Genomic DNA, 47,058 nt, shown 5'->3' with positions numbered 1-47,058 from the left:
CCTGTAATAGGGAGGGAAAAGATGCAAAATTTTTTTCTCTTGGTCAATTATGTGGGGAAATTTTCTCACTATCTCATCCAATGGAAAGCTCCACTAACGACCACCTTTTATCCCCTTAAAAGGGGAGACTTAAGACCTGATTTTTTTGGTGATAAATAAAGTTAATTTTGAGACTAGGAGTCAGGAAGCAGATAGGATAATCTATGGTTTGGCGACATACCGAAGTCAAAATAATTTGGGAACATTTACTTGATGCAGTATATTTTGCGTTTAATCTTAAACTTACATATAAAAAAATATCTATGAGAATAAAATTCTGCAAATTGACGACCACACTCAAAGCAATTGATAATTTTGCTGAACTCACCTATAGCCGCTTTTTCCTGATATTATTTGATGTACATTCAGGACAGTTAATTTGTAAGCATTTCCTGCGGAATGCTGCGCAAACAACTATTAGCAGTCAGCAGTCAGCAATTAGTAATGAGTAATGACTTCTAAGGTTTAGGAAGGGGACGCATGACAGTAACTTTTATTCCTTCTCAATTTTAAAGGTTGCTTTTATCTTCCTCAAAATTAATAGCTGAAGTCTGCAGTTCCGACCATAGGAGGTTAGCTAATAGCTGATGGCTGAATGCTTACGTTAATTTTCATGTTTCCTACCTTGGCGATCGCCAAGGTAAAATTTTTTCTTTGATTATAAATCATCCCGCAATGGTGGAACGCCACTTAGAGCATAATACATCTGTTAAGGAATGAGGATTAAATAAAATACAGAAGTTAAAGAGCAAAACTTAAATAGATTAAACCTGAGTTTTTCTAAATTATTGAAGTAATAAAATACTCATTTTTAAATAAGTAAAAGAATCTCTCCGATCATGCTACTTATTCAGGCTAAAATTCTAGAATAGAAACAACTGGAGTACAAATTTATAGGTAGTCATTGGTTATCTATAACTCCATAAGTAATTTGATCCAAATTGTACTTAGTATCACTATAAAATCAAGTAAAACAATCATGGCTAAAAATAATACACCACCAGTAATTGTTTTTATACTATTATTTTTCCTACTAGCTGGAGGAGGATACTGGTTTTTATTAAATCAAAAAAACCAGATACTAACAACAATATTGTTAATAATCCATCAGCAAAATTAACCATAGCTGAAGCAGCTAATCAAATAGTCTCTAATCTAGATACATCTCTACCAAATCCCAATATATTAGCAATGGATGGTAGCGTAACGATGGTTAAATTAATCAAGCTGATAGAAAATGCTTATGAACAAAAATATCCTAATACTCCCATCACTTATGGAGTACCTGAAGGTAGACCAAATGGCTCTAATCAAGGCATCAAAAATTTACTAGAAAATCGAGTACAAATAGCAGCAATATCTCGTACTTTACGACCAGAAGAAAACTCTCAAGCAAACATTAAATTAATTCCTATTGCTCAAGATGCTTTAGCAGTAGTAGTCGGAATTAATAATCCTTATAAAGGAAGCTTAACATTAGACCAACTCAAAGATATTTATCAGGGAAAAATAGTTAATTGGTCAGAAGTTGGTGGTGATGATTTGCCGATCAAAGTTATCAACCGTTCTACCAAAAGTGGCAGCTACAATTTCTTTCAAGATGTTGTATTGTTAGGAGAATCTTTTGCTCCAGATAGTTCAAACTTTATTACATTTCAAAGAGATGTCACAACTCCAATTTTACGAGAATTGAAAAATAATGGAATTAGCTATACCACAGTAGCTCAGGCAAAAAATCAAACTACCGTTAGAATTGTACCAATAAATGGAATGTCACCTGTAGACAAAACTACTCTTAATAATGATAATTATCCTCTGAGTCGTAGTGTATTTTTAGCAGTACCAAATCAAACAAGTTTAGCGGTAAAAAAATTTCTAGAATTAGCCTTATCAACCAAAGGTCAACAACTTGTAAAACAGGCAGATTTTATACCTTTAGAATAATACATTTTTCTTCATCTCTTCACTTCTATAGTAAGCATTTCCTGTGGAATGCTGCGCAAACAGCTATTAGCGGTCAGCTTTTCCTAGGTCATGCTGCGCAAAGAGTTTTTTAATGAATGAAGTAATACCAATTTGATAAATATTTGCTATATCCTGCTGTTCTTCCCATAGGAGGCAAACTGAAGGCTGAATGCTTACCTTCTGTAACAAAGACCCTAATAGAGGACAAAAGTTTACTGACTTGGTTCGATGTAGAACTGTAGCCTTTATGGTGACATACTCTAGCTAAGAAGGTTATTTCGGGACTTGAAAAGAAGTTGTATGAGCGATCGCTATGAATAATATTTATACTTTTGTTATGAGCGATCGCTTATACTTTAAACATCAGTTCATTGTGGAGTAAAAACTGATAAATTAGATCAAATCCGGGGGAATTGGGCATAAAAAAAATATCCAACTGTCATAACTACTAAGTCAAAGTGATTCTCTCTCCTTCTGACTCCTGACTCCTAGAGACTACCAATCTATAAGTGTTTAACCGGATTTGATATTATGATGAACTAACTAAAGCAAAAATCAAGGTCATATCTTGTGGCTAGAAATCGTGAACCAGTCAAGAACTTAATTCTTTATCACTTATTAAAATGGTCAGTAGTATTTCCTATACTTAAGTTTTATTTTCGGAATAATATTTATGGTACAGAAAATATTCCACTACAAGGGCCATTTGTCGTAGTTAGTAATCATGCCAGCGACTTAGACCCTCTAATAGTTTCTGCTTGTATAAAAAGACCTGTTGCTTATATGGCAAAAGAGGAATTATTTGAAGTACCAATTTTGAAGCAGATTATTACATTATACGGAGCATATCCAGTTAAAAGAGGAGCGGCAGACCGGAGTGCTATTCGTTCGGCACTCAATAGTTTGGAGCAGGGGTGGGCAGTCGGTATTTTTTTACAAGGAACTAGGACTTCTGATGGTAAAATTACAGAACCAAAATTGGGGGCGACTTTAATTGCTGCAAAGGCAAAAGTACCATTATTACCAGTTTCTATCTGTGGTAGTCATGCAGTGAAACGTCAAGGTTTGATAGCTAATTCTGTACCAATAACTGTCCGAATTGGAGAACTAATACCACCCCCAGAGTCAACTAAGAAAGAAGAGCTAGAATTAATAAGTCAAAAATGTGCAGATATAATTAACAAAATGCACGATTTAGGACCTTGATATATTGAGTTTAGTTAAAATGAGTTAAAAAGAAATGCAGGATATTAGAGAACAATTGGCCGAAAACTTAGATGTAGCGGAATGGAATTGGTTGTGCGACTCGTTGGCCACTAAACTAGGGGACTAGGTATAAACGGCCATTCCAAGTCAATACATGAGGACAACCTCGACTTGTGAGTAACTCTTATTTCCTTAGTGGTGAAATTCCACCGCCTAGTTGTTGGGTAGAAAGCGTAGGCCACGGAGTAGAGAATGAACATCAACCTCCGAAGCTGGCTTAAATGCGGGACAATACCAGTTGCCAGGAACGATACCGCTAGCAGAGACTGACAAGTGGACGAATAGGAAGGTAATTAAACTCTCGTCACCATTATCCATTCCCAAGGTAGCTATGGAATGTAGGACAAAGTCAGGGGGTCAATGGATATAGGCATAACCTAGTCTATATCAACAACCATATCGCGCCCTCCGGGAGATTTTACCCCGCTAAATCAGTCGTAATAAAGGAATAAGGGAACGAGGAAACCTCTCTAAGACATCCTAAGAATGTAGGTCGAGAACTTAGGAAGCCATTCAAGGTCAATCTGCACAACGGTTGCAGGTCAAAGAGAGAGTAGGATTGGGTAAAAAGCTTTATTTGCAGACGTACCCACTGTTAGACGTAATGTAAGGCAATGAATAGTAATGAATAAAGCTCAGACACTAAAAAGAAGATTAGGAAACCCTAAACTATTTTTAAGCGTAGCATGGGATACAGAGGATATACCTTCACAAGTTTCAATCAATCCTAACCTTAAATGGAAGGATATCAATTGGAAGAAGGTAGAGAAATCTGTGTTCCGATTACAAAAATTGATTTACAGAGCATCCATGAGTGGCGAAATCCGCAAGATGCACAGATACCAAAAACTTCTTTTAAAAAGTTACTACGCAAGGTTGCTAGCTGTTAGACGCGTGACACAAGATAACCAGGGAAAGAAAACTGCTGGAATAGATGGTATAAAAAATATATCTCCAATGCAACGATTCAACTTGGTGAACCTACTCGCATCACGCCACATCAAAGCAAGTCCCACCCGCAGAGTCTATATACCAAAACCAGGAAAAGATGAAAAGCGAGTGCTAATGGATGAGGTTTCCTCAGAATGTAAGACGCACTCAAGACAGCGCCCGCTAGGCATCCCCACGATGTACGACCGTGCGTTACAAGCCTTGGTGAAATTAGGTATGGAACCAGAGTGGGAGGCACTTTTTGAACCTAATAGCTATGGTCTTTTCCGGAGGTCAGCACAAGATGCCATTGGGGCAATCTTTGACAGCATTCACAAAAAACCTAAATATGTACTGGATGCTGACATATCAAAATGTTTTGACCGAATTAACCATGATGCACTACTAGGAAAAGTGAGCCAATCTCCTTATAGACGATTAATCAAACAATGGTTAAAGTCTGGAGTGATGGACAATAATCAATTCCACCCACCCCTCTGGCTCCCCTCCCGGGAGGGGATGGGGTGGGTACACCACAGGGAGGGGTCATCAGTCCCCAAAAGAGCAAACATAGCCTTACACGGTATGGAGGAAAGACTCAATGAATTTGCCAAAACTATTGACATGAAAAGAGGTAATGGCTGTCAAGTAAGTTGGCAAAATAAAGTACAGAGTCTCAATCTCATACGCTATGAGTCTCGACTTTGTTATCCTACATGAAGACATCAAAGTAGTGGTACAAGCTAAAACCGTAATACAGGAATGGTTAAACCAGGTAGGATTAGAACTAAAACCAGAAAAAACTAAGATTGCCCATACCTTGGAAGAGTATAAAGGAAGCCAACCCGGATTTGACTTCTTAGGATTCACAATCAGGCAATGGAAGATTAAGTCAACCAAACAAGGATTTAAAACACTGATTAAACCATCATCCAAGAGTATCAAAACTCACTACCGGAAACTAGCGGAAATATGTGATTCTCATAAGAACGCACCAGTTGAAGCCCTAATAGCTAAATTAAATCCGGTAATAAAGGGATGGGCTAACTACTTCTCAACACAAGTCAGTAAAGTAATATTCAAAAAACTGGACAGTCTTTTATGGAAAAGACTAGGTCGATGGGCAAGTAGAAGGCATCCAAATAAGTCAGCCAAATGGGTAAAGAAAAAGTATTTCCCCAACGTAAAAGTAACCAGGAACTGGGTACTTAATGATGGCGAATATATGCTAAACCAACACTCAGATGTCCCCATTATAAGGCACATCAAAGTTAAAGGTAATAAATCACCCTACGACGGTGACTGGACTTATTGGAGCAACAGAATCGGTAAATATCCGGGCGTAAGGAAAGAAGTCACAACGCTGTTAAAACGGCAAAGGAATAAATGTGCATCTTGTGGACTAACCTTTAGACCAACTGACCTCATGGAAGTTGACCATATAAAACCAAGGTCTGAAGGTGGTGACAACAAATATAAGAATAAACAACTGTTGCACCGACATTGCCACGATACTAAAACTGCCTTTTAATAATGAATAATGAATAATGAATAATGAATAATTAGGGATTGCTGATTAAATCTCCAAGTTTTTACACATAAAGGTTTGAAGATTTTTAGGTATCAAAAAGTGCTAGCTTTTAATTAGTTCCGGTTAAAAAATGAGCGTATTTTGGCGCATATTTGGGCAGAAAAATTAAGGGACGATTCTTCCAACTACCTCCTCTATAATTCCCATTTATCCTGAATTATGGATTCTGGTTCCTGACTCCTAGTCTTACCACTCATACTTTTGAGCGCAAACCCTAATTAATTTGTTTTTCATTATTAATTATTAATTATTAATTATTAATTATTAATTATTCATTAAGGTAGGGATGTACCCATGACAAGGGACGTTTAAGAGAGGAGCCGTGATGAGGTGAAAGTCTCAAGTCCGGTTCTGAAGACGAGCAGGTTCTATAAAAGAGTAATCTGGAAATGAGCTTGCTTAGTTTAACAGTACCCCATGTAAAACGTGATGCTGTAGTAATTGTCGGCAAAAATTTAGATTTATTAGATGTGGGAGTAGCGATCGCTTCTGATAATACATCTTCTGTGCAAGACTGGATTAGCCGAGAACTTATTTATAAGCCCTCAGCCGAACAGTTGTCAATTTGGAATAGTAATGATAGTAAAAAATTTAATGCTTTGATAGTACAACCTTTTGTTTTGGTACAAGAATCTGATGTTACTCAAGAGGATAATGGAGCAACCAGTCCTGCACCAGTATAACCAGTAGTTACCCACAAAATCGCTCTAATCCCATCTCTAATAACTTTTTCAATGGGTTCGGGCGATCGCCCAGAAGGTACTGGCATTGGTTTAAAACTAATACCCCTGCTACCCAAAACAATTTCCCCGATAACTTGAGCGCGACGCATGTGGTCATCAGAAGTAACTAGATAAACACTTGTAATACCGTGGGATTTTAATTTATCTACCATTGTAGTAAAATTAGTTACAGTATCTACCGCACTATAGTCTAAATGTAAGCGAGTTTGTGAAATACCACTCTTAGAGAATAACCAGTCAGCATATTCCGGGTTAGTGCCAGAAGACACCCAGATATCTAGCTGTGGATGTTGGCGAGCAAATTCTGCAGCAAAAACTTCTCTTTCTATCGCCCCACCAAGTACAAATAAAGCTTGAGGTGTTTCTAAATTACCTGCAAACTGTTGATAACTAATCCAAAAAGTTAATATAAATCCTAGTAGAAACCAGAAAATGCGGGAAATCTTCAACTTATTGTATATTTTTTTACTGGAAACAACCCTCAACACCATATCTTTAACATAAAAAACCATCTGTAGTTTTACAGATGGAAGTAGATTCTATCAAATAAATATTCACATAGTATTATTTACGATCCGGAGAGGCAATTATGGCGCTACGCGCAAGTCAGAACTCAGGAGTCAGAAGTTAGTAGGAAGAAGTTAGTAGGAAGAAGTTAGTAGGAAGAAAGGATGAGAATGGTGGTTATCTGGGGATATTCCGGCATTTTGCAGTGCAAATTTTTCAGCTCTTTATGCTCAAAAAGGAGCGTATTTTAGGCGCATACTTGGGCAGAAAAATCCCAAATTGACAATTCTTACTCCTACCTCCTCGCTCATTCCAATTTCTCCTATCTCCTGTCTCCTGTCTCCTACCACTACTAAAAGATTTATTCAGCAAACCCTAATTACTTAGGAGAAAACCCAACCTTAACCCCTCCCAGGAGTTGATCTCAGGAGTCAGGAAGGAAGAAAGAAGAATAGAAGGAGAAAGTTTTTTGTTTAGCTACGGGACACATAATATCAAATCCGTTTTATTGAATATAACAAAATTCTCCAATCGTCATAACTACGCTCATCTTTGTAATTCTCTCTCCTCCTGACTCCTGACTCCTGACTTCCCCTCCCCTCCCAGGAGGGGTTAGGGGTGGGTTGACTCCTCCTGACTTAAGCATTCTATAGCTGTTTAACCGGATTTGATATAACACGGAGCGCGAAACGGAGTTCTATCCCGCTGTTATCCGGACATGATATCATACCCCTTTTAACCAACGCCGATTTTTTGAATAAATAACAATTTCTGGCGTTGGTAAATTTAGCTATGATTTTCTTGCTTAGGAGGTAGGGACGTTGCATACAACAACAGCCTCTTCCCGACCCAAAATACCTTATAGGAGAGTTTTGGACCTCTCCTCATATCAGTTAAAATCGGAGCGGCGGGATTTGAACCCACGACCCCCACTACCCCAAAGTGGTGCGCTACCAAGCTGCGCTACGCCCCGACAACTATTAATATAGCATAACACAATATTAAACTTATGCAATTAATTATTATATTTTGAGAGAGATATTTTTTATACATTTATGATAGTTATAGCAGTCGAAGAAAAGGTCGCGGACATATCAAAAGCTTAAAACTCAGACAAGGCAAGATTTTTCTCTCTTCCCCCTTCCTTCTTCCGTCTTCCTTCTTCCTTCTTCCTTCTGCTATGTGAGTTAAAAAACTTTTAACATTTGTGCTGCTTGGACTAAACCAGGCACAGCTTGTACAGGCCATTTTCCTTCTCCCCTGCGCCCTTGATTTAAAATGAACTGAACAGTATAACTTCCTGGAAACCCTTCTACCTGCATCCAGAGTAGATCGCTTTCAGCCTCGCAGACTATTCTCTCTTCATCCATCAACTCATCTGCCATCTGGTTTATAGCTTTACTTAACTGGTCTAATAATCTGCAAAAATCCTCAAGTTCTTCTTCTGTCAGTTCTATTGACCACTCATTTCCTGCAACTAAACCCTTAAATTTTTCTGCTTCAGGATTCAACCCTAACCGCCAACCAGCTCCACTTTTGACTATTCGTCCCATTTTTTTCTCAAAATAATTGGGTCGCGCAACCCCGCCTTTTAAGGCGAAATGTTTTTGGAGGGGGGCTCAAATCCCCGTGACAAAAACAACTTCTGACTCTCTTGGTGCGCTACCAGGTGCGTCTTTCGCCGACGCGGGGTCGCACCGCTTCTGACTTCTGACTTCTGACTTCTGACTTCGTTAAGGCCTCAGCAAATCTGCATCTCCCGGTTGGGGAATAATTGGCGCTCTAGGATTTGAACGTCCAGAGTTATCTCTCTGATATACTTCTGGTATTGATGGAGGGTTAGGATCGCCACTAAAAATATTTACTAATCTATTAACTAAAGTTTCCCTTTGAGAGCGAGTTAAACTTTGAATAGCTTGACGATCGCCCTCCATTGGATTTTCAGTTAAAGTATCTTTTCCTGGATAAACCGATGATTGTAGATAATCATTAGCCCCAAGATAATCTGCTAATGTTAATTTCCAGTCAAACCGATAATTGGGAGCACGGCCTTTCACATATAGATGATACCGAATTAAACGTGAAACCAGAGTTTCTTCAGCATCTACTTCCCCCGTTTCTTGAGATATGTAATTATTTTCTAATGGCAAATCTGGTATTGTCTCATATACAAATGGCCATACTTCTGTAGGTCTAACCCGACGTTGGACAATTTTAATTGAGTCTTCAAAATTTTCTTGGTCTGTAACTGTTTCTAACAGATAATTAGTAGAAGGGCTAACTGTAATTGCAGTAGAAGAAAATAAAGCTTCGATACTAGCCCAAACTACTAATGTTACGATTGTAATCTTGAAATATTTGAGCCACCGCTTCTTGCTCATAGCTATTATTAAATAACTACTATTGTATTTACCGAATAATTAAGGTTTAAAGCCTCTCCTTTAAAGGAGAAAAAAGCCGTCGAGGGATGGCGGAGCGCGTTTGCGATAGCATTCCGCTAGGAAAGCGGCTCTTTCAAGAGCGGGTCTTCTTGCTAGCCGACCATCGACCAAGAGAAGAAAAAATTTTTCCTTAAGCGTCAATCCTCTTCTTTTCAAGGAGGAGTAATAATTAATTATTAATTATTAATTATTAATTGTTGAACTACACTATGCTACTGCTTACATCACTAATTATCTCTGGCTGCATCAATTCGTCGGACATTTCGACTACAGCACGGATAACAGGTTTCATTAATTGTTCATCCATATTATCAAAATCTTCATAACGACGGCGTTTAGCACGATTAGCTACTTGTACCACAACGCGATAACGATTAGAGGCAGCTCTGATCAGCTCTTCAGATCTACGACTTAGTTCTGCGGAATCAATACTAGATTGCTTTTCTATGTGCATAAATTTTATTAGCCTGTATAGTTTTATCAGTCATTATCTTTTCAGTCACATTTAGAATAAAATGCTGGTAGAATAGTAGCATTTTTTCTCTAATAAGTACAGATGATTGGTAGTTAGGCCAAATTATCTGACTACTAGCGCGTCTAGACTAAAATTTTGGGTAAAACCCAACGCTACGATCCCTTTCCAAGGGGGGAGAGGTCTATATTTTCTAAAATTTACCCACATTTTCAAGCTAGACGAGCTACTACTTATATCAAATTCAGTTATCAAAGATAGTAGAAATTATGAGTGTGAATGTATTTCTGCTTAAGTCGTCCACTTTCCCCCTTGATTGTCAAAAATATATCCTTAATAAGCTCCCCATTTCCCCTAAACCCTATCTCCAGCATCTGCACAATTGCGATAATCTATAAACCGGATTTAGTATCATATATATTTTTTTATATTTTTTTATATTTTTTTATATTTTTCTCTAAATTAGGTAGTCAATGGTAATATTTTTAGTTAAAATTCAATCAATATTAATAAATTTATACTAAAATTACCAATTTTTATTGCTTATGTTAATATCTACCCCTTCTACGATAAAGCACTTTTCTCAGACTCATCATCATCCCCTAAAAATAGTTGCTTTGGGAGACAGTTTAGTTTATGGTTTTGGCGATCATGAAGGTGGTGGATGGGTAGAGAGATTACGACGGCAATGGATGTTGCCAGACAGTCCTGGTCATGTACTGTATAATCTTGGAGTTCGGGGAAACCGTGTTTTACAAGTAGAACAACGCCTGGAACATGAGTTTCACCATCGTGGAGAATTAAGAAATCGTCAACCAGATATTATTATTCTTTCGGTTGGGGTAAATGATTCTGCCAGAGTCCAAAGACCAAATGGACGTTACTATACTGATTTTCCTAAATTTAAAACAATTTTAGATAATTTATTGGATACATCAAAACAGCTTTGTCCTGTACTATTTGTGGGAATGGTTCCTGTTAATTTGGACAAAATGCCTTTTCAAGATTGTTTATATTATAGTCACGAGGATCAATTTATATATAAAGAGGCAACTCGGTTGGCTTGTTTAAAGCGAAAAATTCCTTATTTAGATGTGTTTGAAAAGTGGTTAAGTCGGGGCGAAAATTGGTGGAGATTACGTCTTTGTGCAGATGGCATTCATCCTAATGTCGCAGGTTATAAAGCTCTATTACAAGATGTATTGGACTGGGAATATCTGAATTTATTAACTAGCTAAGATGTAAGCAGTCAGCACTTCAGCTATCAGCTATCAGCTTTATTACCGAATAATTAAGGTTTAAAGCCTCTCCTTTAAAGGAGAAACAATGAATTAATTTTCCCTTTGCGTCAATCCTCTTCCTTTTCAAGGAGAGGCAATTGTTAATAATTAATAATTAATAATTAATAATTAATTTTTGAACTTTAAGTAGCCTTGTAAAAATAACTTGAACAGTCTTTTTGATAAAAGCTATAGCGCTGTGCGCAGGCAACAGGCAACAGCGGTGCGACCCCGCGACGACGCCAGTCGCAAGCGGTCAGACCCCGCGACGACGCCAGTCGCAAGGGAATGCTGACCAAGAGAGGGAATGCGCACCAAGAGAGGCAATAGGCAACAGGGGGAATAAATTGCCATTTGCGCAGCATATCCGTTGGAATAATATAAGAGTTTTAGCTATTGGGCAGCCCCTGCAATTTGTAAATATACCAGCGCACACTGCTATATATTTCACAATTTATCCCAGATAAAATTTGTACAACTTATTATTCTTACATGGCTCCTAAAGGAGAAAAAAGCAATTTCATCAAAGCTTTAGATTAATTTTGAATGATTAATTATTAACTAAATTTTATAAATTATAAAAATTAATTCATTAGTGCAATTTTTGACTTCAATACATCTATTTTATTCAAACTTCCTTCTTCCTTCCACCAAAAGTATGAATCAAGAAAGCTGGTTAAAAATATTAAAAAAAAATCGAATCATCGCTGTTATTCGTGCCTCAGAAATCGAGGTTGGTAGGAAAATGGCAAAAGCAGTTGTCGCTGGTGGTATACGCATAGTAGAAATCACTTGGAACAGTCATAAAGCATCAGAATTAATTACTTTACTCCGCTCTGAATTACCCACTTGTATAATTGGTACAGGCACATTATTAACCATAGAAGAGTTACAAAAAGCACTCAAAATTGGTTGCCAATTTATCTTTACGCCACATACTAACCCTGCTATGATTCAAACAGCAAAAATAGCAGCAGTTCCAATTATTCCCGGCGCTCTTTCTCCTACAGAAATAGTTACAGCTTGGCAGGCAGGAGCTAGCTGTGTTAAAATATATCCTATTTCATCAGTAGGAGGCGCAACTTATATCACAAGTTTGCAAGGACCTTTAGGAGAAATTCCTCTAATTCCTACTGGTGGAGTCACCTTAGAAAATGCTAAAGAATTTATAAAAGCAGGTGCAATTGCTGTAGGTTTATCGGGGAAACTATTTCCCAAAGATTTAATAATTGCTCAAAATTGGGAAGCGATCGCTCGACAAGCTCAGGTTCTAGTTAGAGAACTTTCAGCAAACAATTGAATTTTAAAATTAATAGACATCTCCATAAAAGAGGGAGTAGGGACGTTGCATGCAATGTCCTTACAGAGTAGGGAAATAATTGATGAATAAGAGTAGAATAATTGATTTTATTTTTTATTATTGGAGATGTCTAATCAAAATAATCTACTTCTAAATCACACCTTAACGAAGTCATAAGTTAGAAGTCAGAAGTCAGAAGTCAACCCACCTCTAACCCCTCCGGTGGAGGGGAGGGGAAGTAGGGGATTTGAGCAACTCTCCAAAAATATTGCGCCTTAAAAGGCGGGGTGGCGCGACCCTTATGATTTTAATAATTTTGTTTTTATTAGGTATAAAATATGAAAAACTTATTTAGTTCTAAAAAATGGTATCAAGTTGGTAAAATATGTGCAGCTACAGCACTAACTATTACGACTTTTTTCTCCTGGTCAATACCAACCAAAGCTAGTGGATGGGAAAATGTAATTGCCACAAGAATGTTAGAATTACAACAATCAGCGGAACGTTGGATTTCAATTGACTTATCAACCCAAAGATTAATTGCCTGGGAAGGAAATAAAGCAGTTTATGCAGTGATAGTTTCCACAGGTAAAGCATCAACTCCTACTCGCTTAGGTACTTTCAGAGTACAGACAAAATATCGCACTACCAGAATGACCGGACCTGGTTACGATGTGCCCGACGTTCCTTATACTATGTATTATGACGGGGGAATGGCAATTCATGGTGCTTATTGGCATAATATGTTTGGTACCCCAGTTAGTCATGGTTGCACTAATGTAGCAGTCAATCACGCCAAATGGTTATTTAACTGGGCGTCAGTGGGGACACCTGTAGTAGTGCATGAGTGAAGGGAATTAGAAGTCAGAATTTAGAATTTAGAATTTAGAATTTAGAATTTATTTGATAAGGTAAAATTTTGATAATGCAATAGTTTCAGGCAATTATTTGACATTTCTATCGCGCTATTATCCGGACATGATATAAACAGGAATTACTCAAAAAACTATACACCATTTGTAGGGGTTAATATCAAATCCTGATAATTACTATATCCAAGTCATTGTGACGGTTACTCCGTGGAAGGAGGAAATCTCCGCGCACCCCTGAGATTGCTTCCCGACCGTCGCAATGACAACTGTTCAACCGGATTTTATAGAACCCCTAACGGTATCTTTTCTTGAAATACAAAGGCTTCATAAAAGCCGTTTTCAGGAGCATAACAACTATAAGGGTTGCTGGAAACCGAAAAATCATGAATCATATCATGTCCGCTGGTATCGTTTGTGTAAAACTAAGGGTGAATATCTACAGGAAATTTACGTTTTTTCAAGCTTTTAAGCCTTCTTCCCTCTTCCTTCTTCCTTCTTCAATCATCAAACCCAGATGGGTATTGGACTTGTAACTTGTTAAATAGATCCCAAATGGGTTCTATAAAGCTAGCATTAGTTAGATTTGTTCCCTGGAGATTAATTCATTGGAGGTCAGAGCGATTTAAGTTTATATTTTCTCCTTGACCTGTTCTGACTAACTCTCTAACTTTAGCATCTTTTAGATAGGTTTTTCCTGGTCGTATGCGGTCTAGTTTTATAGTGTCTTTCCAACAAGTACGGTTTATGTTAGCTCCTATAAAATTTGTACTTTTGAGAGTAGCATTAGTGAAGTCAGCGTCAGTTAAATTTGCATCTGTGAAAGATGTTCCACCTATAGCAGCAAAGGCAATAGCTATATTACGGATAAAAGTATTTTCATCTTGTTTAATTGTTCGATAAGCAATGTAAGCAGTTAACAAGGTTTGCAATCCGGTGACGACGAGGGCGAAAGCTCCGGTGATGAGGAAAGCTCCGAGGACGGCTCCGGGCAAGACTCCGGGGACGTCCAAGGTGAGGGCGAAGGCGAAGGCTCCGGCCAAGGCTCCGGCTCCAGCGATGGCAAAGGCGAAGGTGACGGCGATGGCCAAGGCTCCGGCTCCGGCGATGGCGAAGGCGATGGCAAAGGCGATGGCGAAGGCGATGGCGAAGGCAAAGGCGAAGGCAAAGGCGAAAGCTCCGGCTCCGGCGAAGGCAAAGGCGAAGGCAAAGGCGAAGGCAAAGGCGAAGGCAAAGGCTGAGTTTTCTTTTCCTTTATAGATAAATGTTATCCAGAATATAAGAATTACAATCAAGGATACCCAAACAACTTGATTATCAATGCTAATAGGATCAAATATTAATGATATGAAATATGATGATATGAAATATGAAGTGAATATATTGAAAAATCCTGATATAAAAACTAAAACAAAAATACTAGCAAGCAAAATTACCACCCAACGCTTTTGTAGTCCAGCCTTAGCTCCACAAAACTTAGCCCTTGTTAGATTTGCCCCACTAAAATTAGTACCTCTGATATCAGCAAAACTGAAATCTACACCAGACAAATCTTCTCCCTTAAAAGATAAACCTCTGAGATTAGCATCTTGGAAATCTGTTATACCTTGTTTATATCGTTGCAATATCTCACGTTTACGCAAATTCATATTTTGTATCTATCCAAAAATAGTAATAATTCAGGTAAATGCCTGTTTTTAATTCCTAATAAAATCTACTTAATTATCAACTTTGAGAATACGCCAGCCTTTTTGTTGTCCCTGTTGCTGTTCGCGATCGCTCTGAAACACAAATCCGTGATGTTGAAAATGAGAAGGAGAAGGAAGTTTTTGCAACTCTAACACTTGACTATTACTGAGAATCCAGTTGTTGCGATATGCTTCCTCATAATTCTCTTAAATTATCCAGAATCATTTTTCAATAATTAATAACCTATAAGAATTTCTTTCATTGTATCACAGATACTACTTAGATGTCCCGTTCTACTAAACTTATCCAAACTTACCCAAATGAGATTTGAGCTAGAGCGCGAGTCTTCAACCAACGTTGAGATAAATAAAAATGTTTTCTCTGATAAATTTCTCCCTGTTCCGTGTTCCCTGTTCCCTGTTCCGTGTTCCCTGTTCCCTATTCCCTAAAACTGAGAAAAATCAAAGTCGATACTGCTGAAATACATCTCTAGCAGCACGGTGCAAAAGTGAATGAGTGTAAACTAACGATTTCATATCCTTTGTATATCCTCCTCCAATAACGGAAGCAACCGGATAACCTCCTGCTACACAGGTACTCAATACTTGCATCTCGCGCCGGAATATTCCTGTATTTGTCAAAGCTAATTTTCCTAAAGCATCATGGATATGAGTGTCAACTCCGGCATCATATAACACCAAATCAGGCTTTACTTGTGACAGCAAGTCTGGTAAATATTGCGCTAAAGTCTGTAAATAGCGGTCGTCATCCATTCCCTCTGGCAAAGGTACATCTAGATCGCTAGTTTGTTTTCTACTAGGAAAATTGATACCGCAGTGCATCGAAAATGTAAATACAGTATGGTCTTCTTGGAATATCCAGGCAGTGCCATCTCCTTGATGTACGTCTAAGTCTACAATTAAGATTTTTTGAGCTAATTCTAGTTTTTGGATAACACGGGCAGCGATCGCTAAATCATTAAAAATACAAAACCCAGACCCATAACTGGGAAACGCATGATGAGTACCCCCAGCAGTATTACAAGCTAAACCATGTTTGAGTGCTAACTGCGCCGTTAATACAGCACCACCCACAGCAATACAAGTTCGATTTGCTAATGCTTCACTCCAAGGCAACCCGATCCGTCTTTGTGCTTTTGGGTCTAAAGTGCCGTTACAATATCCTTCTATATAGTCGCGGTCGTGAACTAATTCTATCCATTCCAAAGGTGGCAGTTGTGGAATAAAAAAATGTGATTTTTCTGTAACCCCATCCTCTAATAGCATTTCATAAAGTAGTTGAAATTTTGCCATCGGAAAGCGATGACCGGGTGGCATCGGTGCAACATAATTAGGATGATAAATAATTGGTAAATTCATAAAAGGAAGGAAGTAGAAAGTATTAACTTAGAAATTTAATGTAAGATTGTATCCGTTTAATTAGGGTTTGCGTATGGAAAGTATGAGTGGTAGGGGTAGGAGACAACCCACCCCTCGCCCCTCCCCTCCCAACCCACCCCTCGCCCCTCCCAGGAGGGAGGGGAAGACAGGAGACAACCCACCCCTCGCCCCTCCCAGGAGGGGAGGGGAAGACAGGAGAAATGGAAATTATAGAGGAGGTAGTCGTAAAAATTGTCCCAAGATTTTTCTGCCATAATTATCCCAAAATACTAGCATGCATGAGCTTGAGCGACCGAAACAGGCGCACTTTTTTCGATCTAAAAAGGCAGCAAATCAATATCTGTAAGTGGTTTGATATTTAATCAGCAAGCCCTAATTAGTTAAAATAAAGTTCTTAGGTCGTAGGTTGTAGGTGTAAATTCTAGTGAAAACATTGGAAAGTGATTCATAACACAGCCTCAGAGTCAGATAGAGCTATTATATTTGTATAATTACCATAATTACTAACTCTAGAGTAATGATTATAAAACTACCAGGATATCAAATCAAACAAAAGCTCTACGTTCGAGCATTTATTTACGACAAAAAGTTCCATATTTCAAGCCTCTGACTTTCCTGCGGAATGCTGCGCAAACAGGCAGAGGTACTGATAACTGTTAACTCAGTTCTGACCTTATGGGGCTAACTGTTAACTCAGTTCTGACCTTATGGGGCTAACTGATAACTGAAATGACGACTCAGCACAGTGGCGAACGATCGCACAAGCTCAGAGTTATTTAAAGCTATTATATAAGTAATTATTATAATCATTAACTCTAGACCAATGACCATCAAACTCCCAGGATATAAAATCAAACAAAAGCTATATGAAGGTACTCGTACTTTAGTTTACCGAGGCATTCGAGCAACAGAATCTCAGACAGTCGTGCTCAAATTTATGCGTAACGAATATCCCACTTTTAACGAACTGTTACACTTCCGCAACCAATATACCATTACAAAAAACCTCAATTTACCAGGAGTTGTCAAATCCTTAAATTTAGAAATATATCGCAACGGTTATGCTTTAGTGATGGAAGATAATGGAGCAATATCTCTGGACAAATATGACTCATTAGACTTAACAACTTGTTTAAAAATAGGTATTCAAATAGCAGATATTTTACACAAACTATATCAAATGATAGACTAAGCAATGCTCCAGATATTCGCGCGGTCGTTGCCTATATTTTTCACTGTTTTATTTCTCACTGGCATAAACCGTTGTGCGAGTCAGTTAATGAACTGAAACAGACTTACTTTATAGCTCTTGAATCAGGAGACCTGCAACACGCAGCTCTCTCTTCATTCCGTCATTCCCAAAACCTGATGTATACTGGATGCGAACTTACAGAACTTAAAACGGAAATCAAACTCAATCGTCAAGCAATCGAAGCTACTGAATTGCTCAACAGTTTGCCTTGGAATGATAATATATGTCAGTTTGTCCTGAATCTAATGGGAGAATCAGAAGATCCTTGTTTGTTGATAGGTGAATTTTATGATGAAAACCATGCCATCGAAAAATATCGTACTGAAGGAGATCGTACTGGCTCTCATTTTCTTGATCAAGGCAAATTTGTTCTTTACTATCTCTTTGAATGTTATGATAAAGCAGCAGAGTTTAGTAATCTGGCCTTGGAATATATTGACAGTGTGATTGCATCATCTGCTGTCCCGGTGTTTTACTTCTACGATTCCCTAGTTCAAATGGCATTATGCGGACAACACAGTTATTCCAACGATCGTCACTTGAAGCGAGTGAGTGCAAATCAGTTGAAGATGAAAGTATGGGCTGAATCTGCACCAACTAACTATGCTCATAAGTTTCACTTAGTTGAAGCTGAATGTCACCGCATTGCAAGTCAATATTTTGAAGTGTTTAACTTATACGATTGCGCCATAGCTGGAGCTAAAAAAAATGGATTCATTCAAGAAGAAGCTCTCGCCAACGAACTAGCTGCTAAATTTTACCTCGACTGGGGCAAAGAAAAAGTTGCTGCTGGCTATATGCAAGAAGCTTACTATTGTTGCTCGTTGGGGAGCTAAAGCCAAAACTGATGACTTAGAAGAACGCTATCCTAGCATCCTCAGCTCCATTCTCGAACGGCAAAAACTCAGTTGTCTCACAAGTACTACGATCGCAACTCTAACAATGGAAACAATCTCCAAAACCACAACAGGTAAAGGAGAAATATTAGATTTAGCCACCCTAATGAAAGCATCTCGTACCCTTTCACAGGACATATCTTTAGAAGGAGCGATCGCTAATTTAATGCAAGTAGTTATGGAAAATGCTGGTGCAGAAAATGTAGCCTTGATGCTGTTGCAAGACCAAGTTTTAATGCTCACAGCTTTTGCTACTGAAGACCGGATTTCACAACTAGAAGCTATTCCAGCAGAAACAAGTCATTCAATACCCTTGAGTATTATCAACCAAGTTAAGCACAACAAAAAGCCTCTAGTTATCTATAATGCCAATCATGAAACTGCTTATGCAGGAGATATTTATATTCAAGAGCACCAACCTCAGTCTGTTTTATGTCTACCGTTATTAGACCGGGGTCAAATGATTGGTATTCTCTATCTAGAAAATAATCAAGTGACAGGAGCGTTTACCAGCGATCGGGTGGAATTTCTGAATTTACTTTGTTCTCAAGCTGCTATCTCGTTAGAAAATGCCAGACTCTATCAAAAATCTCAGAATTATGCCCAACAATTGGAGCAAACACAACTACAACTTGTGCAAAGCGAAAAAATGGCTTCTATTGGTCAGTTGGTTTCTGGTGTCGCCCACGAAATTAACAATCCTATAGACTTTATTTCCGGTAACTTAGATTGCGCTACCGAATACATCCAAAATTTAATTGATTTATTGCAGCTTTATCAACAAGGATGTGACTGGAATAGCAAAACAACTCAAGATAAAATTGAGGAGATAGAATTAGATGATCTGATAGAAGATTTGCCAGAAATGATCGAATCAATGAGACAAGGAACTAATCGCATTACCGAGATTAGTAAATCAATGAGAACTTTTTCTCGTAGCGATACAATAGCGAAAGTTCCATTTAACATCCATCAAGGAATAGATAGCACTTTATTAATTCTCAAACATCGACTCAAAGCTAATGAACACCGCCCAGAAATAGAAGTAGTAAAAAACTCGGAAAATTTGCCAGAAATTAACTGCTATCCAGGACAATTAAATCAAGTATTTATGAATATTTTAGCTAATGCAATTGACGCATTAGAAGAGGCAAGTGAAGGCAAAAATTACGCTGATATTGAAGCTAATAATAATCGCATTACTATTAGTACGAAATTAAGTACCGATAAAAATATGGCGGTGGTAGAAATTGCCGATAATGGTTCAGGAATGAGCGAAAAAGTGCGCTCACAAATATTCGAGCAGGGGTTTACAACTAAGGGGGTGGGCAAAGGAACAGGATTATATCAAATCCGGTAGCATCGGTGTAATTAGATGGGGAGATGGGGAGATGGGGAGATGGGGGACCCACCCCTAACCCCTCCCTGGAGGGGGACCCACCCCTAACCCCTCCCTGGAGGGGGACCCACCCCTAACCCCTCCCTGGAGGGGGACCCACCCTAACCCCTCCCTGGAGGGGGACCCACCCTAACCCCTCCCTGGAGGGGAATGTGGGGATGGGGACCCACCCTAACCCCTCCCTGGAGGGGAGAAATATTTGGTAATCGTTGAAGATGGAACATTTTTTACGTGCCGAATTAAACGGATTTGATATTAGGCATGGCGATCGCGCGACAAATTATTGTAGAAAAACATGGCGGGACAATAACTTGTAGGTCACAATTAGAGAAAGGCACAGAATTTATTATTTCTCTTCCTTTAGACATAGGGAATAGGGAATAGGGAATAGGGAATAGGGAATAGGGAAGATGTTTTTAGGAAAAAAACAAGGAAGAAGGAAGAGGGAAGAAAAAAAATTAAATTTCCTGTAGATATTCACTCTTGGGTTTACACAAACGATACCAAAAGACATGATATGATTTATTCAATGGAAGAGAAAAAAGCAATCGCTCACTATCCTGTTTTTTTTTATGTTAAACGGTCAAAAAGTTAGTCACTTTTTTTTTCCTCTTATTTCAATTTAATTTGCTTTTATAGTATAATACTATTATAACAGGACTTATGCACGGAAACTAAATCGAGTGAGGGCGTTAGCGCAGCTTTGCGGAACGCAAATGCCATTTGCGTTCCGCAAAGCTCCGCTTTATATGTTGCGGAGCAAAACGCCCCTACATATGGGATTTTCAAGGTTGATTTGCGTAAGTCCTGATAACTTAGATTCATACTCACTTAACTCAAACCATCTATAAATATGCAGCTTAAAACTATTTGGCAATTAGGTAGCAATAATCCAGAAAATCCTAATAATCTAGACACTATTCGTCAATGGTGGGCAGCTATAGCTGACAAAGAAATTACCTGGCGACAGCGAGTTATTCCTGTCAGTGGAGATGTTACAGAACTTGATTGGGAACCTCAAAGATTTGATGAAATATTTGAGATAGCTAAACCAGAAATTCGCGGTATTACTCTTTATTGGCAAAAACCAAACTCTACGACAGAAAGCAATACAACTGTTCAAAAACTAGAATTACATCATACTCGTCAGGAATTATATATTTTTCCTAAATCTCAACAACAATTGGTAATTAGAGTTGCATTGCCAGAAGTAAAATATCAAAGAATTGAAATTAATAATCCTGAAATTTTAGTCGAAGAAAATAGTATCTTATTTCGGGATGCAACTCAGTTATTGGAAGTACAAATTAAACTAACACCAGAACAGTTAAATCAATTGAAGGAAAAACTTAAAGAAAATGACTAATAATACCCATGAAATTATCGATGTACAGCAAACAACTTGTTGCATTGTTGGCGGCGGACCAGCAGGAGTTGTATTAGGATTATTGTTAGCACGTCAAGGTATCTCAGTCACTCTCCTGGAATTACATCAAGACTTCGATCGCGATTTTCGAGGTGATACTATTCATCCTTCCGTAATGGAAATAATGGCACAAATAGGTTTAGCTGACCGTTTGTTAGAGTTACCCCATTCCAAAGCTCGCACACTCAAGTTAAATTCTACCAATGGTGACATTGCTCTGACTGACTTCAGTCGCTTAAAAACTGCATATCCCTATATTACTATCTTGCCACAAGCAAAATTTTTAGATTTTATTGCTACTGAAGCGCAACAGTATCCCAATTTTAATTTAATCATGGGTGCAAACGTACAGGAAATTATTAAAGAGGATGGAGTAGTGCGTGGGGTGCGTTATCGCGGACATGGAGGTTGGCACGAAGTTAGAGCATTATTAACAGTGGGAGCAGATGGTCGTTTCTCTCGAATGCGTCAGTTAGCAGGTTTTGAACCAATTAAAACTTCTCCACCAATGGATGTAATGTGGTTTCGTTTGCCACGCAAGTCAGAGGAACCTAATGGTTTATCAGGTCGTGTAGGTAATGGCAAGATGGTAGTTTTGCTCGATGTAGCTGCCGCTAGGCTCCGCCAACGCTCAGATTTCTGGCAAGTAGCTTATATGATTTCTAAGGGTGCTTTTGCCCAACTGCGCACTGCTGGTATAGATTTTTTGCGAAAGTCTTTGGTTGAGTTGGTGCCAGAATTTAGCGATCGCTCCCATTTACTTGAAGATTGGTCTAATATTGCTTTTCTATCTGTAGAGTCGAGTCGTCTTCCTAAATGGTATCTACCGGGTTTACTGTTCATTGGGGATGCTGCTCATGTTATGTCTCCTGTAGCTGGGGTTGGTATTAACTATGCTATTCAAGATGCAGTTGTGGCAACAAATATTCTCAGCGAACCGCTAAAACGTGGGAGTTGGCATTTGTGGGACTTAGCAGAGGTGCAGCGCCAACGGGAGTTTCCCACCAGAGTTATTCAATGGTTTCAGGAGTTAGCTCAAAAACGGATTATTGCTCGTGCGTTGAATCAAAATCAGCAGTTTACTATTCCTGCTTTTTTGCAGTTGCCTGTGTTGCGGGATATTCCGCCACGGTTGATTGCATTTGGAATTTCACCTGTGCGTTTGAATAGTTGAATTTAATAGACATCTCCAATAATAAAAATCAAATCAATTATTGCACAGAAACTATCGATTCTTTCCCCTCCTGGGAGGGGTTAGGGGTGGGTTCCCTACTCTCTCTTTTATGGAGATGTCTAATGATTATATTGTTTGAGTAGCAGCTTTTGAATATATTCAAGCAACTACTCAATAATGTTAGCTGATAACCTTTTTATTCTCCTAATACCATTTCTCCATGAAGAGGTACTGATAAATCCAGAGCCTTGAAATACTGAAGTTTATCTTTTTTATCCTCTTGAAAGGGGAGGCTTGAAACCTTCTTTTTTGGTCATTAAATTTAATTGTCTTATTGGTAGAGTTTATCATGATGATGGAAGGATTAGTGAAAATGTAGTTTATGCGGAAATTGGCAGAAATTCAGATGGAACAATTAAGTATGCTTATCCTATTGTTGAGCCTAAAATAAACTATAAATAAGAGGTCAAAATGAATAAAATTAAGCAATTTAAACTAAGATTAGGTCATAAAAATATAGAAAATTTTACTACTCCTCCTGATGATCCTTTAGGGGAGTTATCTGACTTTGAATTAGGGTTAAGGAAGTTTTGTTATGAGTTTAATCGTCAAGTTATTGTAGAAATTGGGCAAACTAAGTTTAAGGTCTTTTTAGATCCTGATATTTGTATCTTATTGGAGGATAGATTCACTGAACAAATAGGAGAGTTAGAACAGGATAAAATCATGGGTTTAGATTTCGTTGAAAGTTATTGGTGTAGAATAAAGTTTGTTCCTGTTGATACGCAAATTAAATGTTATTTAAAAGAGCTTAATTATTATTCTCAGGAATCATTAATTATATTGAATAAACAACAGGTTTTGACTGAATTAAAGCAATTTTTAACTGAATTAATGAGTCTAGCAGTTAATCAAGGTTATATTAGTTTACAAGATAGGGATGAGTTTATTAAACCTGCTTTTGTTCAATCAGAGGTACTAAGATAGTCTTTCATTAATTGATAATTGATAATTGATAATTGATAATTGATAATTACCTCTGGTTAAAACTGTCCTTAATTGAATATAAGGAAACATTATTTCTTCTCTTGGTTGATTGGATATGGCGAGGAGACCCGCTCTTATCAGAGCCGCTCCGCTTTATATGTTGCGGAGCAAAACGCCATCCCTCGACCGCTTTTTTTCCCCTTAAAAGGGGAGGCTTCAAGGCACGAATTATTTAATTATTAATTATTAATTATTCGGTAAGCATTTCCTCCGGAATGCTGCGCAAACAGCGGTCAGCTATTAGCTAGCCTCCTAGGTCGGAACTGCGTTAACAGCTATTAATTTTGGGGAAGGTAAAACCAATTTAGAACTTGAGAAAAAATAAAAAGTTACTGCTAAAATCCCAGGACAAAACCTGAGAAATAATTAGGGTCTGCTGAAAAAGTCTTTTAGTAGGGGTAGGAGACAGGATAAATGAGAATTTAGAGGAGGTATAAGAAAGAATTTTCCCTTGATTGTTCTGCCCAACTATGCGCCTAATATCATGTCCGGTTGAATACTTATTATTAAGATAGTAGGGGAGTAGGGGAGTAGGGGAGTAGGGAAAATAGAAAGATTTATTGTTTAAGCACTCGTGATAAGTTTTTTCATCACGCTCTTATCCGGACATGATATAAAATACTAATTTTTTGAGCTTTTTAGACTGAAATAGGCGCACTTTTTTCGACTCCAAAAAGGCTAAAGTCTTTATCTGTAAATATGTTGATAATTAATCAGCAAGCCCTAATTATTTTTTATGTCCTATCAAATGATTAAATTGAATGTGATTTGGAGAGCTAATTTTTAACATATTTTCTGGAGTATCGTGGATATTAGCTTTAGATTCATATCGTGTTTTACTCTTAGGAATTTTGATATTCTTAATACTGACAAAACGATATTTATAATCATCAAGAAAATCTTGTTTCTCCCAAAATGACTTACCAATTGCTTGACAATATTCAACAAAACACTGCGCCCCTTTTAGTTGCTGGATAATCTCTTTTTCTTTAGATGTCTTTTTTCCTCCCTTCATTTCAATAAAGACGATAAATTTTCCTTTTTCGATAATATCGGCAATAATGGCAAAATCTGCACGTTTGCATTCACCCCGGTTTGCCTGGAAAATTTCTTTTGGTGCGCTAAAAGTATCCACCTTAATCACAATAACTTCATCATCATCGGGCATTCCATAAATAGTTACAGTGTAGTTATCACAATCTTCTGTTAGTTTGACGATATTCTTCTGATATTCGGATTCTAATGCTACTGTAGCTTCCGGTTGAATCATCCTTTTAAGGATATCAATATCAGAATCAACCATCAATCTTCGCCCCAGGCGATCGCTTCCTGAATTCGATTCATTTCTTCAATAGTTGTATCAAAACTACGAGCTTCAATACCCATTTCCGGGTCAATATTTGCTAGGGTAAAAGTTGGGCACTTAATTTTTCTTTTATAACCTTTTGGTTGCATAAGTTTTTCTTCCGCAATATATACCTTAATCTTTTCAGCAGATATTAATTCTTCTTTTTGATAACCCTCCTCCTCAGCAATGCGCTTAAGATGAGGTTTATCGTGATTCAGCATAATTAGGGTATTCAATTCTTTGATAATGTAATCACTATGAGTAGTAATAAAAACCTTGATTCCCAGATTAATAAGTCGAGCAAATAGTCTAGCAACACGACGCTGGTTTTCGGGATGTAGGTTTAACTCTGGTTCATCTACCATCAGTAAGTCCCCAGGTTGAGCTTCGTGTTTTAGATAAAAACCAATATCTAGTAAGGAACGCACAGCGCTAGAACTTTCAAGCATAGACAGTTTTGGAGGTCGTTTCCCTTGTTTCGGCATATAATAAAGTTGGTCACTGGGAGTAACTGTATACTCACCTCCAATAATATCGGCGAAATCATTCAAAACTTCAGGATAGTCATTATAAAGAAAACTACGTTGTTTGGAAATTGTCTCTAGTTCCCGTGTAAACTCTACATTTTCTTCAACTGGAAGTGGATAATCTTGATATCCTCTAAATAAAATCTCTCTTGGATTAATCCTATAATCTGCCTGACCTATTTTTTTAAGCAAACGGTTGCGGGTAAAATCTAACTCTTTGCGAAAAATAGCAGCACCTGTTCTTTCTGCACTAGCGATGAAAGGTTTAGGAAAAAGTTGAGAAAAAATAATTTCTTTGAGAGCTTCTGTAATAAAATGATTAAGAACCTCAGTAGGAATTTTCACTTTTTCTTGTTCAACTAGAAGCACCACAACTAATTCTGTACTATCATCATTTTTATTCAGTGAAAAAAGTTCTACACCTGGGAACATGATTTGATGCTCAAATTGAGTCTTCAAATTAATGTTATTTGTATCAACGATGATATCAAATTTTGTTTTTTTGAATCGTTCAGGCGTTGCTGCAAAAATAGTTGGTAATTCCTCGGTATATGCCTGACAACCTTTCGCAACAATTTGTTGAGTCTGTTTAATATATTCTTGTATCTCAATACGAATCACACCTTCAGATAGTAATTGCTGAATTTTATCGTCAACATCAATAGTAAGTATCTGTTCCCAAGTAGACAAAAATCCAAATAAGGCATAAGTAGCGTAAGTCTTGCCAGTATTGTTACCTCCACAAATAATCGTCAGATCGGCAAGAGTAAATTCAGCTTGCTTTAATACGCCAAGATTTTGGATTTTAATTTTCATTCTTTTAATTCCTAAAAATGGTTTTTAGCTCCGCATTCGGCAGGAAAACTTCGATCGCTCCTAGTGCAGGATGGCGGAAATAACTTACCAGTTACAAAATCCTAAAACAATTACAAATTAATACTTTTTACTTTTGACTTTTTACTTTTGAATTCAATGATTTGATGGTTTGAGTAATACCACTTTCCCATCTGGTAAACTAATATTTTCAGGTAATTTTTCAGGTAACTCTGGCAAAGTATCTATTTGACTATTCAACGGATAATTTAACAGCTTTAATAGAGGAGTTGCCATTTGCAAAACCTCCTCTTTTTGGGAATCGGTGAGAATATTAACCCACTGTGCCAATTGACCTTTTCTGATATGATTAGGACTATCTTGTTTCATGCTATTCAATGATACTTTTTCTTTAATTTCATCTCTAGCTTTTTATCTAATTCAATTTCCAAATATTCTAATATTTTTCTAGCTCTAGGTCAAAATCATCTAGCAATCTTTCATAGAAAACAAAGTGAATATTCAAATATTTCTGATGTTTTAAATATCCCCCCACATGATTCATCCAGTCAGAAATAATCGTGGTCAGATTGTTAATCAAATAACTTTCTGGGTTAGTTTCATCAACAATCAAAAAAGGATAAAATCTTTGCATATAAGGAGAAAATACAAAATTAGACCAAGAAACCAATACATCTCTAGGGTCACGAATAATGTATATTAACTTGTCAAATTTTTTGATGATTTTTAACACACTATCGCTCATTTGGGAATGAGTCCAAACTAAAGTAGAACTGTGAATATAATCATCTAAATCATCAACTGGATATCTAAATATATTACCTATTCTATAAGATACAGAATTTCTTGTAATATCTAAAAAATTAATATTAACTTGCTCTTTTACCTGATTAACATCCCAAGTTTTAGCAATTTCATATATAGGTTGATTTTGAATAAAACTTTCATATTTAATACTGCTATAATCAATAATATTATGTAAGATTGTATGTAGCCAAAAATTGCCACTTTTAGGTAACCCAATTTTTATAATGTGCATTTTCAGTCCTGAATTAATCGCTGTCAAAAATATAAATTATATCACTTATGCTATAGGATATTCTGGCACAATTGATTTTATATTTGGTTCATCTTTATATTTTAATCAATGATTTATCTAGCCTTGTAATAAGGATGTATATCAATGCTACAACCACCATCTACATAAAGAATTTGCCCAGTAATATAACCTGCTTCTTCTGAAAAGAAAAAACCAATAGCTGCAGCGACCTCCGAAGGTTTGCCAGCACGTCCCATTGGTATCCCACTTATTAAGCGCTTTTCCTCTTCACTTCCTGCTGAAAAAATACTTCTAGCCATTTTTGTTTCTATTTTTGCAGGAGCAACAGCATTAACAGTTATCCCACTCTTGACAAATTCCAACGCCCAGGTGCGAGTAAAACACATCATTCCTGCTTTAGCTGCAGCATAACTGGTGCGATATGGCACTCCCAAACCAGCAATACTAGAAACATTAACAATACGACCCCACTTTTTCGCCTTCATTGATGGCACCACTGCTTGAACAGTTTGTATCGCAACACGCAAATGTAAGTCAATAACTGCCTCGAAGTTATCCAGTGTAACCTCCTCTAATGGTTGTGGGTGTACTATTCCTACATTATTAACTATTCCATCAAAAGAATATTGCTTGGTTAAATTAGCCAGAATTTCTGTTGTAGCATCGCGATCGCTTAGATCGACTGTAAAAAATTCACCAGGAAAGGTCTTTTCGGGGACATGACGTGCCAGGCCAATTACTAGGTGTCCTTTTCTCGCCAGGTATTCTGCTGTAGAGAAACCTATTCCCCGACTTGCACCAGTAATTAAGGTTATATGTTGTTGTGTCATTTTTCTTGAGAGTAAAATAATATTTATCTTGCCTTGTAATAAGGGTGTATATCAATGCTACACCCACCATCTACAAAAAGAGTTTGCCCAGTAATATAACCTGCTTCCTCTGAAAAGAAAAAGCCAATAGCTGCTGCTACTTCCGAAGGTTTACCAGCACGCTTCATTGGTATCCCACAAATTAAGCGCTTTTCCTCTTCACTTCCAGTTGGAAAAATGCGCCTACCAATTTCTGTTTCTATTCTCCCAGGAGCAACAACATTAACAGTTATCCCACTTGACACAAACTCCAAAGCCCAAGTGCGAGCCAAACTAATCATTCCAGCTTTTGCTATAGTATAACTGGTGCGGTCTTGCGCTCCCAAAGCAGCGATACTGGAAATATTAACAATACGACCCCACTTTTTCGCCTTCATTGATGGCACCACTGCTTGAACAGTTTGTATCGCAACACGCAAATTTAAATCAATAACAGCCTCGAAATTATCCAGTGTTACCTCCTCTAGTGGTTGTGGGTGTACTATTCCTACATTATTGACAACTCCATCAAAAGAATATTGTTTCGTTAAATTAGCCAGAGTTTCTGTTGTGGCGTGGCGATCGCTCAGATCGACTGTAAAAAATTCACCAGGAAAGGGTTTTTCTGGAACGTGACGTGCAAGACCAATTACCAGATGTCCTTGTTTGGCTAGGTATTCTGCTGTAGAAAAACCTATTCCCCGACTTGCACCTGTAATTAAAGTGATGTGTTTTTCTGTCATTTTTCTGGATAGTAAAATAATTTATCAAAATAACATAGGTCTAAAACCCCGCCTTGACTGGCGCAATATTTTTGGAGAGTTGCTCACCCATCCCCTACTTCCCCTCCCTCCACGGTCGGGGTTAGGGGTGGGTTGGGAGGGGTTAGGGGTGGGTTGACTTCTGACTTCTGACTTCTGACTTCGTTATCTTGCCTTATAATAAGGATGTGTATCAATGGTACAACCACCATCTACAAAAAGAGTTTGCCCAGTAATATAACCTGCCTCTTCTGAAAAGAAAAAGCCAATGCTTGCAGCTACCTCCGAAGGTTTACCAAAACGTCCTATTGGCACCCCACTTAAATAGCGCTTTTCCACTTCACTTCCTGATGGGTAATAATATCTAAATAATTCTGTATCAATAGGCCCAGGAGCAACAGCATTAACAGTTATCCCACTCGATACCAACTCCAAAGCCCAAGTGCGAGTTAAACTAATAATTCCGGCCTTACTGACAGCATAAGTGCCACGGTTTTGCGCTCCCAAAGCAGCGATACTGGAAATATTAACAATACGACCCCACTTTTTTGCCTTCATTAATGGCACCACTGCTTGCACAGCTTGGATAGCAACACGCAAATTTAAGTCAATAACTGCATCGAAATTATCAAGTGTTATTTCTTCTAGTAGCTCTGGGTGTGCTATTCCTACATTATTGACCACTCCATCAAAAGCATACTGCTTGGTTAAATTAGCCAGAGTTTCTGTTGTAGCATCGCGATCGCTCAGATCGACTGTAAAAAATTCACCAGGAAAGGTCTTTTCGGGGGCATGACGTGCCAGGCCAATTACTAGATGTCCTTTTTTTGCCAGGTATTCTGCCGTAGAGAAACCTATTCCCCGACTTGCACCAGTAATTAAGGTTATATGTTGTTGTGTCATTTTATTTCAGACTTAGAGGTTGTCTGAGAAGTCCCATTTGCTAAATCCAAGCCCCCGCGCATCCCCCAATTTTGGGGGACTTTTAGATGCTAAATCCAAGCCCCCGCGCATCCCCCAATTTTGGGGGACTTTTAGACGCAAATTGACTCTTGTCCCCCCCAATTTTGGGGGACTTTTAGACGCAAATTGACTCTTGTTCCCCCCAAAGTTGGGGGGCTAGGGGGGCAAAATTCAGAATCAAAAAACTTTTCAGATATGCTCTTAAAATAATAGCTCTAATATTAATAAATTGATATATTTTGGCAACTTTAGATCGATTTTTAATCAAAAGCCAACCCAGGGAAATATATCATAGATAACTAAAACCTCCTTCTTACTTCTTCCTTCCTTCTGCTATAAATTAATTGCTAGAACCCTAGTTTTTCTATCAAAAATAATATGAATAGTTTAGATAAAAAAATTAAAACATTAGTAGATTTATTACAAAACAGAGCTATCGAAAACCCCAAACAAATAGCTTATACCTTTTTAGTAGACGGAGAAACAAACACAATTAGCCTCACCTATCAACAACTAGAACAACATTCACGGGCGATCGCTGCCTATCTCCAATCAGTATGTCCACCAGGAGAACGTGCTTTACTCATCTATCAACCGGGACTAGAGTATATTAGCGCCTTTTTTGGATGTCTTTATGCTGGAATTATTGCAGTTCCCGCCTATCCCCCTAGACCAAATCGCTCCCTGGCCCGCATTCAAACAATTATTAGAGATACAGAGGCCAAAGTAGCTCTAACAACTAAATCTATCATTTCCACCCTAGAACGTCGCGCCTCAGAAACCCCAGAATTGAATAATTTAGGTTGGTTAGCTACTGACCATATTCCAGACAATTTTGCAGAAAAATGGCTTGAACCTAATATCAACGAAAATACCCTTGCCTTCCTTCAATATACATCCGGTTCCACAGCCACACCAAAAGGGGTAATGATTACTCACCACAACCTTTTGCATAACTCTAGTCTGATTCATCAATGTTTTGGACATTCTGTAGAAAGCAAAGGAGTAATCTGGCTACCTCCCTATCACGATATGGGTTTAATTGGTGGAATAGTACAACCTTTATATGGAGCATTTCCAGTAGTTTTAATGTCTCCGTTAATGTTTCTCCAAAGTCCGGTGCGCTGGCTACAAGCTATTTCTCAACATCAAGGGACTACCAGTGGTGGACCTAACTTTGCTTACGATCTGTGTGTCCGTAAAATTAAAGCCGAACAGATTCAAAATTTGGATTTAAGTAGTTGGGAAGTAGCATTTAACGGTGCTGAACCTATTAGTGCCCAAGTTTTAGAAAGATTTGCCAAAACTTTTGAAGTTTGTGGTTTCCGTCGAGAAGCTTTTTATCCTTGTTACGGGATGGCAGAAGCTACTCTGATAATTTCTGGAGGCGATAAATTTGCCCCACCAGTTCAAACTACTATTGCGACTAACGCATTAGAACAAAACCAGATCGTCTTAGTTTCTGAAACAGAAGGAACAAAAACATTAGTAGGTTGTGGTCAAGCTTTGCCAGACCAACAGATTAAAATTGTCCATCCAGAAAAATTAACTCTCTGTGCTGAAGGTGAAGTTGGAGAAATTTGGGTTTCTGGACCAAGTATTGCTGAAGGTTATTGGCGCAAACCAGAGGAAACAAAGCAGACTTTTGAGGCTTATTTACCTGAAGCTCCTGGGAAATATCCATTTATGAGAACTGGAGATTTAGGGTTTATAGAGGGTGGGGAATTATTTGTGACGGGTCGTCTGAAGGATGTGATTATTATTAATGGTCGGAATCATTACCCTCAAGACATTGAATGGACAGTTGAGCAAAGTCATCCCATGATTAGACCAGGTTGTATTGCTAGCTTTTCTTTAGAGGTGGCAGGAGAAGAACGTTTAGTAGTAGTGGCTGAGGTGGAACGTAATTTTCGGGAAGTTAGTCGGCGTAATGGCAAGTCTGGGACGGAAAGTTCCAATTCTTCTGAGGATTTAATGAAGTCTATCCAACGAGTTATATCAAGGAATCACGACTTACAGACTTATAGGGTATTATTGCTTAAGCCAGGAGCTATTCCTAAGACTTCTAGCGGGAAAGTTCAGCGCTATGCTTGTCGTGATGGCTTTTTGACAGGAACTTTAAAGGTATTTGAATAATTACTTTTGACTTCTGTAGGGGTGATTCGCGAATCACCCCTACAAACTTCTAACTTGCCCGTAAAGCTATTATAAATGCTCAAAGTTAGTCAGGGATTACTTCTGACTTTTAACTTTTGACTTGATTTAACTTCTAACTTTTGACTTTTGACTTTTAACTTTTGACTTGATTTAACTTCTAACTTTTGACTTTTGACTTTTAACTTTTGACTTGATTTGAAGATAGCTCCTTCTTCCTACTTCGTATAAGATAATTGCACATAACCATCATGGCTTCCCCAGCGTTTTTTTGGGGTGGTCAATCAGTTGAAATAGTTAGCTATTTCAGGTAATTGTTACAAGTCAAAATCTCATCCAAGTAATTCGGAAACTTGATTTTTGATTTTTAGAGGATATCTGAAAAGTTGTTTAATACTGAATTTTGCCCCCTATCCCCCTAATTCTGGGGGGAACAAGAATCCATGAACTGGTAAAAGTCCCCCAATTTTGGGGGATTTAGGGGGCGAGTGATGTACCATAAGGGACTTCTCAAACGACCTCTTAGAGGGATTTTTTGACCCCAATATATGCTATTGCCTATAAGCTACTAGAAAAAACTGAGTTATGAGCAATTTTAACGTGGTGCAGGAGTGAACAATGAAACTGTTGAACCAGCTTACGAATGAGAAAGACAGCCAACATCTGTCTTTAGTGAAAAACGATCCAGACCCTGCCTTGCAAGTCCCACAATTATCTCCATCTACGGAAACTATTAAGTCCTGGTTGATATCCCAATTGGCCGAACGACTAGAACTTAATACCAATGAGATAGATATTGAGCGGGATTTTATTGATTATGGCCTCAACTCAATTGAAGTGGTCAATCTTTCTGGAGAACTAGAAAATCTCCTCGGTCGGCGACTTCCTCCAACTCTATTATTGGATTATCCTACTATTGAGGCTTTAGCTGAATATTTAGTGGAGGATACCACCCAGGATACAGGGCCAAATATTCACAAAAAATTAGAAGATGAGGCTGAGGTCTCAACTTCTAATCCAACTATTGAAACTGAAGAAATTCCTTTAGAATATTATAACTTCGACCTGTACCCAGAATATCTGCAACTGCAAAAGCAAATGGCAGAAATTAATGCTACAGGTATTGGTAATCCGTTTTTTATACCTCAAGAAGGGATTAATAATAATACCACAGTTATCGATGGTAGGGAATTGGTGAATTATGCCACCTACAATTATTTAGGTATGTGTGGCGACTCCTCAGTATCTAATGCAGCAAAGGAAGCTATCGATCGCTATGGTACTTCTGTTTCTGCCAGTAGGTTATTATCAGGAGAAAAGCCATTACATCAGGAATTAGAAAGAGAAATTGCTGATTTTATAGGCGTTGAGGATAGTATTGTTTATGTTGGCGGTCATGCGACTAATGTAACTACTATTAGTCATTTGTTTGGGCAAAATGATTTAATTCTCCATGATTCTTTGAGCCATAATAGTATTTTCCAAGGCTGTTTATTATCGGGAGCAACTATTATTGCTTTTCCTCATAATGACTGGCAAGCTTTGGATAGGTTATTGAGCGATCGCCGTCATCGTTATAAACGGATACTTATTGCTATAGAAGGTGTATATAGTACAGATGGTGATATTCCAGACTTACCGAAATTTATAGAGATTAAACAACGTTACAAAGCTTTTCTGATGGTAGATGAGGCTCATTCTATCGGTACCATTGGCAGCCATGGTAGGGGTATTAGTGAGTATTTTGGGGTCAACCCCAATGATATCGATCTATGGATGGGTACATTAAGTAAATCTTTTGCTAGTTGTGGTGGTTATATTGCTGGAAGCAAAGCATTAGTAGAATATCTTAAATATACTTCTCCAGGATTTGTCTATAGTGTAGGTATTTCCCCACCAGATGCAGCATCAGTATTAGCAGCTATTCGTTTGTTGAAGGCGGAACCTGAAAGAGTGACACAATTGCAAGAAAGGTCTCGACTATTTTTGGAATGCGCTCGCGAACTAGGTTTGAATACTGGTATGAGTAAAGATTCTCCGGTCATACCTATTATTGTGGGTGAGTCTATTAAGTCTGTACTATTATCCCAAAATTTATTTAAGCGGGGAATTAATGTACCGTTTATGTTTTATCCATCTGTGCCACACAATGCAGCTAGACTGCGCTTTTTTATTACTTGTCATCACACAGAGGAACAAATTCATTTTACTATAGATGCTCTTGCTGAAGAGCTGAGGAAAATGAATATTTAATAGCTAATAGCTAATTAGGACTTACGCATAAACGCTATTTGTAGTGGAGTGGCACACCTAAAATGGTGCATCGGGTAGGGGCGGGTTCCGCGTTAAGTTAATGGTTTTACCCAAAGCTGGTGAACCCGCCCCCGCACCAATAATCGCTCTGCACAGTTTTAGCTGTGTTACGCCAGTAGGGGCGGGTTCCGCGGTAGGGGGCGGGTTCCGCGGTAGGGGCGGGTTCCGCGGTAGGGGCGGGTTCCGCGGTAGGGGCGGGTTCCGCGTTAAGTTAATGGTTTTACCCAAAAGCTGGTGAACCCGCCCCCGCACCAATAATCGCTCTGCACAGTTTTAGCTGTGTTACGCCAGTAGGGGCGGGTTCCGCGGTAGGGGGCGGGTTCCGCGGTAGGGGCGGGTTCCGCGGTAGGGGCGGGTTCCGCGGTAGGGGCGGGTTCCGCGTTAAGTTAATGGTTTTACCCAAAAGCTGGTGAACCCGCCCCCGCACCAAGTTAAGTTAATGGTTTTACCCAAAAGCTGGTGAACCCGCCCCCGCACCAAGTTAAGTTAATGGTTTTACCCAAAAGCTGGTGAACCCGCCCCCGCACCAAGTTAAGTTAATGGTTTTACCCAAAAGCTGGTGAACCCGCCCCCGCACCAAGTTAAGTTAATGGTTTTACCCAAAAGCTGGTGAACCCGCCCCCGCACTAACACTAACACACCAAAACCCTATATCTATTGTCAGTGCGTAAGTCCTAATAGTTCCGATCTAGGAGACTTTTCAGTATGCGTAGCAAACTTATAAATGAAATGAAAGATAAAAACTGGTTCTCTCGTTTTAGGTATCTCTGTTTATTTTTGGCAACTATTGTAGTTTTGATAAGTGGCCAAAGAGCTTTAGCTAATGGTGTTGATAGTGCCAATAGTTTTGCTGCGGTAGATAATATCTGGCTGTTATTAGCAGGTGCTCTAGTATTTTTTATGAATGCTGGTTTTGCTCTCTTGGAAGCTGGTTTATGTCGCAAGAATAACTCTATTAATGTCTTAGCGAAAAACTTAATTGTTTTTTGTGTGGCAGCGATCGCTTTTTGGTTTTTTGGTTTTGGTTTAATGTTTGGGGATAATCAATATCATTCTTGTGGAGAAAATGTTAATCAAAATGAACAGAAAATAGTAACTTATTGGGGGCATTTTTCTCCAGGAACTGAATATAATGAGTCTGAGCAAAAGTCACAATTTATTCTACTGCCAAAAAAAGATAATCCACTAGGTTTTCCTGAAGAAGGATTTTCTTGTTTGCAGAGCGAATGGAAAAATCGCTCTATAGCATCTCTGTTTTTTTTTCAATTAGCATTTGCTGCCACCGCAGCTACTATTGTTTCTGGAGCAGTAGCAGAAAGGATTAGTTTTTGGGCATTTTTCTGGTTTAGTTTTATTTTAGTAGGATTTTTATATCCTATTACTGGTCATTGGGTATGGTCAAAATATGGTGTGCTCAGACAAGCATTAAATTTTAAAGACTTCGCAGGGTCTACTGTTGTTCATACTGTGGGAGGAACTGCTGCTTTAGCTGGTGCTATTCTACTTAAACCAAGATGGAATCGCTTTGGATATGACCCCCATGAAGATTTAGATCGTAGTGTAGCACGGGAAAAGTTGCCTTCTGAGTTTGAACAGCAAAACTATTTTACTTACCCAAGCGATTTAACATCTGCTACCCTTGGATGTTTCATACTTTGGTTAGGTTGGTTGGGTTTTAATGGTGGTTCTGCACGGGAGCTACAAGATGTCGGTCATATCATTATAGTAACTATAATGTCCGCAGCAACGGGTGGTATAGTTGCCATACTATCTACTCCTATAACTGCTTTATGGTCTCAAACATTTGAAAAAAATCCAGAAACAGGAAAACCCGAACTTTTATCGTTGATTAACGGTATTTTAGGTGGTTTAGTTGGAGTAACTGCTTCTTCTGCTTATATTGATGTTCCTATTGCTATTCTCATAGGTGCTGTTAGTGGATTCATTGTTACTTTAGGTAGCTTACTATTAAGGTTATGGAAAATTGACGATCCAGTAGGAGCTATTCCCGTTCATCTTTTTTGCGGATGCTGGGGTACTTTAGCAGTATCTTTGAGTCTTCAAGGTACTGAAGTATATCAGAAGAATGATAATGTTTTACGGCAACTAGGGAATCAAATATTAGGATGGTTAATTGTTTTTACTGTTGTTTTTGTTCTCAGTTGGATAGTCTGGGTAATTATTGGGGGAATTTTATATAGTTTTGATATGATTATTGGCAATTCCAGAGAGCTATCTAAAAAAGGAAATTTTTTGGCAAAAGTTCATAGGATAGCTAGACAAGGAATCAGAGTAACACCTGAACAAGAAAAAGAGGGGAGTGATGGTTTCTGGGTAAATCCTAAAAATCCTAAAAATCCTAGAGATGAGTAATTTTAACTAAATATCTGGATATGCTGGACAATTATCTTTACCGATTTTCTTAAGTGTACTGATTATCTTTTCTCTGTCTTGGCGCAATATAAGCATCTCAAATTCATCTTTAGACCAGTTTTCTAGTTGTTGTTTAATCTGAGGAAGTTGAAGATAATGCTCTGATATTTTACAATATAACTTAACAGCTTCTTGGTAATTATTGTTGCTGATTTGTTTTTTTGCTTCTTCCTCATAAAACTTATCTATTGGCTTTAATTTCTGGATAAAATTTTTTTTGTCTGTTTCATCCTCAAGTGAATAGGCAGGGCATTTATTTCCTGCTTTCTCTTGTTCCAAAATTTCATTAATCAACTTTCTTTTTTGTTCTATAGAAAAGCTACTATTTGGTGCAATTAACTTGTTTATATCTTGTTTGATTTGAGTTTTTTTTGCATATTTATCGGGAATAGAACACAAGGTTTTTATACCTGCATCAAATTTTTTATCATTCACTTTTTCCTCCCCATACTTGTGAAGTAATTCATAAAATTTTCCCTCAATTTCATCGAAATTAGGGCATTGCTGATTCAAACTTTCCCCCTGTCTAAATTTATTTATGGTTTCTAATTGCTCTTCTGAAGTTCCTGATGCTATTTTGCTATTTATTTCCTTTGGTAAATCATTACATATAGGAGGAGGTTCTGTAGCTCTCATGATAAATATGACAATAAGAGTAATGAAAATTCCAGGTACTAACAATAAAGAGAAAAACTTATAAATTTGATTAGGTCCTTGAGAATTATTGTTTCCATTTTGAGTAGGCATTCTGCCATTGTTGTTTGTTTCAGTTATATTTTGATTTGCTTGATAAATTTCCTGTATTGGTAGTCTTTCCTCATCAGATAAAGGATAATTGTCTAACAGCCAAACTCGGACTAATTCAACTTTGATTTTATAGCCTGTTTTATCTTCTTCTAAAAAGCCATATTCCACTAAATCTTTTCCCGCTTGCATTAAAGCCGATATTGGTATTTCTTCAGTTGGTTTTATAATCTTTAGTGGGTCTACGATGCCTCTTTTTTGAGCTTCTGCTACTGCACGAAAAAATAACTTTTCAGCTTCACTCAAAGGTTGTAGAAAGCCTTTTAATACCCCTCTTCCCCCTTCTATTACTTTCTCTTGACTTAAGCTTACATGGTTAGGATTTACTATTTTTATGTTTCGGGGATGGCAAAGTTCAAAAATAGATTTGCATAGCAGTTGCGTTAAAGAAGGATGCCCTTTTAAGAGTCTCCAAATAGCCTCAATAGCCTCTTGTTCATACTCTAGTGTTCCTTTAGCTAGTTCAGTAATTAGTTTTTTTGTACTCTTCTTATCCAGTTCTGTAACTGTTATGATTGATTTTGGGTTTTGTTTACAGAAACTTTCCAGATAGGTTATTTTTTTTACTGGCTTCCCAAAAACTAGGACAGCAAAGAGTCTATTTTCTTGCTCAATAGCTTTTTCTAATTTATCAAATAAGTCTTTTCCTTTTCCTTGAGAATATGTTTCTTCATCTTCTCCTAAAATGTCAAATTCATCTATGAGAAAAACCAGTTTTTCATCTGACAAATATTGATTAATAATCTTTGGTAAAAATTTCCCAAAAAAAGTATCTAGACTATTTGCTACTTTTTTTTCTTGTTCAGGAATTCCATAAATGTCTTCAATAATCTCCTCAGCAAGGTAATCTAATATTGTGGGAATTGGATATTTTTGCTTGCCTTGAAATGAAAAATGAACAAACTTAAATTTACCTTCAGATTCATTCATATTTTGAGGTAAACATTTGAGCAATGAAGTTTTACCGATACGTCTTTGTACTTCTAACAAAGTTATTTTTTTATTGTGTATTAAATTAGATTTTATTTGTTTAATATCTTGCTCTCTTCCATATAGCTGTTCTTGTTTTAAAATTGGCTTGCCAAAAATATAAGGACTTGCTTTGCGTTTATTATGGCTTGTATTCATTTAAAATAAAAATTTCTATATAATTTTATAGACCATTAGCAAAATAAGCATGAAATAGAAGATTAAAGCTATAGATGATTTATCCTGACAGAAAACCCTTCATTCCTCCCACTTTTTTGAGTAATAGATAGCATTTCAAGGACATAGATTAAATGGTAAACATTATCTTATCCTGTATAAAAATGCCACTTTTATCGGGTTTATAATTAAACTACACCATGATTATAACCTCATTAGTTGGATATTTCTGGTTGTTTAATCATTATGCGGTCGCATCCATCTTCCAAGGCTAATATTCCATATTTTGCCGAAAAAAGACTTTTGAGGAAATAATTCGTTGACTTTCTCTATTTCTGTTTCTAATGAAAGTTTATGTAATAACCAAAGTCGAAATAATTCAATTTTTACTTTATAGATAGGGGTTACGTTTTTTCCTAATTTTTGTTCTCCTATTTGTTGCAAAAATTTCAAATCAACTAAATGTTCTGCTGCTTTAGTTAATTCTTCTTTCATTTTTTTGGTAAGCTTTCCATGATGTCTTTCTAATATCACTAATGGATTAACGATATTTGATTTAGAGGATTTTGTAGCCTCTTTTTGAGCTTCAGCTACTGCATATAGAATTAATTTTTGCCTAGCAGATAAAACTTCTATAGTAGATAAAAAAGCAGCCTCACCTTTTTCTAAAGATTCATCTATAATCCCCTCTATATCCTGTCGAGTTACATTCCATCGGTCTAGATTTCTAGCTTGCTGAAATAAACTAAAACATAGTAGTTGAGTATAGTAAGGATGTCCGCCTGCTAATTCCCAAATTTTTTCAATTGCTTCAGGTTTATATTCAAGAATTCCCTCAGCAACCTCAGTAATTAAATTTTCAGTATCAGACTTATTAAGTAATCCTAATTCTTCGTGAGATACTTTTCCACCAAATAAATTACCGATAAATTCCAGACTATTTCCTCGTCTTCCTAAAAACAGAACAATAAATAATTTTTTCTCTCTATTAATTATTGAAGTTAAGAATTTGATAAACGGATTAATTTCACTACAACTATCGTCCCACAGAACATCAAACTCATCTAGGAGTAGAACTATATTTTTCCCCTCTAACCTATTGTAAATCTGTTTAAAAAAAATTCTAGTAAATCGTCGTGGCTTTGCTTTTATATCTTCCTGACTAGGAATAGTTATCGTGCTTCTAGATATTCCCAACCAATCAACTATATCCCTAGCAAAGTCATACAATATTTCATCCAAAGAATTATGATATTTACCTTCTAGAGAAAGTGGAACAAACATAAATCCATCTACACTAACAGACCGAGAAATATAATTTATGCACGAAGTTATACCAATACGTCTTTGCCCATGTAATACAGTTACCTTTGCCCTAGAAGTAAGTTGCTCTTGAATAAAACTTACAATTGTTTCTCGTCCAAATAAGTATTCTGGAGCATAAACTGGGCGACCAATAGTGTAAGGATTTTTAATCAAAGTCATTGAATTTTTCATCTTTAAGAACTAAATATGATTAGGTATTTACTATTCTTTTTCTTCTGACTTATTTGAAAGGTTAATTACTGGTATCATTTTCAAAATATTTTTTCCAATTTGCACAAAAAACGGTGCATTTTTTTAACTATCTTTGCTTGTTTCTCAGTAAACTTTATCCCAAATTTTTCAAACAATATTTTCTCTTCCCGAGGGTCGGAAATCTTTTCATCAAACAACTTTTGAACAATTAAATCTTGCATTAAAGAAGAAGAAAAATTATATTTTTCCTGGTCTGGGTTCTTATAGATCAGACCTTTTTGCTGTAAAATTTTCAGTTTATACCTATTTCTCTCAAATACTTTATCTTTATTATCAGCAGAATAACGCTTTCCACTCACCTCTCCTTCTGAATTATCAATTACAATCAACAGTAAAAGATTTTGTTCATCCGCAGTCAAATCTCTCCATATATCTTTCAATATCTTTTCAGTTTGTTCTTTAAATTCTGCTTTAAAAATATCAACATCAATATCTAGCTCCGAATCTCTCTTCAATTTAGAAAATGTACGACCTGCGTGTTGAAGTAATATAGGATATCCACCAGTCATTTCTAACACTTTTTCCTTCTGAATACTGTCAGGAATTGAAATGAAAAAATTCTCATTCGCAGGGTTAAAAAAATAATTATCAATATCATCCTGAGTAAAAGGTTTTAAATCTACATATATGTAATGATTATACCAAGGAGAGCCACCACGAGGAATCTCTGGTCCTAACTCATCCAATTTTTGGAACGCAGCAACAACTGTCGAGAAATATTTACCTTCTGTACTATGAACTGCTATATCCCGCAACCCACTTAAAAATGTCTGCATTTCTTTAGGTTTTTTTAGGTTATTAGTATAGTCTTCTTGTGTACCAACTATTCTATGATAGTCGTCTAATAGTAACAATAAAAATTTATCTCTTTTCCCAATCTCTCTAAGAATCTGTCGTATGTCTCTTACTTCTATTGTTTCTAATTTTAATACATCATCAATTTTGCTCTGTAAATCTTCATCACCTTGAGCTTCATTTTTTAACTCTTTTAACACTTCTTGCCAAAAACTCTGTGGTGTCAATGAAATCTCACAGTTGTGGTAAACAATCAAAGCTTTTGAAAAATTTAATTCTTTCTCTTCCCACTCTTCCCAATAATTAGGTGATTTTATATATTTAAGTAAAGATGTTTTACCTATGCCAAAACTACCAGAAATAGCAACATGACCGCGATCGTGAATTTGGTCAAAAATTGTGTATAGTTCTGATGTTCTCCCGACAAACTTTTCTGAAGGAACAGGTTCAGTAGGACAGAATTTAGCTGATTGCATAATTTAGATAAATTATTTTACTTTTAACTTTACTATAATTCTTAATTATATCAGAAGAGAATAGGGAACACTTAACCGGGAAAAAGCCAAAAAATCAAAGTATCTGAAAAAGGGATGAAAAAGGTTGAATTTTGATGATAGTTTTCAAGTTTCGGGCAGCAGACAGGAATCACAGATTTACAAGTATTATCCTTTTTTGAAATTTAATATTACTCTGACTCATCAAATATTGGTGGCCATAGTTCTGAAATTGATATCTCCCAACTTGATTCGGCAAGAGGTCTCTCGCTATAATCTACGATTTAACGGGAGGGAAATTGCTTGGTGGTAAATGAAACAGGTGTCGATTGCTGTTCAAATCTAGCGCTAAAGAGTAGTATAAAATTATGATAATTACTCATTGCTACAAAATTAAGCCCACCTGTGAACAGTCAGTCAAAATAGATTATTGGCTAGAACTATTACGAAGACATTGGAATTATGCTCTTGGTCAACGTTTAGACTGGTTGAATAGAACTAGGTGTCAAGTTGACAGTTGTTCATTAATTTCATGTCCTATTGGTGAAATTTCTAGTAGACCAGATTATTATTTTCAACAATCAGCACTTAAACAGACAAAACAGTTATTTCCTGACTACAAAGAAATATATTCAGAAGTCCAGCAAATTAACTTACAAAGACTAGATAAAGCTTGGAAACGTTGGCTAATACCCGATCGCTCTGGTAAACGTGGAGGAAGGCCAAGATTTAAAAAATCAGGGAAGTTAAGGTCATTGTGTTTTAGTAGAGTTAATCATTCCAAAGCAGTAATTAAATTTGATGGAAAACAAATAATTACTACGAGATTTGGTGCTATTCCAGTAATAGTTCATAGACCAATTCCAGATGGGTTTGCGATCAAAACTGCAACTATAACCAAAAAAGCTGACGGTTATTATGTAAGTTTTAGTTTAGAAGATAAGTCAGTACCTAGTTTAATTTCTACAGAAAATATCAAGACTGCTGTAGGCATTGATGTAGGCTTAAAAGAATTTTTAACTACTAATACTGGTGAGACTGTTTCTGTACCTAAATTCTATAGAAAGTCTCAATCGAATTTAGCAAGAAAGCAAAGAAAAGTATCTAGAAAAGAAATAGGGTCTAACAACTGGAAAAAGGCACAAAACAAAATAGCTAGATTACATCAACATATTCCCAGGCAAAGAGAAGATTTCCACTATAAGACTGCTCATAAATTAGTTAAACAATATGACATGATTGCAGTTGAAAACCTAAATATTAGAGGTTTAGCAACAAACACGAAACTATCAAAATCAATTTATGATGTAGCCTGGGGTACTTTTATAGAAAAATTGAATGCAGTAGCGGTAAAACGCGGCGTTCATGTCATTAAAGTTAACCCTCACAGTACATCACAAAATTGTAGCAATTGTGGTCAAAAAGTATCTAAAACTTTATCAGTTAGAACTCACTCTTGTCCTAAATGTAAAACAGTTTTAGACAGGGACGAGAATGCTGCAATTAATATATTAAATAAAGCGTTAAACGAGGTGGGTATCATCTTGTCTGCTTGTGGAGGCTTAGACATTGGTCAGCCCGTGAAACAAGAAACTTCTTTGGTTTGAGAAGCTCCCGTTATAATCTTCGATTTAACGGGAGAGAACTTCACAATAACGAACGCTCCGTGGCAAACTTTCTGCACTTACAAAAATTCAATTTGGTCTAATACCATGACTAAAACTTTATTTAAACTAGAAAACAGAACAGTATTAACTGGAGTCAGATGGGAAACTTATCAAGCATTATTGTTAGATTTAGCAGAAAATCCTAGTAAAAAATTGACCTACGACCAAGGTGCATTAGAAATTATGACTCCCTTACCAGAACATGAAATTAATAAAGGTTTTTTAGGGCGACTGGTACAAACAACTACAGAAGTATTAGGATTAGAAATATCAAGTATTGGTTCGACAACGTTAAGTCGAGAAGATTTGCAAAAAGGAATTGAACCAGATGAATGTTATTACATCACTAATGAGGCATTAGTACGAGGTCAAATTAAATTTGACTTTAATATAGATCCACCTCCAGACCTAGCAATTGAGATTGATATTACCAGCAGTTCCTTAGACCGTTTAACAATTTATGCTGCTTTAGGTATCAGAGAAATATGGAGATTTGATGGGAAAAATTTATTTATTTATTGTTTGTAAAATGGGAGTTATCAGGAGCAAGAACAGTCAAATGTTTTGCCAATTTTATCTAAATCAGTTATTTAAAACTTTCTCACTAGACGAGGGGAAAAAGGGGAAAATGCTTTACTTCGTGAGTTTCGTGAATGGTTACAAAACCTGTAGATAAATATGGACTCTACAATAATAATTTAATCAACTAAATCTATCAACTAAATATGTCAGAACAAAATATTATTACTATCGAGCCAGGAAAACGTAGTGGAAAACCTTGTATTCGAGGTATGAGAATAACTGTCTACGATGTACTTTCCTATCTAGCTGGGGGGATGACTTATGAAGAATTATTAGAAGATTTTCCCTATTTAACAAAACAGGATATTTTAGCTTGTCTTCGCTATGCTGCTGAACGGGAACAACAAACTTTAATAGTACCCAAATGAAACTTTTATTCGACCATAATTTATCGCCTCGTTTAGTTTCGCGTTTAGCTGATATTTATCCACATTCTAATCATCTTTATTTTTTAGGATTAGACCAAGCTAGGGATCAAGATGTTTGGCAATATGCTCGCGATCATCAATATATTATTGTCACTAAAGATGCTGATTTTTATGATTTGGTAATTTTGCTTGGTTTTCCACCTAAGTTAATCTGGATTAGGGTGGGAAATTGCACAACATCTCAAATTGAGATACTTTTACGTTCTCGATATGATGATATCGTAGCTTTGAGTCAAGATGCCAGTAATTCAGTTTTAGTTATATATTAAAAGGAGATAGCAGTGTACAAGTAGTGATTTTTGCATTTTTATCCCTTACTGTGAAAAGATTTTACTTATCAATATCACTACATCTACAGGACTACCAAGAAAATAAGGGTTGTGAGAAATCGTCTATCCTTATTAATTTTCTATATACCATAATGTTTGTCATTTGTCAAACTACAAATTGTCAAACAAAAAGGCAGGCCAAATGCCTACCTCAAACAAGATTTTATTGTTTAATTAACACTAGGACACTAGGATAAAACTGCCATCGCACTACTAATCAAAGTCTGAAAATTATCCGCAACAGCAGTAGTAATTCCACGAGTAAAAGGTAAACTGTCAATCACCATTACTAAACACAACAACATCATGTAGTAGATGGAATACTTAAAGAGCGATCGCGCCACATCTCTATTAGAAGGTTCTTTTAATAATAGCCAAGCTTTCTGGATAAAAACTCCACCGAGGAGAGTTGCTAATACTGCATAAAGCGCTCCACTCGTGTGCAATGGATAAACCAACAACAACGTCATCGGAATCAAAATCAGACTATAAACCCAAATTTGTTTAGCCGTTTCCTCATTTCCTTCAATTACAGGTAACATTGGCACGCCAACTTCCTTGTATTCATCGCGAATATATATTGCCAAAGCCCAGAAATGAGGGGGAGTCCAAATAACAATAATTGCAAAAAGTAACCAAGCTGCCCAACTCAATTCACCTGTAACAGCAGCCCAACCCACTAATGGAGGAATAGCACCAGCAGCACCGCCAATTACAATATTTTGTACGCTATGACGTTTTAACCAGTGGGTGTAAATACCAACGTAGAAAACTATTCCAGACATTGCCAACAGTGCAGCTAGTAAATTAGCAAATACTGTGAGCAAAGTAAATGATGTAGCTGCTAGAGTGAATGCAAAAATTAAAGCATCGCGGGGTTTGACTCTACCAGAGGGAATAGGACGCCAGCGAGTGCGTTCCATAATATAGTCAATATCGCTGTCGTAGATGCAGTTTATAGTGTTAGCTGCACCAGAAGCTAATGCACCACCTATTAATGTCACGAATAGTAGAAGGGGAGAGACTTCTCCTTTTGCTCCCAACCACATTCCGGCTGCTGTTGTAATCAGTAGCAGTAGAATAATTCTAGGTTTTGTTAGTTGATAATAGCTTTTAGCTACTTGTAGGATATTATCATGGCGTCGTGGAAGACGATGAGAAATAACTTCTTGCATAGATTCTTAGTTTGTTAATTTTCTGTTTTAACTGATTTTTTTTTCCGTGGTCTAAAGTTTATGGGCAGATAAAAACGGATATTAGTGCCAGTTAATTTTTGATGTTAGCCAGTTTGAAAAATTTAGTCCGGGTAATTTCAGTTATCAGTTATCAGTTATCAGTTATCAGTACCTCAAAATTCTTGTAGTGCGGGCATCTTGCCCGCTAGATGTCTACCTCACCTATAGCTGATAGTGTTGTAATTAGAGCTTCGTAGTAGGGTTCGAGCAATAAGATAGATAGGGCTAGAGCAACACTAGAAACAAAAATTTTTTGATCGCTCTAAAGATAACTAACCTTTCTATTCTAATAACTCACAAAAGAGGGGTATATTGCTGTATATTTGCTAACAATTAAGCCTTTGCAACTTGTCGATCGCGTAAAGCAATAACAGTAAATGCAACTAGAACTCCTAATAAAGCTGCTCCTACAGCTTGGTGAGATACGGTTAATAACTCAATTTGCAGACGTAACCGGAAGGTCATAACCCCCAAACCTATCTGAGCTAATACTAATAAACCAGCCCAGTTTGCTAAATTTCGCAGCAGCGGATGTAAGGCAGAGGTGCGCCACGCCATTACTACCAATGCTAATGTTGCTAAAGTCGGAGGAACAACGCCAGCAATATGACTATTCATTATTTGACAAAGTTCCGCCACTCCAAAACATTGATGCAGTGCCCACTGAGAAGCAACTAACCCACCGAGTAAACTTTGTAAGTAAACTAAAATTGCAGCAGTTAATCCTACCCAAGGTAGTTTACCAACATTACCCGTACCTGTGTATGGCATCATTGATATACCTATAACTAATAGAGTCATAAAATACAGCAAAGCAGTACCCAGGTGAGCGGTGACAATATCAAAACGTAACAGTTCTGTAACAGTTAATCCACCGAGTACGCCTTGAAAAACTATTAGTCCTAGAGCAAAAGTCGATGCCCAAGGTAGCCAACCAGGCAATTCTTGTCTATGCCACCATGATAAACCCATGAGAGCGATCGCGCCAAAGCCGATTAAACTTGCATCTAGTCGATGAAACCACTCTAAAAACACTTGCAGATTCATCTGTGCCATTGGTACTAATTTACCAT

General features: G+C 37.3%; 42 protein-coding genes and 1 tRNA gene. 23 read left to right on the top strand and 20 right to left on the bottom strand.

From position 1 onward, the window contains the following. The first annotated feature begins 203 nt into the window (after window positions 1-203). From SAGCYANO_RS31165 to SAGCYANO_RS31145, 6 genes are all read left to right on the top strand, one after another. On the top strand, window positions 204-491 hold the full coding sequence (locus SAGCYANO_RS31165; protein ID WP_202223619.1) for a hypothetical protein: 288 nt from the start codon (window positions 204-206) through the stop codon (window positions 489-491). Between the two features lie 739 nt (window positions 492-1,230). Continuing rightward, window positions 1,231-1,983 (top strand): phosphate ABC transporter substrate-binding protein, encoded by a 753-nt coding sequence (locus SAGCYANO_RS31160; RefSeq protein ID WP_202223618.1) that lies wholly within the window; start codon window positions 1,231-1,233, stop codon window positions 1,981-1,983. Window positions 1,984-2,574: 591 nt separating this feature from the next. Continuing rightward, window positions 2,575-3,210: a 1-acyl-sn-glycerol-3-phosphate acyltransferase gene (locus tag SAGCYANO_RS31155; RefSeq protein WP_202223617.1), complete on the top strand. Its 636-nt coding sequence runs from the start codon at window positions 2,575-2,577 to the stop codon at window positions 3,208-3,210. A gap of 684 nt (window positions 3,211-3,894) precedes the next feature. Next, window positions 3,895-4,920, top strand: a complete 1,026-nt coding sequence (locus SAGCYANO_RS46035) for a reverse transcriptase N-terminal domain-containing protein (RefSeq protein WP_237396875.1) — start codon at window positions 3,895-3,897, stop codon at window positions 4,918-4,920. After that, a complete protein-coding gene (locus SAGCYANO_RS46030; RefSeq protein WP_237396874.1) occupies window positions 4,892-5,731 on the top strand; it encodes a group II intron maturase-specific domain-containing protein in 840 nt (279 codons plus the stop codon). The genes SAGCYANO_RS46035 and SAGCYANO_RS46030 overlap by 29 nt, the downstream gene beginning before the upstream one ends. Before the next feature lie 455 nt (window positions 5,732-6,186). Then, window positions 6,187-6,474, top strand: a complete 288-nt coding sequence (locus SAGCYANO_RS31145; RefSeq protein ID WP_375340024.1) for a DUF2288 domain-containing protein — start codon at window positions 6,187-6,189, stop codon at window positions 6,472-6,474. Here the strand turns inward: SAGCYANO_RS31145 and SAGCYANO_RS31140 are convergent. The 5 genes from SAGCYANO_RS31140 to SAGCYANO_RS31120 form a co-directional block, all read right to left on the bottom strand. Beyond that, complete coding sequence (locus tag SAGCYANO_RS31140; protein WP_202223621.1) at window positions 6,435-7,025, bottom strand: YdcF family protein; 591 nt, start codon at window positions 7,023-7,025, stop codon at window positions 6,435-6,437. The genes SAGCYANO_RS31145 and SAGCYANO_RS31140 overlap by 40 nt on opposite strands. Before the next feature lie 915 nt (window positions 7,026-7,940). After that, window positions 7,941-8,014 (bottom strand) — tRNA-Pro (locus tag SAGCYANO_RS31135). Window positions 8,015-8,228: 214 nt separating this feature from the next. Further along, window positions 8,229-8,594, bottom strand: a complete 366-nt coding sequence (locus SAGCYANO_RS31130; protein WP_202223615.1) for a DUF1818 family protein — start codon at window positions 8,592-8,594, stop codon at window positions 8,229-8,231. Between the two features lie 180 nt (window positions 8,595-8,774). Continuing rightward, window positions 8,775-9,422 (bottom strand): hypothetical protein, encoded by a 648-nt coding sequence (locus SAGCYANO_RS31125; protein ID WP_202223614.1) that lies wholly within the window; start codon window positions 9,420-9,422, stop codon window positions 8,775-8,777. A 262-nt stretch (window positions 9,423-9,684) separates the two neighbouring features. Next, entirely contained in the window at window positions 9,685-9,930 is a 246-nt protein-coding gene (locus tag SAGCYANO_RS31120) for a DNA-directed RNA polymerase subunit omega (RefSeq protein WP_124143348.1), read from the bottom strand. A 569-nt stretch (window positions 9,931-10,499) separates the two neighbouring features. Between SAGCYANO_RS31120 and SAGCYANO_RS31115 the strand changes: the two genes are divergently transcribed. From SAGCYANO_RS31115 to SAGCYANO_RS31105, 3 genes are all read left to right on the top strand, one after another. Further along, the gene (locus SAGCYANO_RS31115; RefSeq protein WP_202223613.1) at window positions 10,500-11,192 is read left to right on the top strand and encodes a GDSL-type esterase/lipase family protein; all 693 of its coding nucleotides are present in this window, start codon (window positions 10,500-10,502) and stop codon (window positions 11,190-11,192) included. Between the two features lie 700 nt (window positions 11,193-11,892). Then, a complete protein-coding gene (locus SAGCYANO_RS31110) occupies window positions 11,893-12,534 on the top strand; it encodes a bifunctional 4-hydroxy-2-oxoglutarate aldolase/2-dehydro-3-deoxy-phosphogluconate aldolase (protein ID WP_202223612.1) in 642 nt (213 codons plus the stop codon). Between the two features lie 338 nt (window positions 12,535-12,872). Next, window positions 12,873-13,385, top strand: a complete 513-nt coding sequence (locus SAGCYANO_RS31105) for a L,D-transpeptidase (protein WP_202223611.1) — start codon at window positions 12,873-12,875, stop codon at window positions 13,383-13,385. Window positions 13,386-14,008: 623 nt separating this feature from the next. Here SAGCYANO_RS31105 and SAGCYANO_RS31100 read toward each other — a convergent pair. The 3 genes from SAGCYANO_RS31100 to SAGCYANO_RS31095 all read right to left on the bottom strand — a co-directional run bounded on the left by SAGCYANO_RS31100 (window position 14,009) and on the right by SAGCYANO_RS31095 (window position 16,471). Continuing rightward, complete coding sequence (locus tag SAGCYANO_RS31100; RefSeq protein ID WP_202223610.1) at window positions 14,009-15,052, bottom strand: pentapeptide repeat-containing protein; 1,044 nt, start codon at window positions 15,050-15,052, stop codon at window positions 14,009-14,011. 69 nt (window positions 15,053-15,121) lie between these two features. After that, window positions 15,122-15,247 (bottom strand): hypothetical protein, encoded by a 126-nt coding sequence (locus SAGCYANO_RS48235; protein ID WP_255502764.1) that lies wholly within the window; start codon window positions 15,245-15,247, stop codon window positions 15,122-15,124. A gap of 306 nt (window positions 15,248-15,553) precedes the next feature. Beyond that, window positions 15,554-16,471: a histone deacetylase gene (locus SAGCYANO_RS31095; protein ID WP_202223609.1), complete on the bottom strand. Its 918-nt coding sequence runs from the start codon at window positions 16,469-16,471 to the stop codon at window positions 15,554-15,556. An 844-nt stretch (window positions 16,472-17,315) separates the two neighbouring features. On the opposite strand from SAGCYANO_RS31095, the gene SAGCYANO_RS31090 reads away from it, so the two are divergent. The 7 genes from SAGCYANO_RS31090 to SAGCYANO_RS31060 all read left to right on the top strand — a co-directional run bounded on the left by SAGCYANO_RS31090 (window position 17,316) and on the right by SAGCYANO_RS31060 (window position 23,626). Further along, the gene (locus tag SAGCYANO_RS31090; RefSeq protein WP_202223608.1) at window positions 17,316-17,684 is read left to right on the top strand and encodes a hypothetical protein; all 369 of its coding nucleotides are present in this window, start codon (window positions 17,316-17,318) and stop codon (window positions 17,682-17,684) included. A 176-nt stretch (window positions 17,685-17,860) separates the two neighbouring features. After that, on the top strand, window positions 17,861-18,580 hold the full coding sequence (locus SAGCYANO_RS31085) for a hypothetical protein (RefSeq protein WP_202223607.1): 720 nt from the start codon (window positions 17,861-17,863) through the stop codon (window positions 18,578-18,580). After that, a complete protein-coding gene (locus tag SAGCYANO_RS31080) occupies window positions 18,528-20,000 on the top strand; it encodes a GAF domain-containing protein (protein WP_202223606.1) in 1,473 nt (490 codons plus the stop codon). The genes SAGCYANO_RS31085 and SAGCYANO_RS31080 overlap by 53 nt, the downstream gene beginning before the upstream one ends. A 300-nt stretch (window positions 20,001-20,300) precedes the next feature. Beyond that, entirely contained in the window at window positions 20,301-20,423 is a 123-nt protein-coding gene (locus tag SAGCYANO_RS31075; RefSeq protein WP_202223620.1) for an ATP-binding protein, read from the top strand. Window positions 20,424-20,892: 469 nt separating this feature from the next. Beyond that, window positions 20,893-21,405, top strand: coding sequence for a hypothetical protein (locus SAGCYANO_RS31070; protein ID WP_202223605.1), 513 nt, complete (start codon window positions 20,893-20,895; stop codon window positions 21,403-21,405). Beyond that, on the top strand, window positions 21,398-22,639 hold the full coding sequence (locus SAGCYANO_RS31065) for an FAD-dependent oxidoreductase (protein WP_202223604.1): 1,242 nt from the start codon (window positions 21,398-21,400) through the stop codon (window positions 22,637-22,639). Before SAGCYANO_RS31070 ends, SAGCYANO_RS31065 begins: the two co-directional genes overlap by 8 nt. A 471-nt stretch (window positions 22,640-23,110) precedes the next feature. Next, entirely contained in the window at window positions 23,111-23,626 is a 516-nt protein-coding gene (locus tag SAGCYANO_RS31060) for a hypothetical protein (protein WP_202223603.1), read from the top strand. A gap of 787 nt (window positions 23,627-24,413) precedes the next feature. Here SAGCYANO_RS31060 and SAGCYANO_RS31055 read toward each other — a convergent pair. The 7 genes from SAGCYANO_RS31055 to SAGCYANO_RS31025 form a co-directional block, all read right to left on the bottom strand. Further along, window positions 24,414-24,989 carry a hypothetical protein gene (locus tag SAGCYANO_RS31055; RefSeq protein ID WP_202223602.1) on the bottom strand — a complete coding sequence of 192 codons (576 nt, stop codon included), beginning with the start codon at window positions 24,987-24,989 and terminating at the stop codon, window positions 24,414-24,416. Then, the gene (locus SAGCYANO_RS31050) at window positions 24,989-26,377 is read right to left on the bottom strand and encodes an AAA family ATPase (RefSeq protein WP_202223601.1); all 1,389 of its coding nucleotides are present in this window, start codon (window positions 26,375-26,377) and stop codon (window positions 24,989-24,991) included. The genes SAGCYANO_RS31055 and SAGCYANO_RS31050 overlap by 1 nt, the downstream gene beginning before the upstream one ends. Before the next feature lie 153 nt (window positions 26,378-26,530). Further along, complete coding sequence (locus SAGCYANO_RS31045) at window positions 26,531-26,773, bottom strand: hypothetical protein (protein WP_202223600.1); 243 nt, start codon at window positions 26,771-26,773, stop codon at window positions 26,531-26,533. A 58-nt stretch (window positions 26,774-26,831) separates the two neighbouring features. Next, window positions 26,832-27,434, bottom strand: a complete 603-nt coding sequence (locus SAGCYANO_RS31040; RefSeq protein ID WP_202223599.1) for a sulfotransferase domain-containing protein — start codon at window positions 27,432-27,434, stop codon at window positions 26,832-26,834. A 113-nt stretch (window positions 27,435-27,547) separates the two neighbouring features. Continuing rightward, a complete protein-coding gene (locus SAGCYANO_RS31035) occupies window positions 27,548-28,285 on the bottom strand; it encodes an SDR family oxidoreductase (protein ID WP_202223598.1) in 738 nt (245 codons plus the stop codon). 23 nt (window positions 28,286-28,308) lie between these two features. After that, window positions 28,309-29,046, bottom strand: a complete 738-nt coding sequence (locus tag SAGCYANO_RS31030; RefSeq protein WP_202223597.1) for an SDR family oxidoreductase — start codon at window positions 29,044-29,046, stop codon at window positions 28,309-28,311. A 183-nt stretch (window positions 29,047-29,229) separates the two neighbouring features. Further along, a complete protein-coding gene (locus SAGCYANO_RS31025; protein WP_202223596.1) occupies window positions 29,230-29,967 on the bottom strand; it encodes an SDR family oxidoreductase in 738 nt (245 codons plus the stop codon). 438 nt (window positions 29,968-30,405) lie between these two features. Between SAGCYANO_RS31025 and SAGCYANO_RS31020 the strand changes: the two genes are divergently transcribed. The 3 genes from SAGCYANO_RS31020 (at window position 30,406) to SAGCYANO_RS31010 (ending at window position 36,867) form a co-directional block, all read left to right on the top strand. Beyond that, window positions 30,406-32,163 carry a fatty acyl-AMP ligase gene (locus tag SAGCYANO_RS31020; RefSeq protein WP_202223595.1) on the top strand — a complete coding sequence of 586 codons (1,758 nt, stop codon included), beginning with the start codon at window positions 30,406-30,408 and terminating at the stop codon, window positions 32,161-32,163. Between the two features lie 636 nt (window positions 32,164-32,799). Beyond that, window positions 32,800-34,434 carry an aminotransferase class I/II-fold pyridoxal phosphate-dependent enzyme gene (locus SAGCYANO_RS31015; RefSeq protein WP_202223594.1) on the top strand — a complete coding sequence of 545 codons (1,635 nt, stop codon included), beginning with the start codon at window positions 32,800-32,802 and terminating at the stop codon, window positions 34,432-34,434. 765 nt (window positions 34,435-35,199) lie between these two features. Then, window positions 35,200-36,867, top strand: coding sequence for an ammonium transporter (locus SAGCYANO_RS31010; RefSeq protein WP_202223593.1), 1,668 nt, complete (start codon window positions 35,200-35,202; stop codon window positions 36,865-36,867). Window positions 36,868-36,873: 6 nt separating this feature from the next. Here SAGCYANO_RS31010 and SAGCYANO_RS31005 read toward each other — a convergent pair whose 3' ends face one another. The 3 genes from SAGCYANO_RS31005 to SAGCYANO_RS30995 form a co-directional block, all read right to left on the bottom strand. Then, window positions 36,874-38,859, bottom strand: a complete 1,986-nt coding sequence (locus tag SAGCYANO_RS31005; protein ID WP_202223592.1) for an ATP-binding protein — start codon at window positions 38,857-38,859, stop codon at window positions 36,874-36,876. Window positions 38,860-39,114: 255 nt separating this feature from the next. Beyond that, the gene (locus SAGCYANO_RS31000) at window positions 39,115-40,362 is read right to left on the bottom strand and encodes a hypothetical protein (protein ID WP_202223591.1); all 1,248 of its coding nucleotides are present in this window, start codon (window positions 40,360-40,362) and stop codon (window positions 39,115-39,117) included. Between the two features lie 92 nt (window positions 40,363-40,454). Continuing rightward, window positions 40,455-41,726 carry an ATP-binding protein gene (locus tag SAGCYANO_RS30995; protein WP_202223590.1) on the bottom strand — a complete coding sequence of 424 codons (1,272 nt, stop codon included), beginning with the start codon at window positions 41,724-41,726 and terminating at the stop codon, window positions 40,455-40,457. Window positions 41,727-42,112: 386 nt separating this feature from the next. On the opposite strand from SAGCYANO_RS30995, the gene SAGCYANO_RS30990 reads away from it, so the two are divergent. From SAGCYANO_RS30990 to SAGCYANO_RS30975, 4 genes are all read left to right on the top strand, one after another. Continuing rightward, window positions 42,113-43,351 carry an RNA-guided endonuclease TnpB family protein gene (locus tag SAGCYANO_RS30990; RefSeq protein ID WP_202223589.1) on the top strand — a complete coding sequence of 413 codons (1,239 nt, stop codon included), beginning with the start codon at window positions 42,113-42,115 and terminating at the stop codon, window positions 43,349-43,351. Window positions 43,352-43,456: 105 nt separating this feature from the next. After that, window positions 43,457-43,939, top strand: coding sequence for a Uma2 family endonuclease (locus SAGCYANO_RS30985; RefSeq protein ID WP_237396873.1), 483 nt, complete (start codon window positions 43,457-43,459; stop codon window positions 43,937-43,939). 197 nt (window positions 43,940-44,136) lie between these two features. Next, the gene (locus SAGCYANO_RS30980; RefSeq protein ID WP_202223588.1) at window positions 44,137-44,361 is read left to right on the top strand and encodes a DUF433 domain-containing protein; all 225 of its coding nucleotides are present in this window, start codon (window positions 44,137-44,139) and stop codon (window positions 44,359-44,361) included. Then, window positions 44,358-44,690 carry a DUF5615 family PIN-like protein gene (locus tag SAGCYANO_RS30975; RefSeq protein ID WP_202223587.1) on the top strand — a complete coding sequence of 111 codons (333 nt, stop codon included), beginning with the start codon at window positions 44,358-44,360 and terminating at the stop codon, window positions 44,688-44,690. Before SAGCYANO_RS30980 ends, SAGCYANO_RS30975 begins: the two co-directional genes overlap by 4 nt. Before the next feature lie 248 nt (window positions 44,691-44,938). Here SAGCYANO_RS30975 and SAGCYANO_RS30970 read toward each other — a convergent pair whose 3' ends face one another. Together SAGCYANO_RS30970 and SAGCYANO_RS30965 are read right to left on the bottom strand one after the other, a co-directional pair. Then, the gene (locus tag SAGCYANO_RS30970) at window positions 44,939-45,925 is read right to left on the bottom strand and encodes a heme o synthase (RefSeq protein ID WP_202223586.1); all 987 of its coding nucleotides are present in this window, start codon (window positions 45,923-45,925) and stop codon (window positions 44,939-44,941) included. A gap of 393 nt (window positions 45,926-46,318) precedes the next feature. Further along, window positions 46,319-47,058 (bottom strand): heme A synthase (locus SAGCYANO_RS30965; RefSeq protein ID WP_202223585.1); only part of this gene is annotated, 740 nt, incomplete at its 5' end.

It is taken from the genome of Okeania sp. KiyG1 (assembly GCF_014132355.1).
Lineage (GTDB): Bacteria > Cyanobacteriota > Cyanobacteriia > Cyanobacteriales > Microcoleaceae > Okeania.
This window is presented reverse-complemented; position numbering and strand designations above follow the sequence as displayed.

Coding starts and splice junctions, on each gene's coding strand:
- SAGCYANO_RS31000 (WP_202223591.1), bottom strand. CDS start 40,362: ATGACTTTGATTAAAAATCCTTACACTATTGGTCGCCCAGTTTATGCT.
- SAGCYANO_RS31115 (WP_202223613.1), top strand. CDS start 10,500: ATGTTAATATCTACCCCTTCTACGATAAAGCACTTTTCTCAGACTCAT.
- SAGCYANO_RS31100 (WP_202223610.1), bottom strand. CDS start 15,052: ATGAATTTGCGTAAACGTGAGATATTGCAACGATATAAACAAGGTATA.
- SAGCYANO_RS31040 (WP_202223599.1), bottom strand. CDS start 27,434: ATGCACATTATAAAAATTGGGTTACCTAAAAGTGGCAATTTTTGGCTA.
- SAGCYANO_RS30980 (WP_202223588.1), top strand. CDS start 44,137: ATGTCAGAACAAAATATTATTACTATCGAGCCAGGAAAACGTAGTGGA.
- SAGCYANO_RS31065 (WP_202223604.1), top strand. CDS start 21,398: ATGACTAATAATACCCATGAAATTATCGATGTACAGCAAACAACTTGT.
- SAGCYANO_RS46035 (WP_237396875.1), top strand. CDS start 3,895: ATGAATAAAGCTCAGACACTAAAAAGAAGATTAGGAAACCCTAAACTA.
- SAGCYANO_RS31130 (WP_202223615.1), bottom strand. CDS start 8,594: ATGGGACGAATAGTCAAAAGTGGAGCTGGTTGGCGGTTAGGGTTGAAT.
- SAGCYANO_RS31090 (WP_202223608.1), top strand. CDS start 17,316: ATGACCATCAAACTCCCAGGATATAAAATCAAACAAAAGCTATATGAA.
- SAGCYANO_RS31025 (WP_202223596.1), bottom strand. CDS start 29,967: ATGACACAACAACATATAACCTTAATTACTGGTGCAAGTCGGGGAATA.
- SAGCYANO_RS30985 (WP_237396873.1), top strand. CDS start 43,457: ATGACTAAAACTTTATTTAAACTAGAAAACAGAACAGTATTAACTGGA.
- SAGCYANO_RS31105 (WP_202223611.1), top strand. CDS start 12,873: ATGAAAAACTTATTTAGTTCTAAAAAATGGTATCAAGTTGGTAAAATA.
- SAGCYANO_RS31070 (WP_202223605.1), top strand. CDS start 20,893: ATGCAGCTTAAAACTATTTGGCAATTAGGTAGCAATAATCCAGAAAAT.
- SAGCYANO_RS31095 (WP_202223609.1), bottom strand. CDS start 16,471: ATGAATTTACCAATTATTTATCATCCTAATTATGTTGCACCGATGCCA.
- SAGCYANO_RS31075 (WP_202223620.1), top strand. CDS start 20,301: ATGGCGATCGCGCGACAAATTATTGTAGAAAAACATGGCGGGACAATA.
- SAGCYANO_RS31050 (WP_202223601.1), bottom strand. CDS start 26,377: ATGAAAATTAAAATCCAAAATCTTGGCGTATTAAAGCAAGCTGAATTT.
- SAGCYANO_RS31060 (WP_202223603.1), top strand. CDS start 23,111: ATGAATAAAATTAAGCAATTTAAACTAAGATTAGGTCATAAAAATATA.
- SAGCYANO_RS31010 (WP_202223593.1), top strand. CDS start 35,200: ATGCGTAGCAAACTTATAAATGAAATGAAAGATAAAAACTGGTTCTCT.
- SAGCYANO_RS31165 (WP_202223619.1), top strand. CDS start 204: ATGGTTTGGCGACATACCGAAGTCAAAATAATTTGGGAACATTTACTT.
- SAGCYANO_RS31160 (WP_202223618.1), top strand. CDS start 1,231: ATGGATGGTAGCGTAACGATGGTTAAATTAATCAAGCTGATAGAAAAT.
- SAGCYANO_RS31005 (WP_202223592.1), bottom strand. CDS start 38,859: ATGAATACAAGCCATAATAAACGCAAAGCAAGTCCTTATATTTTTGGC.
- SAGCYANO_RS30975 (WP_202223587.1), top strand. CDS start 44,358: ATGAAACTTTTATTCGACCATAATTTATCGCCTCGTTTAGTTTCGCGT.
- SAGCYANO_RS46030 (WP_237396874.1), top strand. CDS start 4,892: ATGAGTCTCGACTTTGTTATCCTACATGAAGACATCAAAGTAGTGGTA.
- SAGCYANO_RS31140 (WP_202223621.1), bottom strand. CDS start 7,025: ATGGTGTTGAGGGTTGTTTCCAGTAAAAAAATATACAATAAGTTGAAG.
- SAGCYANO_RS31125 (WP_202223614.1), bottom strand. CDS start 9,422: ATGAGCAAGAAGCGGTGGCTCAAATATTTCAAGATTACAATCGTAACA.
- SAGCYANO_RS31030 (WP_202223597.1), bottom strand. CDS start 29,046: ATGACAGAAAAACACATCACTTTAATTACAGGTGCAAGTCGGGGAATA.
- SAGCYANO_RS31110 (WP_202223612.1), top strand. CDS start 11,893: ATGAATCAAGAAAGCTGGTTAAAAATATTAAAAAAAAATCGAATCATC.
- SAGCYANO_RS31035 (WP_202223598.1), bottom strand. CDS start 28,285: ATGACACAACAACATATAACCTTAATTACTGGTGCAAGTCGGGGAATA.
- SAGCYANO_RS31015 (WP_202223594.1), top strand. CDS start 32,800: ATGAAACTGTTGAACCAGCTTACGAATGAGAAAGACAGCCAACATCTG.
- SAGCYANO_RS31055 (WP_202223602.1), bottom strand. CDS start 24,989: ATGGTTGATTCTGATATTGATATCCTTAAAAGGATGATTCAACCGGAA.
- SAGCYANO_RS31085 (WP_202223607.1), top strand. CDS start 17,861: ATGTATACTGGATGCGAACTTACAGAACTTAAAACGGAAATCAAACTC.
- SAGCYANO_RS31020 (WP_202223595.1), top strand. CDS start 30,406: ATGAATAGTTTAGATAAAAAAATTAAAACATTAGTAGATTTATTACAA.
- SAGCYANO_RS30990 (WP_202223589.1), top strand. CDS start 42,113: ATGATAATTACTCATTGCTACAAAATTAAGCCCACCTGTGAACAGTCA.
- SAGCYANO_RS30995 (WP_202223590.1), bottom strand. CDS start 41,726: ATGCAATCAGCTAAATTCTGTCCTACTGAACCTGTTCCTTCAGAAAAG.
- SAGCYANO_RS30970 (WP_202223586.1), bottom strand. CDS start 45,925: ATGCAAGAAGTTATTTCTCATCGTCTTCCACGACGCCATGATAATATC.